The organism is Lentzea sp. CC55 (genome assembly GCF_021056325.1).
GTDB lineage: Bacteria > Actinomycetota > Actinomycetes > Mycobacteriales > Pseudonocardiaceae > Lentzea > Lentzea jiangxiensis.
The window spans coordinates 1-55485 of sequence record NZ_JAJCXE010000006.1 but is presented as its reverse complement, the minus strand read 5'-3'; the positions used below and the strand labels follow the sequence as shown (position 1 = coordinate 55485).

At 70.2% G+C, this 55485-nt stretch carries 59 protein-coding genes; 22 read left to right on the top strand and 37 right to left on the bottom strand.

Annotated features, from left to right (window positions below):
• Positions 1-81: 81 nt before the first annotated feature.
• From L6E10_RS04325 to L6E10_RS04315, 3 genes are all read right to left on the bottom strand, one after another.
• Positions 82-861: an SAM-dependent methyltransferase gene (locus tag L6E10_RS04325; protein WP_236217010.1), complete on the bottom strand. Its 780-nt coding sequence runs from the start codon at positions 859-861 to the stop codon at positions 82-84.
• Positions 862-1041: 180 nt separating this feature from the next.
• On the bottom strand, positions 1042-1752 hold the full coding sequence (locus tag L6E10_RS04320; RefSeq protein ID WP_236217008.1) for a trypsin-like serine protease: 711 nt from the start codon (positions 1750-1752) through the stop codon (positions 1042-1044).
• 82 nt (positions 1753-1834) lie between these two features.
• On the bottom strand, positions 1835-2254 hold the full coding sequence (locus tag L6E10_RS04315) for a hypothetical protein (RefSeq protein ID WP_236217006.1): 420 nt from the start codon (positions 2252-2254) through the stop codon (positions 1835-1837).
• A 251-nt stretch (positions 2255-2505) separates the two neighbouring features.
• Here L6E10_RS04315 and L6E10_RS04310 point away from each other — a divergent pair, with 251 nt between their 5' ends.
• Positions 2506-3447, top strand: coding sequence for a diacylglycerol kinase family protein (locus tag L6E10_RS04310; protein ID WP_236217004.1), 942 nt, complete (start codon positions 2506-2508; stop codon positions 3445-3447).
• A 244-nt stretch (positions 3448-3691) separates the two neighbouring features.
• Entirely contained in the window at positions 3692-3946 is a 255-nt protein-coding gene (locus L6E10_RS04305) for a WhiB family transcriptional regulator (protein ID WP_015104912.1), read from the top strand.
• 142 nt (positions 3947-4088) lie between these two features.
• Here L6E10_RS04305 and L6E10_RS04300 read toward each other — a convergent pair whose 3' ends face one another.
• Positions 4089-5567 (bottom strand): sensor histidine kinase, encoded by a 1479-nt coding sequence (locus L6E10_RS04300; protein WP_236217084.1) that lies wholly within the window; start codon positions 5565-5567, stop codon positions 4089-4091.
• Between the two features lie 54 nt (positions 5568-5621).
• Here L6E10_RS04300 and L6E10_RS41140 point away from each other — a divergent pair, with 54 nt between their 5' ends.
• Positions 5622-5696 carry a 50S ribosomal protein bL37 gene (locus tag L6E10_RS41140; RefSeq protein ID WP_369809028.1) on the top strand — a complete coding sequence of 25 codons (75 nt, stop codon included), beginning with the start codon at positions 5622-5624 and terminating at the stop codon, positions 5694-5696.
• Positions 5697-5759: 63 nt separating this feature from the next.
• Here L6E10_RS41140 and rsrA read toward each other — a convergent pair whose 3' ends face one another.
• Positions 5760-6020, bottom strand: a complete 261-nt coding sequence (rsrA, locus tag L6E10_RS04295; RefSeq protein ID WP_090094980.1) for a mycothiol system anti-sigma-R factor — start codon at positions 6018-6020, stop codon at positions 5760-5762.
• The gene (locus L6E10_RS04290; protein ID WP_236217002.1) at positions 6017-6682 is read right to left on the bottom strand and encodes a sigma-70 family RNA polymerase sigma factor; all 666 of its coding nucleotides are present in this window, start codon (positions 6680-6682) and stop codon (positions 6017-6019) included. Before L6E10_RS04290 ends, rsrA begins: the two co-directional genes overlap by 4 nt.
• 50 nt (positions 6683-6732) lie before the next feature.
• Here L6E10_RS04290 and ybaK point away from each other — a divergent pair, with 50 nt between their 5' ends.
• Entirely contained in the window at positions 6733-7209 is a 477-nt protein-coding gene (ybaK, locus tag L6E10_RS04285) for a Cys-tRNA(Pro) deacylase (protein ID WP_236217001.1), read from the top strand.
• Here the strand turns inward: ybaK and L6E10_RS04280 are convergent.
• The 4 genes from L6E10_RS04280 to L6E10_RS04265 form a co-directional block, all read right to left on the bottom strand.
• Positions 7206-7712 (bottom strand): hypothetical protein, encoded by a 507-nt coding sequence (locus tag L6E10_RS04280; RefSeq protein ID WP_236216999.1) that lies wholly within the window; start codon positions 7710-7712, stop codon positions 7206-7208. The two genes, ybaK and L6E10_RS04280, sit on opposite strands and share 4 nt — an antisense overlap.
• A 125-nt stretch (positions 7713-7837) precedes the next feature.
• Positions 7838-8380 carry a DinB family protein gene (locus L6E10_RS04275; RefSeq protein ID WP_236216997.1) on the bottom strand — a complete coding sequence of 181 codons (543 nt, stop codon included), beginning with the start codon at positions 8378-8380 and terminating at the stop codon, positions 7838-7840.
• A 42-nt stretch (positions 8381-8422) separates the two neighbouring features.
• Complete coding sequence (locus L6E10_RS04270) at positions 8423-9034, bottom strand: alpha/beta family hydrolase (protein ID WP_236216995.1); 612 nt, start codon at positions 9032-9034, stop codon at positions 8423-8425.
• Complete coding sequence (locus L6E10_RS04265; RefSeq protein WP_236216993.1) at positions 9031-9720, bottom strand: SOS response-associated peptidase; 690 nt, start codon at positions 9718-9720, stop codon at positions 9031-9033. Before L6E10_RS04265 ends, L6E10_RS04270 begins: the two co-directional genes overlap by 4 nt.
• Positions 9721-9971: 251 nt before the next feature.
• Here L6E10_RS04265 and aroA point away from each other — a divergent pair, with 251 nt between their 5' ends.
• The 4 genes from aroA to L6E10_RS04245 all read left to right on the top strand — a co-directional run bounded on the left by aroA (position 9972) and on the right by L6E10_RS04245 (position 13497).
• Positions 9972-11240 (top strand): 3-phosphoshikimate 1-carboxyvinyltransferase, encoded by a 1269-nt coding sequence (gene aroA / locus L6E10_RS04260; RefSeq protein WP_236216991.1) that lies wholly within the window; start codon positions 9972-9974, stop codon positions 11238-11240.
• A gap of 2 nt (positions 11241-11242) precedes the next feature.
• The gene (gene rsgA, locus L6E10_RS04255; RefSeq protein WP_236216989.1) at positions 11243-12241 is read left to right on the top strand and encodes a ribosome small subunit-dependent GTPase A; all 999 of its coding nucleotides are present in this window, start codon (positions 11243-11245) and stop codon (positions 12239-12241) included.
• A 2-nt stretch (positions 12242-12243) separates the two neighbouring features.
• On the top strand, positions 12244-12714 hold the full coding sequence (locus L6E10_RS04250) for a hypothetical protein (RefSeq protein ID WP_236216987.1): 471 nt from the start codon (positions 12244-12246) through the stop codon (positions 12712-12714).
• A gap of 66 nt (positions 12715-12780) precedes the next feature.
• Positions 12781-13497, top strand: a complete 717-nt coding sequence (locus L6E10_RS04245; protein WP_236216985.1) for an NAD(P)-dependent oxidoreductase — start codon at positions 12781-12783, stop codon at positions 13495-13497.
• Here L6E10_RS04245 and pruA read toward each other — a convergent pair.
• Positions 13494-15122 carry an L-glutamate gamma-semialdehyde dehydrogenase gene (pruA, locus tag L6E10_RS04240; RefSeq protein ID WP_236216983.1) on the bottom strand — a complete coding sequence of 543 codons (1629 nt, stop codon included), beginning with the start codon at positions 15120-15122 and terminating at the stop codon, positions 13494-13496. The genes L6E10_RS04245 and pruA overlap by 4 nt on opposite strands.
• A gap of 36 nt (positions 15123-15158) precedes the next feature.
• Between pruA and L6E10_RS04235 the strand changes: the two genes are divergently transcribed.
• Positions 15159-15545 (top strand): VOC family protein, encoded by a 387-nt coding sequence (locus L6E10_RS04235; RefSeq protein ID WP_236216981.1) that lies wholly within the window; start codon positions 15159-15161, stop codon positions 15543-15545.
• Between the two features lie 2 nt (positions 15546-15547).
• Positions 15548-16375 (top strand): GNAT family N-acetyltransferase, encoded by an 828-nt coding sequence (locus tag L6E10_RS04230; RefSeq protein ID WP_236216978.1) that lies wholly within the window; start codon positions 15548-15550, stop codon positions 16373-16375.
• On the opposite strand, the gene L6E10_RS04225 is transcribed toward L6E10_RS04230, so the two are convergent.
• Genes L6E10_RS04225 through L6E10_RS04215 form a run of 3 tightly spaced genes read right to left on the bottom strand, consistent with a single transcriptional unit; the run spans position 16372 to position 18929 of the window.
• Positions 16372-16863, bottom strand: coding sequence for a hypothetical protein (locus L6E10_RS04225; RefSeq protein ID WP_236216976.1), 492 nt, complete (start codon positions 16861-16863; stop codon positions 16372-16374). The two genes, L6E10_RS04230 and L6E10_RS04225, sit on opposite strands and share 4 nt — an antisense overlap.
• Positions 16860-18254: a wax ester/triacylglycerol synthase family O-acyltransferase gene (locus tag L6E10_RS04220; protein ID WP_236216974.1), complete on the bottom strand. Its 1395-nt coding sequence runs from the start codon at positions 18252-18254 to the stop codon at positions 16860-16862. The genes L6E10_RS04225 and L6E10_RS04220 overlap by 4 nt, the downstream gene beginning before the upstream one ends.
• Positions 18255-18263: 9 nt before the next feature.
• On the bottom strand, positions 18264-18929 hold the full coding sequence (locus L6E10_RS04215) for a phosphotransferase (protein ID WP_236216972.1): 666 nt from the start codon (positions 18927-18929) through the stop codon (positions 18264-18266).
• A 105-nt stretch (positions 18930-19034) separates the two neighbouring features.
• Here L6E10_RS04215 and L6E10_RS04210 point away from each other — a divergent pair, with 105 nt between their 5' ends.
• Positions 19035-19781, top strand: a complete 747-nt coding sequence (locus tag L6E10_RS04210; protein ID WP_236216970.1) for an RNA methyltransferase — start codon at positions 19035-19037, stop codon at positions 19779-19781.
• A gap of 45 nt (positions 19782-19826) precedes the next feature.
• Here L6E10_RS04210 and L6E10_RS04205 read toward each other — a convergent pair whose 3' ends face one another.
• Positions 19827-20237 (bottom strand): HAD-IA family hydrolase, encoded by a 411-nt coding sequence (locus tag L6E10_RS04205; protein WP_236216968.1) that lies wholly within the window; start codon positions 20235-20237, stop codon positions 19827-19829.
• A 67-nt stretch (positions 20238-20304) separates the two neighbouring features.
• On the opposite strand from L6E10_RS04205, the gene L6E10_RS04200 reads away from it, so the two are divergent.
• On the top strand, positions 20305-20712 hold the full coding sequence (locus L6E10_RS04200) for an Rv3235 family protein (RefSeq protein ID WP_236216966.1): 408 nt from the start codon (positions 20305-20307) through the stop codon (positions 20710-20712).
• Positions 20713-20808: 96 nt separating this feature from the next.
• Here the strand turns inward: L6E10_RS04200 and secA are convergent, their stop codons facing one another.
• Complete coding sequence (secA, locus tag L6E10_RS04195; RefSeq protein WP_236216964.1) at positions 20809-23748, bottom strand: preprotein translocase subunit SecA; 2940 nt, start codon at positions 23746-23748, stop codon at positions 20809-20811.
• A gap of 314 nt (positions 23749-24062) precedes the next feature.
• Positions 24063-24728, bottom strand: coding sequence for a ribosome hibernation-promoting factor, HPF/YfiA family (gene hpf / locus L6E10_RS04190; RefSeq protein WP_236216962.1), 666 nt, complete (start codon positions 24726-24728; stop codon positions 24063-24065).
• Between the two features lie 990 nt (positions 24729-25718).
• Between hpf and L6E10_RS04185 the strand changes: the two genes are divergently transcribed.
• On the top strand, positions 25719-26336 hold the full coding sequence (locus L6E10_RS04185; protein ID WP_236216960.1) for a ComF family protein: 618 nt from the start codon (positions 25719-25721) through the stop codon (positions 26334-26336).
• Between the two features lie 666 nt (positions 26337-27002).
• Here L6E10_RS04185 and L6E10_RS04180 read toward each other — a convergent pair.
• The 5 genes from L6E10_RS04180 to L6E10_RS04160 all read right to left on the bottom strand — a co-directional run bounded on the left by L6E10_RS04180 (position 27003) and on the right by L6E10_RS04160 (position 32921).
• On the bottom strand, positions 27003-28739 hold the full coding sequence (locus tag L6E10_RS04180; RefSeq protein WP_236216958.1) for an LpqB family beta-propeller domain-containing protein: 1737 nt from the start codon (positions 28737-28739) through the stop codon (positions 27003-27005).
• Positions 28736-30496 carry an MtrAB system histidine kinase MtrB gene (mtrB, locus tag L6E10_RS04175; RefSeq protein WP_236216956.1) on the bottom strand — a complete coding sequence of 587 codons (1761 nt, stop codon included), beginning with the start codon at positions 30494-30496 and terminating at the stop codon, positions 28736-28738. Before mtrB ends, L6E10_RS04180 begins: the two co-directional genes overlap by 4 nt.
• 10 nt (positions 30497-30506) lie before the next feature.
• Positions 30507-31184, bottom strand: a complete 678-nt coding sequence (mtrA, locus tag L6E10_RS04170; RefSeq protein WP_030471262.1) for an MtrAB system response regulator MtrA — start codon at positions 31182-31184, stop codon at positions 30507-30509.
• A gap of 185 nt (positions 31185-31369) precedes the next feature.
• Positions 31370-32200: an SAM-dependent methyltransferase gene (locus tag L6E10_RS04165; RefSeq protein WP_236216954.1), complete on the bottom strand. Its 831-nt coding sequence runs from the start codon at positions 32198-32200 to the stop codon at positions 31370-31372.
• 76 nt (positions 32201-32276) lie between these two features.
• Complete coding sequence (locus tag L6E10_RS04160) at positions 32277-32921, bottom strand: dTMP kinase (protein ID WP_236216952.1); 645 nt, start codon at positions 32919-32921, stop codon at positions 32277-32279.
• Positions 32922-33063: 142 nt separating this feature from the next.
• Here L6E10_RS04160 and L6E10_RS04155 point away from each other — a divergent pair, with 142 nt between their 5' ends.
• Positions 33064-34032, top strand: a complete 969-nt coding sequence (locus L6E10_RS04155; RefSeq protein WP_236216950.1) for a hypothetical protein — start codon at positions 33064-33066, stop codon at positions 34030-34032.
• Positions 34033-34101: 69 nt separating this feature from the next.
• On the opposite strand, the gene L6E10_RS04150 is transcribed toward L6E10_RS04155, so the two are convergent.
• Entirely contained in the window at positions 34102-36225 is a 2124-nt protein-coding gene (locus L6E10_RS04150) for a hypothetical protein (RefSeq protein WP_236216948.1), read from the bottom strand.
• A gap of 143 nt (positions 36226-36368) precedes the next feature.
• On the opposite strand from L6E10_RS04150, the gene L6E10_RS39735 reads away from it, so the two are divergent.
• Positions 36369-37223 (top strand): helix-turn-helix transcriptional regulator, encoded by an 855-nt coding sequence (locus L6E10_RS39735; protein WP_236216946.1) that lies wholly within the window; start codon positions 36369-36371, stop codon positions 37221-37223.
• Entirely contained in the window at positions 37123-37413 is a 291-nt protein-coding gene (locus L6E10_RS04140; RefSeq protein WP_308102659.1) for a DUF397 domain-containing protein, read from the top strand. The genes L6E10_RS39735 and L6E10_RS04140 overlap by 101 nt, the downstream gene beginning before the upstream one ends.
• Here L6E10_RS04140 and L6E10_RS04135 read toward each other — a convergent pair.
• Together L6E10_RS04135 and ahcY are read right to left on the bottom strand one after the other, a co-directional pair.
• Positions 37355-37816, bottom strand: coding sequence for a hypothetical protein (locus L6E10_RS04135; RefSeq protein WP_236216942.1), 462 nt, complete (start codon positions 37814-37816; stop codon positions 37355-37357). The genes L6E10_RS04140 and L6E10_RS04135 overlap by 59 nt on opposite strands.
• 220 nt (positions 37817-38036) lie before the next feature.
• Entirely contained in the window at positions 38037-39500 is a 1464-nt protein-coding gene (gene ahcY, locus L6E10_RS04130) for an adenosylhomocysteinase (RefSeq protein ID WP_236216940.1), read from the bottom strand.
• Positions 39501-39598: 98 nt separating this feature from the next.
• Here ahcY and L6E10_RS04125 point away from each other — a divergent pair, with 98 nt between their 5' ends.
• Positions 39599-42004, top strand: coding sequence for a hypothetical protein (locus L6E10_RS04125; protein WP_236216938.1), 2406 nt, complete (start codon positions 39599-39601; stop codon positions 42002-42004).
• Positions 42005-42014: 10 nt separating this feature from the next.
• Positions 42015-42539 carry a GNAT family N-acetyltransferase gene (locus L6E10_RS04120; protein WP_236216936.1) on the top strand — a complete coding sequence of 175 codons (525 nt, stop codon included), beginning with the start codon at positions 42015-42017 and terminating at the stop codon, positions 42537-42539.
• Here the strand turns inward: L6E10_RS04120 and L6E10_RS04115 are convergent.
• Complete coding sequence (locus L6E10_RS04115; RefSeq protein WP_236216934.1) at positions 42532-43110, bottom strand: TetR/AcrR family transcriptional regulator; 579 nt, start codon at positions 43108-43110, stop codon at positions 42532-42534. The two genes, L6E10_RS04120 and L6E10_RS04115, sit on opposite strands and share 8 nt — an antisense overlap.
• A gap of 77 nt (positions 43111-43187) precedes the next feature.
• On the opposite strand from L6E10_RS04115, the gene L6E10_RS04110 reads away from it, so the two are divergent.
• Together L6E10_RS04110 and L6E10_RS04105 are read left to right on the top strand one after the other, a co-directional pair.
• A complete protein-coding gene (locus tag L6E10_RS04110; RefSeq protein ID WP_236216932.1) occupies positions 43188-43667 on the top strand; it encodes a DUF2975 domain-containing protein in 480 nt (159 codons plus the stop codon).
• Complete coding sequence (locus tag L6E10_RS04105) at positions 43667-43885, top strand: helix-turn-helix transcriptional regulator (protein ID WP_090094945.1); 219 nt, start codon at positions 43667-43669, stop codon at positions 43883-43885. The genes L6E10_RS04110 and L6E10_RS04105 overlap by 1 nt, the downstream gene beginning before the upstream one ends.
• Here L6E10_RS04105 and L6E10_RS04100 read toward each other — a convergent pair.
• On the bottom strand, positions 43882-45117 hold the full coding sequence (locus tag L6E10_RS04100) for a glutamate mutase L (RefSeq protein WP_236216930.1): 1236 nt from the start codon (positions 45115-45117) through the stop codon (positions 43882-43884). The two genes, L6E10_RS04105 and L6E10_RS04100, sit on opposite strands and share 4 nt — an antisense overlap.
• Positions 45118-45134: 17 nt before the next feature.
• On the opposite strand from L6E10_RS04100, the gene L6E10_RS04095 reads away from it, so the two are divergent.
• Entirely contained in the window at positions 45135-45743 is a 609-nt protein-coding gene (locus L6E10_RS04095; RefSeq protein WP_236216928.1) for a hypothetical protein, read from the top strand.
• On the opposite strand, the gene L6E10_RS04090 is transcribed toward L6E10_RS04095, so the two are convergent.
• From L6E10_RS04090 to L6E10_RS04055, 8 genes are all read right to left on the bottom strand, one after another.
• Positions 45740-46195, bottom strand: a complete 456-nt coding sequence (locus tag L6E10_RS04090; protein ID WP_236216926.1) for a MarR family winged helix-turn-helix transcriptional regulator — start codon at positions 46193-46195, stop codon at positions 45740-45742. The two genes, L6E10_RS04095 and L6E10_RS04090, sit on opposite strands and share 4 nt — an antisense overlap.
• Before the next feature lie 25 nt (positions 46196-46220).
• A complete protein-coding gene (locus L6E10_RS04085; protein ID WP_236216924.1) occupies positions 46221-47756 on the bottom strand; it encodes an amino acid permease in 1536 nt (511 codons plus the stop codon).
• Positions 47757-47897: 141 nt separating this feature from the next.
• Entirely contained in the window at positions 47898-48821 is a 924-nt protein-coding gene (locus L6E10_RS04080; protein WP_236216922.1) for a cation diffusion facilitator family transporter, read from the bottom strand.
• A gap of 47 nt (positions 48822-48868) precedes the next feature.
• Positions 48869-50083, bottom strand: a complete 1215-nt coding sequence (gene manA, locus L6E10_RS04075; protein ID WP_236216920.1) for a mannose-6-phosphate isomerase, class I — start codon at positions 50081-50083, stop codon at positions 48869-48871.
• A 7-nt stretch (positions 50084-50090) separates the two neighbouring features.
• Entirely contained in the window at positions 50091-51167 is a 1077-nt protein-coding gene (locus tag L6E10_RS04070) for an SIS domain-containing protein (RefSeq protein ID WP_236216918.1), read from the bottom strand.
• A gap of 4 nt (positions 51168-51171) precedes the next feature.
• Positions 51172-51372: a Trm112 family protein gene (locus L6E10_RS04065; RefSeq protein WP_090094937.1), complete on the bottom strand. Its 201-nt coding sequence runs from the start codon at positions 51370-51372 to the stop codon at positions 51172-51174.
• A gap of 13 nt (positions 51373-51385) precedes the next feature.
• Positions 51386-52738, bottom strand: coding sequence for a phosphomannomutase/phosphoglucomutase (locus tag L6E10_RS04060; RefSeq protein ID WP_236216916.1), 1353 nt, complete (start codon positions 52736-52738; stop codon positions 51386-51388).
• An 84-nt stretch (positions 52739-52822) separates the two neighbouring features.
• Positions 52823-53182, bottom strand: coding sequence for a DUF3499 domain-containing protein (locus tag L6E10_RS04055; protein ID WP_236216914.1), 360 nt, complete (start codon positions 53180-53182; stop codon positions 52823-52825).
• A gap of 93 nt (positions 53183-53275) precedes the next feature.
• Here L6E10_RS04055 and L6E10_RS04050 point away from each other — a divergent pair, with 93 nt between their 5' ends.
• The gene (locus L6E10_RS04050) at positions 53276-53719 is read left to right on the top strand and encodes a metallopeptidase family protein (protein WP_090095939.1); all 444 of its coding nucleotides are present in this window, start codon (positions 53276-53278) and stop codon (positions 53717-53719) included.
• A 534-nt stretch (positions 53720-54253) separates the two neighbouring features.
• Here the strand turns inward: L6E10_RS04050 and L6E10_RS04045 are convergent.
• Together L6E10_RS04045 and L6E10_RS04040 are read right to left on the bottom strand one after the other, a co-directional pair.
• Positions 54254-55129 (bottom strand): IS3 family transposase, encoded by an 876-nt coding sequence (locus L6E10_RS04045; protein ID WP_236216912.1) that lies wholly within the window; start codon positions 55127-55129, stop codon positions 54254-54256.
• Positions 55126-55407: a transposase gene (locus tag L6E10_RS04040; protein WP_308102660.1), complete on the bottom strand. Its 282-nt coding sequence runs from the start codon at positions 55405-55407 to the stop codon at positions 55126-55128. Before L6E10_RS04040 ends, L6E10_RS04045 begins: the two co-directional genes overlap by 4 nt.
• Positions 55408-55485 lie beyond the last annotated feature (78 nt).

Below are 55485 nucleotides of genomic sequence, written 5' to 3'. Positions count from 1 at the left end.
AGAGCCGTCGCGGAGGCCGGGCCGGAAGTCACCTGTACTTCCGGCCCGGCCTTCGCCGTGTCCGGACCCGGATGACGGGGCCTAGACCATGCCCACGGCGCCGTACGTGGACGCGTCGGCGGCCGGGGAGGTGCCGGGCAGCTCGCCGTCGGCCCTCCAGTGGGCGGCCAGGACCAGTCCGGGCTCCAGCAGTTTCAGGCCGCAGAGGAACTCCTCCACGTCCTGCTTGGACCGCGGCACGAGCTCCGAACCGACCGCGGCTCCCAGAGCGACCAGCTGGTCGACGAGCTCGGGTTCGACGTCCTTGGTGAGGTGCGTCAACGCGAGGATGCTGCCCTTGCTCAAAGCGGCCCGATAGCGCGCCACGACGCCGACGGGCTCGTCGGTCACGTACACCAGGATGCCGATCATCAGGAGCGCGGTCGGCTTGGTGAAGTCGATGAGGCGGCGCGTCTCGGGGTGGCGCAGCACGGCGCCGACGTCACCGACGTCCGACTGCACGATGGCGGTGCAGAGGTTGTCGCGCAGCATCGTGCGGGCGTGGGCGACGGTGACCGGGTCGTGGTCGACGTAGACGACGCGGCACGACGGGTCGATCGACTGGGCGACCTCGTGGACGTTGCCGGCGGTCGGGATGCCGCTGCCGAGGTCGAGGAACTGCCGGATGCCGTACTCCTCGACGCACAGCCGCACGACGCGGCGGGAGAACGACCTGATGGTGCGCGCCACCTCGGCCACCGGGAACTTCTCGATGCTCTCCTCGGCCAACGCGCGGTCAACCGCGAAGTTGTGCGCTCCGCCGAGGTAGTAGTCGAACAGGCGGGCGGCGTTCGGGCGTTCGGAACCCCCGTTTGTCGTCACCCGCTTCGGGCCGTCCTGCACTGCGCACCTCACCCTGCTCCCGAGCGGCGCGAACGCTGGGGGCACGGTATCCGGCTACTCCGTTCGTGTCCATCCACCAATTAGTGAACACGAAGGGTGATGGCCCCCTGCCGGAGCAGAGGGCCATCGCAGGGTTCGCCGCAGGTCGATCAGGGTGTGTCAGACACCGGCGTACTGGCGGATCCAGGACCGGTAGCTGGTGTTGTTGATGCTGGTGTAGTTCGAGCGCGTCGCGCGGTCCGACGTCGAGGCGACGCCGACCTGGCGGCCGTTCGCGAACATCGGGCCACCGGAGTCGCCACCGGCCGCGATGCCGTCGACCCGCTGCACCGAGATGGCCTGGCCACCGCGGTAGTCACGGCCGTTGGTGGACGTGACGCGGGTGTTCGCGACCTTCAGGTAGCGCGACTGGCAGTTGATCTCGGGCTGGTTGGTGCAGGTGGCGCCCCAGCCGTAGAGCTGCACGGTCTGGCCGACCGTGACCGGGTTGCCGAGCGGGGCGAACGGCGAGGACATCGCCGTGCCGACCCGCGCGAGCGCCAGGTCCGCGGACGGGTGCTTGATGATCTGGGTGGCCGTCACGAGCTGGCCGCCCGAGGTCTGGTCCAGGCTGCCCGCGCGGAACGTGTACGTGCCGCTGCCCGAGACGCAGTGCTCGGCGGTCAGGATCCAGTTCGGCGCGATCTTCGTGGCCGAGCAGTTCTCCCGCCCGTTGAAGAACAGGCGAGCGGCGTACGGGAAGTTCTGGGCGTAGCTGCCACCGATGATCATCGGCGACATGTCCGGGTTCTCCGGAGCCGCCGTGGCGGTAGCGGGGGCGAGGGAGAGCGCCGCCAGGAAGGCGCCCGCGATCGCGGTCATCACACGCATGGTTGGTCACCTCGTGAGAGCAGGGAGTGGTTAAGCAACCACCCACAGCTTCACCCGGCCGTGTGACTGTGACCACCCTCCGTTAGTCGGCTTTGTCTCCTTCGGCGACGTCCGTCAGGCCGAGCGCCCACCTGCGGCCGTCGTTGGTGAAGAGCAGCACGAGCACCACGACGCAGTAGATGCCGCCCAGCGAGCCGAGCAACGGCTGTTCTGACGGTCCGTAGGCGTACCAGGCGCAGCCGAGCAGGAGCAGCTGCGTGACGATCACAGGCGTGCGCGCACCCGTGTGGCCGCGGAACAACATCACCGAAGCGAAGAGCACGCCGCCGAACCAGAGGACGAGCACACCGGCCGCGCCGAGGATCGGCCCTGCTGAGGGCGCTCCCTGCAGCACGCGGACGACGAGCGCGACGGCCAGCGCGATGCCGCCGAGGCCCTGCAGGAAGGTGAGCGCGGCGGCGGCGCGCACCGAGTTCGGCGGTGCCGGGGTGCCAGTGGTCACGGGAGACCTTTCCTCACGTTCTGTACTGGTCACGGATCGTAGGCCACCCGGTTGGAGGGCTCTGGAAGCACGTCCCGCGGGGGAAGATCAAGGGGCCTTCAGCGAGCCGGCGGTCGCCCGGGGTGCACTCGGCTGCGAGGCGGGACGCGGTACGACGGAAGGGAGACTTGCGCCACTTTCGTGAGGCTGGAGCCACACTGAGGGAGGACATGCGAGACGCCGATGGTCACGCATTGTCTTACCCTCAAGTAGTGCGCGCTCTTCTCGTGGTGAACCCGCAGGCGACTACAACGACGCCGGCGGGCCGTGACGTGTTGGCGCACGCACTGGCCAGCGACGTGAAGCTCGAGGTCGTGGAGACCTCTTATCGCGGACACGCCGCCGACGCCGCGCATCAGGCCGTCGCGGACGGGTTCGACCTCGTCATCGCCCACGGTGGCGACGGCACGGTCAACGAGGTGGTCAACGGGGTCCTGCGCGACGGCGCCCGTGCGGACACGCCCATGGTCGGCGTCGTCCCCGGCGGGTCGGCGAACGTCTTCGCCGGCGCCCTCGGCATCCCGCGCGACCCGGTCGAGGCCACGCACGTCCTGCTGCAGGCGATCGAGCACGGCACCAGCCGCCGCATCGGGCTCGGCCAGGTGTTCGCGGAAGTCGCCGAGGGCGCGGACGGCCGCTGGTTCACCTTCAACGCCGGCATGGGTCTCGACGCCGACGTCGTCGCGGGCGTGGAGCGCAAGCGCGCCAAAGGCCACCACGCGAGCCCCGCGCTCTATTTGAGCGTCGCGCTCAAGGCCTACGCGCAGAACGTGCGCAAGCCGCAGCACTTCACCGTCGAGATCCCGGACGAGCCGCCGTTCGACGACGTCGGCATGGTGTTCGTGTCGAACACCGACCCGTGGACGTACTACGGCGACAAGCCGATCCAGCTCAATCCCAGCACGTCGTTCGACGGCGGTCTCGGTTTGAGTGCTTTGGAGACTTTGCGGGTACCCACCGTCGGGCGCTACATCGCCCAGGTCCTCGCGACGGGCAATCCGAAGAGCGCGAAACTCGTTCGGCGCGATGACGTGGGCTATGTCAGAGTGAAGTGCGAGGAGCCCGCGAACCTCCAGGTCGACGGAGACTTCCTCGGCACGACCACGGCGGTGGAGTTCCGGGCGGTTCCCGATGCGCTGACTGTTGCCGTCTAAGCAACTTGACAGTCCGTGATCGGTTCGTGACCGTCCTGGTACCCACCCGGGATGTACTGCAGTCGAGTGACAGCAGAGCGTGAAACCCCAGGTGAACGCTGTCGATCTTTTGGGTGAGTTCACTCACCGGGTCAGTGCTTACCCCTTGACATCCCAGCCGTTCGTGAAAGCATTCACAAGCACCCCAAAACGACCGCTGACAACCGGCGTGCCTTTGTGCGCGCCTAGCTGAGGAGTAGTTCCAATGGACTGGCGCCACCGCGCGATCTGCCGCGACGAGGACCCCGAGCTGTTCTTCCCCGTTGGGAACAGTGGTCCCGCGCTGCTTCAGATCGCCGAGGCGAAGACCGTCTGCCGCCGTTGCCCCGTCGTCTCCGACTGCCTCGCCTGGGCGCTCGAGAGCGGCCAGGACGCCGGCGTCTGGGGCGGGATGAGCGAAGACGAGCGCCGCGCCCTCAAGCGCCGCAACGCTCGCACGCGCGCCCGCAGCAACGCCTGAGCAGGCAGTTAGCCTCAAGAGCTGCACATAAGAAGAAGCCCGACACCGTGCCAGGTGTCGGGCTTCTTCTTTTGTTTGCACACCCTCCCGCATGACCACGTGAGACCGCTGAGGCTGATCGTCACGTGTGCACGGCGTTAGTTTAGCGCCGCCCTCTGAGCGGCACGCGCAGGACCGCCTCAGTACCGCCTCGAGGCCTTCGCCGCAAGCTCAACGAGCCTCTCAATTCGGAATCGACGAGGGTCCGGACGATCTGCAGACCCAGCCGGTCGGTGCGTTCCAGCGAGAAGCCCTGCGGAAGGCCCTTGCCGTCGTCGGTGATCGTCACGTCGAGCCACTTCGCGGTCCGCTCGGAATGCACGACGACCTCCCCTCGCTGGCCAGGGGCGTAGGCGTGCTCGAAGGCGTTCTGCACGAGCTCGGTCAGCACCATCACCAGCGGGGTCGCGATCTCGGCGGGGACGATGCCGAAACCACCCTCGCGGCGCACGCTCACCTGGGTCTCCGTGACGGCGACGTCGCTCATCATCGGGATGACCTTGTCGACCACGTCGTCGAGGTCCACGCGCTCGTCGACGGACATCGACAGGGTCTCGTGGACGAGTGCGATGGACGTCACACGGCGCACCGACTCGGCGAGCGCCTCCTTCGCCTCCGGGTTGCTCAGCCTGCGGCTTTGCAGCCGGAGCAGGGCCGCGACGGTCTGCAGGTTGTTCTTCACCCGGTGGTGGATCTCGCGGATCGTGGCGTCCTTGGACATCAACGCCCGGTCACGCCGGCGGACCTCGGTGACGTCGCGGCACAGCACGATGGCGCCGGCGGCCTGTCCGCGCGGCCGAAGGGGCAACGAACGGAACAGCACGGCGGCACCGCGGCGCGACTCGGCCTCCATGCGCATCGACGTCTGGCCGTCCAGCGCCTGCCGGATGCGCTGGGCGACCTCGGTGGCGTCGAACGGATCGCCGATCAGGCTGCGCGTCAACGGCGCCAGGTGCACGCCCACGAGGTCGGACGCGTGCCCCATGCGGTGGTAGGCCGACAGCGCGTTCGGCGAGGCGAACACCACCGCGCCGGACGGGTCGAGCCTGATCAGGCCGTCACCGACGCGCGGGCTGGTGTGCACGTCCGGCGAGGGCTCGGGCGCGGGGAACGTGCCGTCGGCGATCATCTGGCACAGGTCGGCCGCGCTGCCGAGGTAGGAGATCTCCAGCGGCGACGGCACGCGCGGCACGGCCAGGTTCGTGCTGCGGCTCAGCACCGCGATCACCTGCGTCCCCAGCCGCACCGGGATGGTCTCCCGGCGCACCGGCACGCCGAGGTGCCAGCGCGGGTCCTCCTCGCGGCAGATCCGCGACTCGTCCATGGCCCGGCGCAGCTGCGGGTGCTCCTCGGAGTCGACCTCGCTGCCGACGACGTCCTCCGGGTGGGCCGTCGGCGCCGTCGTGGGACGGGCCTGGGCGACGCAGAGGAACTTCTCGCCGTCCAGCGGCACGTACATGAGGAAGTCCGCGAACGAGAGGTCCGAGAGGAGCTGCCACTCGGCGACGACCAGTTGCAGGTGGTCGACGGCGGCGCCGGAGAGCTTGGTGTGCTCGGCCAGCAGGTCCGTGAGAGTAGACAGAACTCCTCCATGAGAAACTGGTCGGTGAAGCAGTTCTGATCCTAGGAGACACCCATGTCGAAGCGTGCTCGCAAGCGCCGCGACCGCAAAAAGGGCGGCGCCAACCGAGGCAAGCGCCCCAACGCCTGAGTGCTGCGAAAGGCCCTGGACACCACCACGGTGACCAGGGCCTTTCGTCTTGCTGGAGGACGCTCAGTCCTCGGCGCGGATCTCCACGATCGTCGCCCGGATGCGTGCCTTGAGGTCGGCCGGCGCGTAGTCGCCGCCGCACTTGCGGGCCAGCAGCGCCTTGAGGTGCTCCTCCAGCCCGAACTGCTCCAGGCACGGATGGCACTCGTCGAGGTGCGTCTGCAGGGCCGCGCGCCGGGACTGGTCGCATTCCTGGTCGAGGAACAGCCAGACCTCGCTCAGCACCTCTGAGCAGTCGGTGTCGTGGGGTTCGCCGCAGTTCATGACGCGTCTCCGTTGCTGCCTCGGAGGAAACCGCGGTCACGGGCGACGTCCGCCAGCATGTCGCGGAGCTGGCGACGGCCCCGGTGCAACCGGGACATCACCGTGCCGATCGGGGTGCCCATGATGTCTGCGATCTCCTTGTACGCGAAGCCTTCGACATCGGCGAGGTAGACCGCGATCCGGAACTCCTCCGGCAACCGCTGCAATGCTTCCTTGACGTCGCTGTCGGGCAGGTTGTCGAGTGCCTCGACCTCGGCGCTGCGCAAGCCGGACGAGGTGTGGCTCTCCGCCTGCGCGAGCTGCCAGTCCGTGATCTCCTCGGTCGGCTGCTGGATGGGCTGGCGCTGCTTCTTGCGGTAGCCGTTGATGTAGGTGTTCGTCAGGATCCGGTACAGCCACGCCTTGAGGTTCGTGCCTTCCGAGAAGGACGCGAACGCCGAGTAGGCCTTGAGGTAGGTCTCCTGCACCAGGTCCTCGGCGTCGGCCGGGTTGCGCGTCATGCGCAGGGCCGCCGAGTACAGCTGGTCGAGCATGGGCATAGCGTCGCGCTCGAAACGCGCAGCGCGCTCCGCCGTCGTCTCTGTCGTGCCGGTGGCGGGCACCGCGCTCCCTTCCCACAGGTTCTGGGTCGGGACTGACTCTACGCGTGACCGCTCGAGCATGTTCGTTGCCACTTTCTGACCAACAACGGAGGTGCTGGTAGTAATTCCGCATGGCCGGACGTGGGACTCCCGCCACAGCGCTGCTGGACAAGCAGCGGGTGGCGCACACCTTGCACTCGTACGAGCACGACCCCCGCCACGAGTCCTACGGGCTGGAGGCCGCGGAGGCGCTCGGGCTGGTGCCGCGACGAGTGTTCAAGACGCTCGTGGCCGAGGTGGACGGCAAACTCGCGGTCGGCGTCGTGCCGGTGACCGCCCAGCTCGACCTGAAGGGTCTCGCCGCCGCACTGAAGGGCAAGAAGGCGAAGATGGCGGCGGTCGCCGACGCCGAGCGCGCGACCGGTTACGTCGCCGGCGGGATCTCCCCGCTCGGGCAGAAGAAGCGCCTGCCCGTGGTGCTCGACGCGTCGGCATCGGGGTTCGAGACGATCTTCTGCAGCGCCGGCAGGCGCGGTCTCGAGGTCGAGATCGCGCCCGCCGACCTGGTGCGGCTCACCGGAGCGGTGGTCGCGGGGATCAGTGCCTAGCTGACCGGCCAGCCGATGTTGCCGAAGCTCACGGGCGAGCCGATCCACGACGGCCACGCCGTGGTGATCCGGGCACCGAGGCTGCCCTGGCCCGGCAGGTCGAACCGGATGAACGCGGGGGTCACCCGCGGACCGTCGATCCGCGAGCCCGCGTAGGCGACGGCGTGGTGGTAACCGTGGACGGTCGCTTCGCGGTACTCCCCCTGGCCACCGGTCAGTGAGACGTTCATGTCCTGCCCCTCGGCGTCGAGGAACCGCACGTTGCTCAGGCTGCCGCCGATCGTGCAGGTGACGCCCTCGGCGGCGGCGAACCTGATCTCGTGCCCCTTGAACTCGGTGCCGCGCTGGCGCATGTCGTGGGCGCTGATCACCAGGTCGTCACCGGTGCACCACGGCGCATCGGACGGCGTGCCGGCGGCTTGCGCCGCGGACGTTCCCGCGAGGCTCAGAGCGGCGGCGGCGACCAGCGACCCGATGGTCGCGGACTTGCGGAACCTGTTCACGTGTTCTCCCGAATTCGTCTCGATCGGCGTTTCCCCACACACAGGTGACGCCGTTGATCCACTTCCGGTTGCCGCGGAGAACAACTGCCGTACTTTCGGCCGAGGCCCTGTCCGGGTGGCCGGGGCTATTCGCCCGTCTGCCCGTCGACGGCCTCGCGGAGCAGGTCGGCGTGGCCGTTGTGGCGGCTGTACTCCTCGACCATGTGCGTGAGGATCCAGCGCAGGCTCACGGTCCGGTCGTCGCGCCACGGCTTGCGCTTGGCCGCCTGACCCAGGTCGCCGGTCTCCAGTGCCTCCGCGACGGCCTTGCGGGAGCGCTCGACCTCGTCCTGCCAGAGCCCGACCAGGTCCTCGGCGGTGTGGTCGGCGGCCGAGTGCCAGTCCCAGTCGTGGTCGGCCTCCCAGTCGACGCTCTTCCACGGCTCCAGCGGCTCGCGGTCGTGCAGCACGACGTGGAACCACTGCTGCTCGACGTAGGCGAGGTGCTTGACCAGGCCGCCGAGGGTCATCTCGGACTTCGCGGTGGTGAGCGCGAGCTGCTGGGCGGTCAGCCCGCCGACCTTCCACGCGAGGGTCGCGCGCTGGAACTCCAGGAACCCGGTCAGCGTGGCGAACTCGTCGCCGTCGGTGGGAGGTTCGGGTCTGCCTTGCTCGTCGAGAACCGTCATGGGGCCGGACAGTAGCGCCGGCGCAGGCGGGAAGCAGGCGATTCAGTCGAGCGGCCGGAGCACCCGGTCGAGCCACTCCCCGACCGACCGCCCCACGTCGGCCACGGACGCCTTCAGCGAGTGGTCGTCCTTGAGCAGCACGACCTCGCGGTGGTGGGCGCGGTTCGGCTGCCCGAACGGGTCGTTCTCGCCCTGCACGACCAGCGTGGCGACCTCGACACCGTCCAGCTCGGCCATCCGCGACTTCTCCGGCTTGCCCGGCGGGTGCACCGGGAACGCGAGGCAGAGCACCGCCACGGCCTGCCCCTCGACCGAGGTCCGGCAGGCCACGCGCGCCCCCGACGACCGGCCCCCGAACACCAGGGGCAGGCCGTCGAACCAGCGTTCGCCGAGGTCGTCCACCACGGACAACCAGGCGGTGTCGAGCTGCTTCGCGGGCGCCGGGGCACGGCGGCCCGCGACGCGGTAGGGCTGTTCGACCAGCGCCACGTGCACGCCGACCTTGTTGGCGGCGTGGCACGCGGCGACCAGGTCCGGGGCCTCGACGCCACCACCGGCGCCGTGGCCGAGCAGCAGCGCCGCCCGCGGTTCGTGGGCACAGTGCAGGGAGGCCCGCGCGGGGCCGTGCGGCGTGTCCACCACCAGCGTCGTCACGACAGCTCTGCGCGTTCGAGCAGGGACGCGTTGTTGTTCTTCACGCTGTTCACGGCGGTCGAGACCGGGCGCAGCTCCAGTGCCTCGACGAGCGACGGGTCCGGGCTCAGCAGTGCGGACGGGTCCAGCGACGTCGGGTCGAGCCACGCCGACCAGCGGTCCCGGGGCAGCAGCAACGGCATGCGGTTGTGCACCTCGGTCAACGCGCCGATGGACTCCGTGGTGAGCACCGCGCACGTGACGGTCGGAACGTCGTCCTTCCACCACACGGACCAGATGCCCGCCATCGCCAGGGACGTGTCATCCCCGAGCGTCATGAAGTACGGCTGCTTGCGCCCCTCACCCGGCTGCCACTCGTACCAGCCGGCGGCGGGGATGATGCAGCGCCGCTTGGTGGCCGACTGCTTGTACGCGGGCTTGCTCAGCACGGTCTCGGCCCGCGCGTTGATCATCTTCGCCGCGCCCGAGAGGTCCTTGGCCCAGTGCGGGACGAGACCCCAGCGCAGGACGCGGATGCTGCGCTCCAGCTCCTCGTCCTCCGGCTTGCGCTCGACCACGGCCATGACGTTCTTGGTGGGAGCGACGTTGTAGTCCGCCCCTGGTGCCTCGTCGCCGGTCCCGTCCACCGCGTCGAACTCGGCCGCCAGCAGCGCCGGGTCCTTGGTGGAGGCGTACCTACCGCACAAAACCGATCACCTCCGAAGTCACGATGATCCCACGCCGGGAACACCTGTGCGAGCTGCCTGGTGTGGTGGCCACCGGCCTTTGCCCCGGATTTCCGCCGTCCGGACGGTTGCACCGCGGCGCCGGCCCCGCGCCCCGATATCGGACATATCGGGGCGCGGGGCCGGTGCTGTGGGGCGACCCGCTGGGCGCCGGAAGCCTGCGGTGAAGGCTGGTGGTCACCACACCACCGCCCATGCGGGAAGATTCAGGCATGACTCAGCACTGGTCAGCACCCGGCGCGTCCGGCCCAGTCCACTCGACGGTGCCGGTGCCCGGCTCGAAGTCGATCACGAACCGCGTCCTGGTGCTCGCGGCGCTGGCCGACGGGCCCTCGACGGTCCACGCGCCGTTGCGCAGCCGCGACACGGTGCTGATGGCTGCCGCCCTGTCGTCGCTGGGCGTGGGGTTCGCCGACCGCGAGGACGGCGGCTGGGACGTCACGCCCGGTGCGCTGCGCGGGCCGGCGGACGTCGACTGCGGTCTCGCCGGCACGGTCATGCGCTTCCTGCCGCCCGCCGCCGCGCTGGCCGAGGGCGAGATCCGGTTCGACGGCGACCCGCACGCCCGCCTGCGGCCGATGAGCACCGTGCTGGGTGCGCTGCGGTCGCTGGGCGTGGACGTCGAGGGCGACGCGCTGCCGTTCACGTTGCACGGCACGGGATCGGTGCCCGGCGGTGAGGTGACGATCGACGCGTCGGGCTCGTCGCAGTTCGTCTCCGGGCTGCTGCTCTCGGCCGCGCGCTACGACAAGGGCGTGACGATCAGGCACGACGGCAAGCCGGTGCCTTCGCTGCCGCACATCGACATGACGGTGCAGACGTTGCGTTCGGTCGGTGTCGAGGTGGACACCGGCACGACGAACACGTGGCGCGTCGAGCCCGGGGTGATCAAGGCGCGCACGTGGCACGTGGAGCCGGACCTGTCGAACGCGACGGTGTTCCTGGCGGCGGCCGCGGTGACCGGCGGCGAGGTGACGATCCCGCACTGGCCCGCGACGACCACGCAGCCCGGTGACGCGGTGCGCGGCATCCTCGAGCGCATGGGCTGCGAGGTCGAGGTGTCCGAGCGCGGCCTGACCGTGCGCGGGCCGGCGAAGCTGTCCGGTGTGGACATCGACCTGCACGACGAGAGCGAGCTCACGCCGACCGTCGCCGCCCTGGCCGCGCTCGCCGAGGGACGCACGACGATCCGCGGCGTCGCTCACATCCGCGGCCACGAGACGGACCGCATCGCGGCGCTCGTGAACGAGGTCAACGCGCTCGGCGGCACCGCGACCGAGACCGAGGACGGCCTGGTCATCGACCCCGCTCCGCTGCACGGCGGTGTGTGGAAGGCCTACGCCGACCACCGGATGGCGACCGCGGGCGCGATCATCGGCCTGGTGGTGCCGGGCGTCGAGGTGGACGACATCGGGTCGACGACCAAGACGATCCCCGACTTCCCCGGCATGTGGGACGCCATGCTCACCGGGGGCGCGTAGAAGTGGGCAAGCGGGACTGGCGCAAGCTCGACGAGTCCGACGTGCGCGTGCGCCCCGGCAAGGGGACGCGGCCGCGCAGCAAGAGGCGGCCGGAACACGCCGACGCCGAGACCGCGATGGTGATCGGCGTGGACCGCGGGCGCTGGACGTGCGCACTGGAGTCCGGCGTCGTGGTCACGGCGATGCGTGCGCGCGAGTTGGGCCGCACGCCCGTGGTGGTCGGCGACCAGGTGGGCATCGTCGGTGACACCTCGGGTCTGCCGGACACGCTGGCCCGCATCGTGCGCGTCGAGGAGCGCACGTCCGTGCTGCGCCGGACCGCGGACGACACGGACCCGTTCGAACGCGTCGTCGTCGCGAACGCCTCCCAGCTCATCATGGTCGTCGCGCTGGCCGATCCCCCGCCGCGCACCGGCTTCATCGACCGCTGCCTCGTCGCCGCGTACGCCGGCGGCCTGGAACCGGTGCTGTGCCTGACGAAGTCGGACCTGGCGTCCGCCGACGCGCTGCTCGCCCTCTACACCGAGCTCGACGTGCCGGTGATCGTGACGAGGTCCGACGAGGAACCCGCCGAGCTGCGCGCTCGCCTCACGGACACGGTGTCGTGCCTCATCGGCCACTCCGGCGTCGGCAAGTCCACCCTGGTCAACAAGCTCGTGCCGGACGCGAACCGCGCCGTGGGCGTCGTGTCCGGCGTCGGCAAGGGCCGCCACACCTCCACCCAGGCCGTGGCGCTGCGCCTGCCCGGCGGCGGGTGGGTCGTCGACACGCCGGGCATCCGCTCGTTCGGTCTCGCGCACATCACGCCGGACGACATCGTGAAGGCGTTCCCGGACTTCGCCGAGGCCGCCGAGGAGTGCCCGCCGGGCTGCGGCCACCTCGGTCCGCCCGAGGACCCGGGCTGCGTGCTGGACGAGCTCGTGCCGGACGCGCAGGGCCGCCTCACGTCGTTGCGGCGGCTGCTGGCTTCGCGCGCGGGCATCGACGATTACGCTGACTGATCATGAGCATGCGCTGGTTGCTGCCCCTGCTGGTCACTCTCGCCGCGTGCTCGGCCACGGGCGGCACACCGGCCTTCGCCGAGGTGGACCCGTGTTCGCTGCTGCGGTCCGGTGACGCGGGCGGGCTCAACGGCACGCCTGCCAGGTCTGATCGGGTGTGCGACTACAGGTTCGACTCGCTGACCGTCGAGCTGACGCTGCTGGAGGCGGCGTTCGCGGACGAGTCGCAGGGGCTGCTGTCCGGCGGCGGCTACGGCGGGGTGATCGCGGGCGGCGAGGGCGAGAGCAACAACCGCCCGCTGACCCGCAGGTGTGCGGAGTCCTCCGGCGAGGTGAGGTGCGACGCAGTCCTGGAAGTCCGGGAACGGCAGCTCGTCCGGTTCGAGGTGGTGCAGCGCGGCACCGACCCCAACGCCGTCGGGCAGGTCGTGCAGGGCCTCGCGGCCAAGGCTTTCGAACGGCTCCCCGGGTGAGCGCCTTCACACGGGTGCCCGTCACGTACTGACGTCCTGCCCCGTCCACTGGTCATGAAGGTATTCGTGATCGGTGCGACGGGCGTTCTGGGACGGGAAGCGGTGCCGCGGCTGCGGGCGGCGGGTCACGAGGTCGATGTGCTGGACCGGCACACCACCTCGATGTTCGACGTCGGTCAGCTCACCGCGGCGTTCGCGGGTCACGACGCCGTGGTCAACCTCGCCACCCGCATCCCGCTGAGCGCGAAGGCCGTCCTGGCCCGCGCGTGGGCGGAGAACAACCGCATCCGCACCGAGGGCAGCGCCGCCGTCGTCGAGGCCGCGATGAGGGCCGGGGTCGGGCGGGTCGTGCAGGAGGGCATCTCGTTCGTCTACGCGGACGGCGGCGATCGGGAGCTCGACGAGAGCGCGCCGATCGAGCCGGTCGGGCACGTCGCCAGCTCGGTCACGGCGCAGGAGAACGTGCTGCGGCACCCCGGCGGCGTGTTCCTGCGCTTCGGGTTGCTGATGGGCGGCGACGCCACGTCACCGCCCGTGCTCGTCGGCGACGGCTGGATGTCGGTCGTGCACCCCGCCGACGCGGCGGCCGCGGCGGTCGCCGCCCTCGACGCGCCTCCCGGCGTCTACAACGTCGGGACGCCGGTGCTCAAGCGGGACACGGGGATCACGCGCCTGCCGCGGTTCTCCGGCAAGCTCGCCGCGTCGTTCGAGGTGTTCGGGCGGTCGCAGCGGGTTGTGAGCACGAAGCTCACCGAGGCCACCGGCTGGAGGCCCCGCCACTAACCCATGTGCGGGTACCGGTGGTCCGCCGCCGGGACCAGGGTCTCCTTGACGACGCGCGGGCTCGTCCACCGCTGCAGGTTGTAGATCGAGCCCGCCTTGTCGTTGGTGCCGGAGCCGCGCGAGCCGCCGAACGGCTGCTGCCCGACGACGGCGCCGGTCGGCTTGTCGTTGACGTAGAAGTTGCCCGCCGCGAAGCGCAGGGCGCGGTGGGCCTGCTCCACGGCGGCGCGGTCGCGGGCGAAGATCGCGCCGGTCAGCGCGTACGGCGTGGAGGTGTCGATGATCTCCATCATCCTCGGGAAGTCCGCGTCCTCGTAGACGTGGACGGCGAGGATCGGGCCGAAGTACTCCGACGTGAAGATGTCGTGGTGCGGGTCGGTGCCCAGCAGCACCGCGGGGTCGACGAAGTAGCCCACCGAGTCGTCGCACGAGCCGCCGGCGAGGACCTCGACCGAGGTGGACGCGGACGCCATCAGCAGCGCCTCCTCCTGCTTGGCGAACGCGCGGTGGTCGATGACCGCGCCGCCGAACACCGAGAGGTCCGTGACATCGCCGTAGGACAACGACTTCGTGATGTCGAGCAACTGCTCGCGCACGCCGCCCTCCCACAGCGACCGCGCGATGTAGGCCCGCGACGCCGCCGAGCACTTCTGGCCCTGGTATTCGAAGGCACCGCGCACGAGCCCCGTGACGAGCGCCTTCGGATCCGCCGAAGCGTGCGCCAGCACGAAGTCCTTGCCGCCGGTCTCGCCGACGATGCGCGGGTAGGCGCGGTAGTGGTCGAGGTTGCCCGCCATGGTCTGCCACAGCGACTTGAACGTGCGGGTGGAGCCGGTGAAGTGCAGGCCCGCGAAGAACCTGTCGCGCAACGCCACCTCGCTCACCGCCCGGCCGTCTCCCGTGACGAGGTTGACCACGCCCGGCGGCAGACCGGCCTCCTCCAGCAGCCGCATGGTGAAGTGCGCGGCGAGCTGCTGCGTCGGCGACGGCTTCCACAGCACCGTGTTGCCCATCAACGCGGGCGCGAGCGGCAGGTTGCCCGCGATGGCGGTGAAGTTGAACGGCGTGATCGCCACGACGAACCCGTCGAGCGGCCGGTGGTCCATCCGGTTCCACACGCCCGGCGAGGACAGCGGCTGCTCCTGCAGGACGCGGCGGCCGAAGTGGACGTTGAAGCGCAGGAAGTCGATCAGCTCGCACGCGGCGTCGATCTCGGCCTGCTGCACGGACTTCGACTGCCCGAGGATCGTGGCGGCGTTGAGGGTGTCGCGCCACGGCCCGGCGAGCAGGTCGGCCGCGCGCAGCAGCACCGCGGCGCGTTCGTCGAACGGCAGCTCCTGCCAGCCCGGAGCGGCGTGCTGGGCCGCGCGCATCGCCTCGGCGACGTCGGAGTTGGTGGCCTGCGCCGTCACGCCGAGGACGTGCCTGTGGTCGTGGGGCTGGACCACGTCGATGCGGTCGCCACCGCCCATGCGCTGCCGACCGCCGATGGTCATCGTCAGTTCGTGGGTGGTGCCTTCGAGTTCCGCGATGCGCGCCTCGAGGCTGGTCCGTTCGGCGCTACCGGGTGCGTAGGTGCGCACGGGCTCGTTGACCGGTTCGGGTGCAGACGTGACTGCGTCCATTCCCCCATCGTGGCACGCGGTAGTAGGGTCCGTCGGGTGGCGCGGGTGACTGGCATCGGCGGGGTTTTCCTGCGTTCACGGGATCCTGTGCGCTTGGCCGCCTGGTACCGCGAGAACCTGGGCGTGCCGATGAGCGAGAAGGGCACCGTCACCTTCCACTGGCTCGACACGGCGACGAACGAGCACCCCGGCACGACGACGATGGCGTTGTTCGCCCAGGACACCCAGTACATCGGCGAACCCGACCAGCGCACCATGCTGAACCTGCGCGTGGACGACCTGCTGTCGCTGATGGCGAAGCTCAAGGCGCGCGGCGTCGAGGTGCTGCCCGAGACCGAGGACTCGGACTTCGGCCGCTTCGGCTGGTGCGTCGACCCCGAGGGCAACCGGATCGAGCTGTGGGAACCCGCGGAAGGGATGTGACCGTGCTCGACGACGCCGTGCGCGCGTTGCGCGAATGGCAGCGCGACGACCTGCCGTTCCAGCTCCACCCCGGCGATCTGGGCTGGTACTGGCGGTTCGGCGAGGAGGCCATCGGGGCGGCGGTCCGCGTCTGGCGCCGGGACGGGCGGGTGCTCGCCGTCGGCCTGCTGGACGGCGCCGACCTGCTGCGGTGCACGATCGCGCCGGACGCCCGGCAGGACGAGGACCTGGCGCGGCGGCTGGCCGACGACGTCTGCGACCCGGACCGCGGCGCGCTGCCCGCCGGGGAGGTCTACGTCGAGTCCCCTGCGGGCACGCGCTTCGAGGAGCTGTTGTCCGAACGCGGCTGGCAGCCCGGCGAGCCGTGGACGCCGCTGCGCCTCGACCTCTCCTCACCGGTGCCCGGCCCCGGCGTGCGGGTCGAGGTCGTCGAGCCCGCACAGGCCCACCTGCACGCCGCCGTGATCAGGGCGTCGTTCGAGAAGTCCACCTTCACCGAAGAACGCTGGCACGCGATGGCCTCGGGCCCGCCGTTCGCGGACGCTCGGTGCCTCGTCGCGTTCGACGGTCAGGACGCGGCGGCGGCGATCACGGTGTGGTCGGCCGGTCCCGGCAAGCCGGGAGTGGTCGAACCGATGGGCGTGCACCACGACCACCGGGGCCGCGGCCTCGGCAGGGCGATCACCCTCGCCGGCGCCGCCGCACTGCGCGACCTCGGCTCGTCGAGCGCGGTCGTCTGCACGCCGAGCTCGAACACGGCCGCCGTCGCCACCTACCGGGCAGCCGGGTTCACCGCACTGCCCGAGGTGCACGACCAGCGCCGCGACTAGAGCAGTTCCAGGACGAACGGCAGCTCCTGGGCCGCGTACCAGGCCAGTTCGTGGTCCTCGGCGCTGCCCAGGGTGAACTCGGCGTCCGGGTCGCCCAGGTCCGCGGCGTCCACGACCTCCACCGCCGCGCGCACGTCCTGCTCGGCCTCGGCCGTGTCGAGGTGCACGGAGGCGACGTCCTTGAGGGTGAACGAGCCGGCGACCTTCACGACCGAGAAGTCGAGGTCGGGCCGCAACGTCACGTCGTCCGCGTCCACCGCGAGCACCGCGCGCCGCGGTTCGGCCTTCTCGTCGGCCGCCAGCAGCCGCAGCGAGGCGCGGGCGGCGTCCATCATGGCCGCGTACTCCAGTTCCTCGGTGTCGCCCGCGGCGTAGGACTCGCGCAGCGCCGGCGTCAGCGCGAAGGCCGTGCCGGTGACCGGGGCCAGTTCGCCGCTGTCGACGAACGCGCGCAGCATCGGCACCGTGGCCGGGATGTAGACCCTCATGACCCGTTCGCCGTCCCCATCAGTTCCTCCACCGACTCCTCGACCATGGCCGCCAGAACGTCCACATCGGACATCGCGTCGCGGTCGCCGTTCAACCCGAAGTAAACACCGCCGTCGTACGACGTCACCCCGATGGCCAGCGCCTGGTTCCTGGCGAGCGGCACGACCGGGAAGATCTCGGTCATTCTCGCGCCCGCCGCGTACAGCGGCACCTGCGGGCCGGGGACGTTCGTGACGATGACGTTGAACAGCCGCCGGCTGAACGAGCTCGCAGCGCGCGCACCGAGCGCGTGCAGCGTCGGCGGCGCGAAGCCGGAGACCTTCACCAGCGCGTCGGCTGCCACGGACTGGCCGGACTCCTGGTGGGCGCGCATCGCGTGGCTCACGTGGTGCAGGCGCACGACCGGGTTCGGCTCGCCGACCGGCAGGTCGACCAGGTACGCGCTGACGTTGTTGCCCGAGTCCGGGTCCGCTTCACGAACCGAGAGCGGGGCCATCGCGCGGATCGTGGTGCTGCCGGTGACGTTCTCGCCGCGGCTGAGCAGCCAGTTGCGCAGCGCTCCGCTCAGGGCGGCGAGCACCACGTCGTTGACGGTGCCGCCGTGCGCCTTGCGGATGGCGCGCAGGTCGTCGAGCCGGGTGCGGGCGACGGCGAACCGGCGCTGCGGCGAGGAGATGCGGACGTTCAGCGGCGTGCCGGGCGCGGGTGTCGCGGCGGTGCGGACCGCCGAGGCGAGCACGCCGAACGTGTGGAAGATCTTCTCGACCGTGTTGACGGTGTCCAGGGCGGCGCTGCGGACGTTCTCCACGAGCTCGCCGGGGCGCTGCACGATGTCGGTGACCGCGTCGGCCACGAGCTGCAGCGAACTGGGTTCCGGCTGCGGCATCCAGAGGTTCTCGACGTTCGTGCGCGGCGACGGCGACACGTCCAGCATGACCTGGCCGATCTCGAGCGACGCGATGCCGTCGACCATGGCCTGGTGGGTCTTGGTGATGACCGCGGCCTGGTTCTTCGCGAGGCCCTCGACGAGGTAGATCTCCCACAGCGGGCGGGAGTGGTCGAGCGGGCGCGACATCAGGCGCGCGACCAGGTCGTGCAGCTGGGTGTCGCTGCCCGGCTTGGGCAGCGCCGACCTGCGGACGTGGTAGGTGACGTCGAAGTCCGGGTCGTCGACCCAGACCGGGCGCGCGATGCGGCCCGGGACGTGCACGACCTTCTGCCGGTAGCGCGGCACGAGGCTCAGGCGCTGCTCGATGAGGTCGACGAGCTTGTCGTAGTCGAAGCCCGCCTTGGGCCGCCGGAACACCGCCACGCCACCGACGTGCATCGGCGTCGTGGAGCCCTCCATGTACAGGAACGAGGCGTCCAGCGCTGACAGTCGGTCCGGCATGCACCCAGCCTAGTGGCGTTTGCGGTCCATCAACCTCTGCAGCGCGGCCCGTTCCCGCGGATCGCGGTCGTGGCGGCCCAGCCGGATGCGCGCGGCCTCCGGGATCGCCTCGACCGCCAGCGGGTCGGCGTTGGCCATGAACGAGCGCAGGAACCGCCACCGCGTGAGCTTCTTGACCGGGGCGAGGCTCGCGACGGCGAGCGAGACCCAGCTCAGCGCGACGTCGAGCCGGCGGTCGCCCTTGGTGGCGCTGGCCCAGTCGAGGACGACGGGCCCCTCCGGACCGAGCACGACGTTGCCGGGGTGCAGGTCGAGGTGCAGGAGGTCGCCCTCGCCGCTCAGGAAGTCGGGCGCGGGGATGACGTCGAGGCGGCGGTGCAGGTCCGCGAGCTCCTTGCCGAGACCGCCTGCGAACCACGGCTTGCGGCCGATCTCCTCCGACATCCGCGGGCCGGGCACGTACTGCATGACGAGCTCGTCCCGCGTGGCCTCGTGAACGCGCGGGACGGGGATGCCGCACCCGCTCAGGTACACCATCATCTCGGCCTCGCGTCGCAGGTCACGGCCGGTGCGGGTGCGCTTGACCAGCAAGCCGTCCGACCGGATGAACACATCCGAGTCCTGACCGCTCGCGAGGTGTTGACGTTGCGCGACACTGCGCATACCTGCCGTCATGTGACGATCATCATCGATATGATCCGAAACACAAGGGCCGAACGGCTCTAGTGGAGCTCTTCACCCGTTCGAGCCCGCCGTGCCCGCCTCTGTCACCCTCTTCACGTGGAGATCTCGCCCAAGGACCGCTTCGTCACCGTCTACGGCCGCAAGCCAGTGCTGGAGGCGCTGGACGACCCGGCGCTGTCAGTGGACAAGGTGGTGCTCGCCGACACGGCCCGCGGCCCTGCCGCGCGCGAGATCCTCGACGCGGCCCGTTCCCGCGGCGTCCAGGTGCAGCGGGCCACCGCGCAACGCGTGAAGGTGCTGGCGGGCAACGGGAAGCAGGACCAAGGCGTGCTCGCCGACGTGGTCGCGCCCCGCATGAAGCCGCTCGCCCTGGCCCTGGAGGAAGGGTCGCTGCGGTCCGTGCTGGTGCTCGACGGCATCACGACGCCCGCGAACGTCGGCATGATCCTGCGCACCGCGACCGCGGCGGGGATCGACGGCATCGTCGTCCCGCGCCGCGGCGTCGCGTCGATCGACCCGCTCGTGGTCAAGGCCTCCGCCGGGGTGGCCTTCCGAGCGCCCGTGCTGCGCTGCGGCACCGCGGCGGAGGCCTCGGCTCTGCTGCGCGCGTCCGGCTATCCGCTCTTCGCGCTCGACTCCCACGCCTCCGACACCATCTACTCCGCTTCTTTCGGCGAGCGCGCCGCATTCGTCCTGGGCAGCGAAACGTCCGGAATCACCGACGACGTGCGTCCGCACGTCACGTCGTGGCTTTCGATTCCGATGGCGGCGGGCGTGGAATCGCTGAACGTCGCCTCGGCGGCGGCCGTCCTCTGCTTCGAACTGGTGCGCCGCTCTCAGTGAGAAAGGCTCAGAGCCGGTCGGCGCGGTGACCGTTCCCCTGGTCCCTCATCCGCGGAGAGCAATCCCCAGCAGGACCTCCAGCTCCTCGAGGGTGGACCGCGTCGACCGGTGGTGGACGCCGACCATTCCGGCCTCGGCAGCACCGCGGATGTTGACCGCGAGGTCGTCGACGAACACGCACTCCCCCGGCTCGAGACCGAGCTTCCGCGCCACGACCAGGTAGATGCCGACGTCCGGCTTCGCCAGCCCGGCCTCACCGGAGAGGACGGTCGCGTCGAAGAGCCCGTCGAAGACGCGCGGCGGCTGCCACCAACCGTCCGCATTGGACAGCAACGCCGTCTTGAGCCCGCGCCGCTTGACCTCGCGCAGGGCGGTGAGGAGCGGCGGCTCGGCCGGGTTGTCCTCGCCGGGATCGGTCAGGACGCCGCCGTAGTCGAGCACCAGAGCTTTCAGCACGTCGAGGACGGTACCCACTTTCGAGTGGCCCGTGTCCTGATGACGCCCGCCGCTCGCCTGGTAGGGCATGCCGCCAGTCGTTCGCCGCCTGCCCGCCTACGAGCCGCCCGTGGGCGGAGCCGTTCCGCTGCCCCGGCCCCGGCCACGACCCGTCTGGGTGCCGGAGCCCGATCCGCCGTCGCCCGCGCTGGACCCGCTGCGGCTGGTGGGTGCCGTGCTGGAGGTGCTGGACGGGCGGCGGCCTGCTCGGCTGCTGCGGGAGGTCGCGGTGCCGGGGCTGGCGGTGCGACTCGGGGCGATGGTGCGGGCTCGGACCACGCGGGTGGTCCGGATGCCCCGGGTTTGTCGTCCGTCCCGGTTCGTGGCCGAGATCTCCGCGACCGTCCGCAGGGAGGGGCGGGTGCTGGCCGTGGCCTGCCGGGTCGAGCACCGGGGCGGGAGGTGGTGGTTCACCTCGTTCACGGTGCTGGAGTGAGGCGTGTCGCCGCCTCACTCCAGCCCGCAGGCCTGAAAAAGCCGCGTGGGCCGCCCTCCCGGAGGAGTGCGGCCCACGCGGCGGCAAGAGGTGAGGTCAGCGACCCCGGCGCTGGTTCTTGGCCGCCTGGCGGGCGGCCTCGCGGCGCTCCTTGCGGGTGCCGCCCTGCTGGCCGGCGCCACCGTTCGCCTCGGCGTGCTCTTCCACGCCGCCGTCCTCGGCCGGGCCGCTGTAGCTCAGGTTCTGCTGGCCGGGGCCGCCGAGGCCCTTGCCGCGCAGGGCGGGCGGGATGGCGTTGCCGCTCGCCAGCTGGGCCATCGCCGGGCCCGCGGGGGCCTGGGCCTGCTGCTGGGCCTGCTGCTGGGCGGCTGCCGCCGCGCGGGCACGGGCGCGGGCGCCTCCGCCGTTGCCCGAGACCTGCGGCAGGGCCTGCGGGGCCGCGGCGAGGGTCACGGGGACCTCCGGCTGGGCCGGCTCCGGCTCCGCTGCCTCGACCTGGAGGTTGAACAGGAAGCCGACGGTCTCCTCGCGCAGCGCGTCGAGCATCGCGTTGAACATCTCGAAGCCCTCGCGCTGGTACTCGATGAGGGGGTCGCGCTGCGCCATCGCGCGCAGGCCGATGCCCTCCTTCAAGTAGTCCATCTCGTAGAGGTGCTCGCGCCACTTGCGGTCCAGGACGGACAGCAGGACGCGGCGCTCCAGCTCGCGGGTGGCGCCTTCGCCGACGCGGCTGTCGATGTCGGCCTCGCGGGCGCGGTAGGCGTTCATCGCGTCCTCGATGAGGACTTCCCGCAGGTACTCGCGGGTGATGTCCTCGTCGGACTCGAGGAGGTCCTTCGGGTCGAGGGAGACCGGGTAAAGGGTCTTCAGCGCGGTCCAGAGCTTGTCGAAGTCCCAGTCCTCGGCGTAGCCGTCGGCGGTGGCGCCGTTGACGTACTCCTCGATGACGCTCTGGATCATGTGCTCGACCTGTTCCTTCAGGTCTTCGCCTTCGAGGACGCGGCGGCGCTCGGCGTAGATCACCGTGCGCTGGCGGTTCATGACCTCGTCGTACTTGAGGACGTTCTTGCGGATCTCGAAGTTCTGCTGCTCGACCTGGGTCTGCGCGCTGCGGATGGCGCGGGTGACCATCTTGTGCTCGATCGGCACGTCGTCCGGCACGTTCAGGCGCGTCATGACCATCTCGACCATGGACGCGTTGAAGCGGCGCATCAGTTCGTCCTGCAGGGACAGGTAGAAGCGCGACTCACCGGGGTCGCCCTGACGGCCGGTGCGGCCGCGGAGCTGGTTGTCGATGCGGCGCGACTCGTGGCGCTCGGTGCCGAGCACGTAGAGGCCGCCGGCCTCGCGGACCTCGTCGGCCTCGGCCTTGCCCTGGGTCGTCAGCTCCTCGACGACCTTCGCCCACTCGGCCTCGTACTCCTCCGGCGTGTTCACCGGGTCGAGGCCGCGGTCGCGCAGCTCGTGGTCGGCGATGATGTCCGGGTTGCCGCCCAGCACGATGTCGGTACCGCGACCGGCCATGTTCGTCGCGACGGTGACGGCGCCCTTGCGGCCCGCCTTCGCGATGATCAGCGCCTCGCGGTCGTGGTGCTTCGCGTTCAGCACCTCGTGCGGGATGCCCTTGCGCACCAGCAGCTTCGACAGGTATTCGGAGCGCTCGACGCTCGTCGTGCCGATCAGGACCGGCTGGCCCTTCGCGTGCTTCTCGGCGATGTCCTCGGCGACGGCCTCGAACTTCGCCTCCTCGCTCTTGTAGACGAGGTCGGGCTGGTCCTTGCGCTGCGGAGGGCGGTTCGTCGGGATCGGGACGACGCCCAGCTTGTAGGTCTGGTGGAACTCGGCCGCCTCGGTCTCGGCGGTACCGGTCATGCCGCCGAGCTTCTCGTAGAGGCGGAAGTAGTTCTGCAGGGTGATCGTGGCGAGCGTCTGGTTCTCCGCCTTGATCTCCACGCCCTCCTTGGCCTCGATGGCCTGGTGCATGCCCTCGTTGTAGCGACGACCGGCGAGCACACGACCCGTGAACTCGTCGACGATCATCACTTCGCCGTTGCGGAGGATGTAGTCCTTGTCGCGGTGGTAGAGCTCCTTCGCCTTGAGGGCGTTGTTCAGGTAGCCCACCAACGGCGTGTTCGCGGCCTCGTAGAGGTTGTCGATGCCGAGCTGGTCCTCGATGAACTCCACACCGAGCTCGGTGACGGCGACCGTGCGCTTCTTCTCGTCGTACTGGTAGTGGTACGACTTCGACTTCTCCTCGATGACCTCGATGCGGTCCTTCTGGGAGAGCTGGGTGACGTCGATGCCGCGCATGCGCGGGACCAGGCGGGCGAACTCCGTGTACCAGCGGGCCGACTGCTCGGCAGGGCCGGAGATGATCAGCGGCGTGCGGGCCTCGTCGATGAGGATCGAGTCGACCTCGTCGACGATCGCGAAGTAGTGGCCGCGCTGCACGCACTCGTCCAGGCTCCACGCCATGTTGTCGCGCAGGTAGTCGAAGCCGAACTCGTTGTTCGTGCCGTAGGTGATGTCCGAGTTGTACGACGCGCGGCGCTGCTCCGGGGTCATCTCGGAGAGGATCGCGCCGACGGACAGCCCCAGGAAGCGGTGCACGCGGCCCATCCAGTCCGCGTCGCGCTTGGCCAGGTAGTCGTTCGTGGTGATGACGTGGACGCCCTTGCCGGCGAGCGCGTTGAGGTACACGGGCATGACCGAGGTCAGCGTCTTGCCCTCACCGGTGCGCATCTCGGAGATCTGGCCCAGGTGGAGCGCCGCTCCACCCATCATCTGCACGTCGTAGGGCCGCTGGCCCAGGGTGCGCTTCGCGGCCTCGCGGGCCACGGCGAACGCCTCGGGAAGGAGTTCGTCGAGCGACTCGCCCTCGGCGTGGCGCTTCTTGAACTCCTCGGTCTTGCCGCGCAACTCGGCGTCGGAGAGGTCCACCACCTCGTCTTCCAGGTGGTTGATGTGCTGTGCGATGTTGCGGAGGCGCTTGAGCATCTTGCCCTCGCCGGAGCGGAGCAGTCGGGACAGCACCATCTGGATAGACCTCATCACCTGTATCGCGGCGCGTCCACCACGGACGCCTTTCCCCTGCCCATCGTAGGCAAGTCGCCAAGATGTGTGCACGGACACAGGCGGATTGGCACGCCCGACCTGGTATGAGCAGGTCAGGTGCCGGCTCTGCGGTGCCCGCAGACCTCCTGTCGCCGCTGCCCCCACCCCGGCTACTGGTCTGGAGAACGAACAGGGACCGCGTGAAGGTTCCTGGCCCGGCCAAGTTCACCTTGACGGTGAACGTCCGGGGCCGAGAAGGGTCCGACCGGCGGTAGGAGGTACGGGGTCCGCGCGGGTCAGGCCAGCCTGATCACGCCGTAGTCGAATCCCTTCCGGCGGTAGACGACACTCGGGCGCCCGGATTCGGCGTCGGCGAACAGGTAGAAGTCGTGGCCGACCAGCTCCATCTCGTAGAGGGCCTGGTCGACGGTCATCGGTTTGGCGGCGTGCTCCTTCTCGCGTACGACGCGTCCGGGCAACTTGTCTTCGAGGCCCTCGTCCCAACGCTGCGCGGGCACTTCCGCCATGCCCTCGTAGTCGGCCTCGGGTGCGTCGAGCACCGCGGTCTTCGCGCGGCGCGACGTCATGCTTTCGCCGGCGGACGGTTCACCCAGTCCGCTTGTCGCTTCGGCCACCGAGATCGGGGCACGCGCCCCGTGGTGGACGCGCCTGCGGTCATGCGACCGACGCAGGCGGTTCTCGAGCTTCGCGACCGCAGAATCGAGCGCAGCGTAGAAGTCACCCGCGCAGGCTTCGGAACGGACCACGGGTCCACGTCCCTTGCCGGTGATTTCGACCCGCTGGCAGTTCTTCGACTGACGGCGGTTCGGCTCGTGGAAAAGCTCCACGTCGAAGCGGATGACCTTGCGGTCGTAGCGCTCAAGCCGGGCCAGCTTTTCGGCGACGTGCACCCTGTAGTGATCGGGCACCTCGACATTGCGGCCCTTAACGACGATGTCCATACACGACCTCCCTCGCTTTGCTGCGAGCTATGGCTGGACTGCATTCGAAGCGCCGTGGCGATCTTGGATCGCGGATGTGTCGCAGAGGGTCGTCTCCCTCGGCTCTCACGGCGCCAGGATCATGGGCTGTTCGCCTCCTCCCCGCGGGCCGGGAACGCTGATAGCGGTGCACGTTAGCTTGGGATTCACCGTCGCGTAAGCCCCCTTGCCGAGGGAACGACGAGATTTTTCGACGACTACGCAGCGCGACGACAGCGCGTTGCCAAACGTTTCCCGAGCGTGCCGCGGCCCAAACCCGCACCCCTCCCGCTCACCCGCAAGGCCCAGCCGCGCACCGGCACTCGACGGCAGGTCTGCTGCGTCGAACGGCTCCAGTCGCGGCCTCATACCCAGCCAACGGGCGACCCCCGCGTCATGTTCCCGAAACCGGGAAGAGATCGATTCCGATCTCCGAAGCGGAACGCGGACTCACTTCTTCCGCCCGTCCCGATCGGTGCAGATGCCCGATCACGACCCAGTCACGCCGGGCTGAACGGCGGATTTCGCCCAATGACGGACAAGGCGGTTGATCACACCCAGAGCCGAACGCGAGCACATTTCAAGTAATAACCGCTGGTCAGCTCACCATGTGAATAGTCGTTAACCACTTGCGGGTGTCACGATGGCCACCACGGGTCACCCAAGGGGGTCGTGGTTGAGCGCGCGTGGCCGGGCAGCGGCGGTGAACGTGCGGACCACTCAGTTCTGGAAACATGACTCGACAGACGCTGGGACAAACGGGGCAAAACGAGTTACCGGCTCTTGGAACGCCGTCACAGAACTCGCTCCGAGCTGCGGATTCCGGTGGTGCGCGGAGGCTGCGGAGATCGACAACGCAACCGGAACTTCACCCTTGTGGGCGGTGCCGAAAGGCCCGTGGCGGCCGACGTCCCGGCCCCTTTCCCGGCCGACGGCGATTTTCTGTCGGACCCCGCCGCCACCCTGGTTCCCATGACAGCTCTCGACCTGCTCCTGCCTCCCGTCTGCTCCGGCTGCGGCCTCTCCGGCACCGCCTGCTGCACCAAGTGCCTCGACGGCTTCGGCCCGCCCACCCGCCTCCAGGTCCCCGGTGTTGCGCCGCCCGTGTGGACGCTGGCGACCTACAACGGTGCGGCGCGGGAACTCGTGCTGGCCTTCAAGGAACGGAGCGCACGGGCGCTCTCGGCCTGGTTCGGCGCGATGGTCGCGGCGGCCCTGGTCGCGGTCGGGCCTCCGCCGTGGACGATCGTGCCGGCACCCTCCCGCCGCAGCGCCGCGCGGGACCGCGGTGGTGACCACATGGTGCGGATCGCCCGGGAGGTGGACGTCGCCGCCGTCGCGCCGGTGCTGCGCCTCGGGCCCGGGGTGGCCGACTCCGTGGGGCTGAGCGCCGGCGCCCGGCGGCGGAACCTGGCCGGGCGGGTGGAGGTCGTGGGGCGGCCACCGCCGGGGACGGTCGTGCTGCTGGACGACGTGATCACGACCGGGGCGACGGCCGCGGCCTGCGTGCGCGCCCTGCGTGCGGCTGGGGTGCGGACGAACGCCGTGCTCGTGCTGACCTCGGCCCGGCCGCACCGGCCCGGCGACTAGGCAGGCGTCGCGCCGCTCGTGGCGACGGCTGACCGGTGCGAGCCCGCGTTGTGGCTTGGGGTTGTGGCACGGTGCTGAGGGCTCGCGGCTATGGCCCGCGGCTGAGGCACGCGGCTGAGGCACGCGGCTGTGTCGGCACGGCGGTTCGGGCTCGACACGTGGCGTCGCGACACGGCGGCTCGACAGGTGGCGTCGCGACACGGCGGCGAGGAGGCGGGCGGGTGCCCCGTCCTCGCCGCCACCCGGCGCAGTTCCGTCGCGGATGCCTACCGTCCCGACACGGGGCGCCGCGACACGGCGGCCCGACACGTGGTGGCAGCACCGGTACCGCACGACGTCGAGAAGGCGGGCGGTGCCCCGCCCTCGCCGCCACCCGGCCCGGCTCCGCCGCAGACGCCTACCACCCCGACACGGGGCGCCGCACCACGGCGGCCCGGCACGTGGCAGCAGCACCCGTGCCGCACAGCGCCGAGAAGACGGGCAGTGCCCCGCCCTCGCCACCACCCGGTCCGGCTCCGCCGCGTATGCCTGCCGTCCCGAGGCGGGCGGCGCACCACGGTTCCGCCCGCGCACCACCGCTCCTGGCCGACCCCCAACCCGTAGCCGTGCACCACGCCTCCCAGCCGTGCACCACGCCTCCCAGGGCGCGCACGGCACCGCTCCGGCTCAGCCCGGGTAGAACACCAGCGAGCCCGGCGGCACCCGGATCCCGCTCGACTTCCACACGTCGGTGATGTCCGACGCCGACCACAGCCCGGAGGGGTCGATCACCTGCACCTGACGCGCGGGCGCCGAAGCCACCGAACCCACCGGCACAGTGAGGTTCGACTGGCTGTAGCGGTCCATCCGGTAGCCGTCGGTGTAGACCTTCGTGACCGGCCAGGAGGGCAGCGAGGAGGACACCGCCAGCACGTCCTGGGAGAGCCAGTCGATCGACTGCACCGCCGATCCCAGGGTCGAGGGCTGCAGCTGCCGGGGTGCGCGCAGGGCGACGTCCTGGTTGTCGCGCACCACGGAGGCGACGTAGAGCTTGCCGGCGATCACCAGGGCGGCTCGGGTGCCGTCGCGGGACAGGCGCAGTTCGCTGATCGCGCCGAACGGCTCGATGTCGGTGATGTTGACGCCCTTGGCGGTCCAGCTGCCGTTGTCGGACCGGGTCACGCGGGCCACGGACTTGCCGTCCACGGCCGTCCACACCTCGATGCCGGGTTCCTTGGGGCCGGTGGAGAGCAGCCACGTCGGTCTGGAGAGCGTGGTGGCGGGCAGGTCCACTTCGGACAGGTCCTGCTCCAGCTCTCCGATGCGCAGGCGCACCCCGCCGCCGGAGCGGGACACGACGGCGAGGCGTGAGCCGTCGAGCGACTGCGCCGCCGAGACCGCGCCGTACGTGCCGGCGCCGGCGGGGCCCTTGATCGGGTTGCCGTCGGTGAGCGAGCGGATCGACCCGTCCACCACGAGCATGCCCTGGAGGTTCGCGTTCAGCGCCAGCAACGACTCGCCCGCGGTCGCCGACACGTCGGACGGCCGGTAGTCGCGTTGGTCCGGCAGGATCTGCTGACCCTCGACGAGCACCCGCACGCGCGAGGAGGTGATGCCGGAGAACGACTTCACCACCTGTGCGACGATCTGCTTGCGCTTCTCGGGGGTGAGGTCCTTGCCCACGTTGGTGAGGTTGACCTCGAGGGCGCCGTCGTCGGACTCCTTGGTGTCGGAGAACTTGTCGGCGTCCGAGCCGAGCGCGCTCACCAGCGTGTCGCGCACCGCGTCGCCGGGGCCCTTGACCAGCAGCTCGGTCACGCGCGTCGGGATGCTCGTCGCGGGCGGGATCACGACGTAGCGCGGGTCGGGCACCAGGACGGTGAACTCGGGGTTGTAGAAGTAGAGCGTGATGCGGCGGTACGCGTTGTTGAACAGGCTCTGCGGCATGTAGACGCCCGGCGGCGGTTCGGAGATGCGCCACTGGTTGTCGGCGTTGCGCTCGACCTTCACGGCCTTCTGGAAGTCGCCGAGCTGCGGCACGAACGCGTTGTCGCTGCCGAGACGGCCGACGTACTTGCCCTGCAGCAGAACGGTCTGCGTCTTCTCCTGCGGCGCCTGCGAGCTCGGCACGGTGGAGAAACCGGTCTCGATGATCGTGGGGTTCTTGGTGTCCCACTTCTTCGCGGCTTCCGGCGTCAGGAACGCGCGGGCGGCCGCGTAGTCGCCGTCCGGGTTGGAGGTCGCGTCGATGAAGTCGCGCACGAGCATGAACGGGTCGATGTTCTGGCGCGGTTCGGGTGCGTCCGGGGCGTCGGCGCCCTTGCTGTCCTTGGGGCCGATCGGTTTCGGCTGGGTGTTCGTCGGGATCGCGGCGCAACCGGTCAGGGTGACGAGGACGAGCCACAGCAACGCGAACCGCTTCACCGCACGTCCTCCGAAACCTCGTCCGGCGACTTCTCCGCGCCGGTGCCGTCGACGGGCTCCGCGGGCTGCCAGGTGATCTCCTCCGGCCGCAGCTCGATCTCGCCCGGCTCCTCGGGCGCTACCGGCTCCTCGCTCACCACGACGGGTTCGTGCTCGATCGCGGGCGCGAGCGGCAACGGGCTCTCGCGCAGTTCTTCGCCGTGCCTGCGCGGCAACGTCAGGCGGAACACGGCGCCGTGGCCGGGTTCGCCCCACGCCTCCAGCCAGCCGCCGTGCAGGCGGGCGTCCTCCAGCGAGATCGACAGGCCGAGGCCGGTGCCGCCGGTGCGGCGGTTGCGCGACGGGTCCGCGCGCCAGAATCGGCTGAAGACCAGTTCCGCCTCGCCTTGCCGCAGACCGACGCCGTGGTCCCGCACGGTGATCGCGACGGCGTCGGCGTTGCCGCGCATGGTGAGTTCGACGGGCTGGCCCTCGCCGTGGTCGATGGCGTTCGCCAGCAGGTTGCGCAGGATCCGTTCCACGCGGCGGGAGTCGAGCTCCGCGGTGAGCTCGTCGTCCGGCAGGTCGAGCACGACCGGCGAGTTGGCGCTCGTGGAGATCGCGCGCACCGAGTCGTGCGCGCGGCGGGCCAGCACGCGGATGTCGACCTGCTCGGCGGTCAGCTCCTCGACGCCGGCGTCGAGGCGGGAGATCTCCAGCAGGTCGCCGAGGAGCGACTCGAACCGGTCGAGCTCGTCGACCAGCAGCTCGGTGGAGCGGGCGAGGCCGGCGGGGAACTGCTCGCGGGAGGCGTGCAGGACGTCCGCGGCCATGCGCACCGTCGTCAGCGGTGTGCGCAGCTCGTGCGAGACGTCGGAGGTGAAGCGGCGCTGCAGCTGGCCGAACTCCTCCAGCTGCTTGAACTGGGCCTGGATCGACTCGGCCATCTCGTTGAACGACTCGGCCAGGCGGGCCACGTCGTCCTCGCCGACGACGTGCATGCGTTCGTGCAGCGTGCCGTCCGCGAACCGCTCCGCGACCTCGGCCGCCTGCCGCACCGGCCGGACGACCTGGCGCGTCACCAGGTTCGCGATCAGCGCGAGCAGGACCAGCAGCACTATTCCGCCGACCGCGAGCGTCGACTGCACCACCTCGGCGGTGCGCTGCTCGGCGGTCAGCGGGAAGATCAGGTACATCTGCATGGAGCGCGCGGACGTGCTGATCGGCAGGCCCACGACGAACAAGGTCGTCGCCGCGCCGTCGCGCTGCACCGTGTGGATCTGGGTGCCCTCGGTGCCGTTCTCGACCATCTCGCGCAGGCCGCGCGGCACGTCCTCGAGCTTGCCGACGGAGGGCACGCGCCCGGCGCCGGCCGAGCCCAGTCCGTCCGCCAGCACCGGTTCGAACGCCCCGGCGCCCGCCGTCGTGGCGTCGGTCCCGTTGCCGCCGACGGCGAGCTTGTTGATCGCGCTGGTGAACCGCGTCTGCACGCTGTCCGGGCCGGGGTTCAGGCCGACGAGGTCGGACTGGATCAGCGCCCGCGACGCCATCGCCTGGCGCACCGCGGCCTCGTCCTTGGTGTTCAGCAGCTGGTTGGTGATCTGCATCTGCAGCACCATGCCCAGCACGAACACCACGGCGGACGAGAGCGCGAGCGTGGACACGACGACGCGCAACTGCAGCGACCGACGCCAGAGGTCACCGAACGCGGCCCACCGCTTGCGCGCCTCCTCGGCGAGGAGCTGCGCCTTCGCGACGACCGGACGAACGAACTTCATACGTCACCTGTCACGGAGGGCCGGCCTTGTAGCCGACACCGCGGACAGTCAACACCACCTCGGGGTGCTCCGGGTCCCGTTCGACCTTGGACCGCAGCCGCTGCACGTGGACGTTCACCAGGCGGGTGTCGGCGGCGTGGCGGTAGCCCCACACCTGCTCGAGCAGCACCTCGCGGGTGAAGACCTGGCGCGGCTTGCGGGCGAGCGCGACGAGGAGGTCGAACTCCAGCGGCGTGAGCTGGATCGGACGGCCCTCGCGCAGCACCTCGTGGCCGGGGACGTCGATCGTGAGGTCGCCGATCTGCAGGACCTCGGACGGCTCCGCCTCGGTGCGGCGCAGGCGCGCCCGGATGCGGGCGACCAGCTCCTTCGGCTTGAACGGCTTGACGACGTAGTCGTCCGCGCCGGACTCGAGGCCCAGCACCACGTCGACCGTGTCGCTCTTCGCGGTGAGCATCACGATCGGCACGCCCGACTCGGACCTGATCGCCTTGCAGACGTCGATGCCGTTCATGCCGGGCAGCATCAGGTCGAGCAGCACGAGGTCGGGCTTGAGCTCGCGCAGCGCGGGCAGGGCACGGGCACCGTCGGCGACCACCGCGGTGTCGAAGCCCTCCCCGCGCAACACGATCGTCAGCATCTCCGCCAGGGCGGGGTCGTCATCGACGACGAGCACGCGTGCCTTCATGCTCAACATCGTCGCACTCCCGGCCGCGCGTTCGCGCACCACCCAGGCTCCGTTGCCGCTGGTGGCGATGTGCGCCCGTTCGGTAACCGGCCGGAACTGCCGCTCCACGTACCCCACCTCGCCCCGTTTGACCTGTTCGTCGCGGGAGTAACCGCGCGAGGGTCACCTTTCGTTACCGGGTGTTCTCAGGCCGGCCGAACGGCGGAGGCCAGCCAGATCCGCGCATCACCCACCTTCCGCGGGTCGGTGATCGCCGGAACAGCTCGTTCGTGCTTCGCGGCGAGGTCGACCTGGTGCGTGACCTCGGCGTCCCAGCCGTGGGCGTCGAGCCACCCGACCGGATCCTCCACGTCGGACTGCCACCGCGCGTCCATCGTGCCGAACCGCTGGTGCACGGCCCTCATCTGCGGCAGCTCCCGGAAGGCGCGGTTGACGTGTTCGAGCGCGAGCGTGCTGTCCCGGGCGGAGAGCGCGCTCACCCAGTACAGCAGCCGCTCGCCCGCGTCCGGCGGCAGGAACATGAACAGGCCCTCCAGCAACCACGCCGTGGGCCTGTTCGGGTCGAAGCCGGCGCGGATCAGGGCCGTCGGCCAGTCGTCGCGCAGGTCGCAGGGAACGACGACGCGCTCGCACGCGGGCCGGGCTCCCAGGTCGTGCAGGGCGTCCTCCTTGAACTCGACGAGCTCGGGCAGGTCGAGTTCGAAGAGTCTTGTGCCCGGTGGCCACTGCAACCGGAACGCCCGTGTGTCGAGGCCCGCGGCCATGACCACGACCTGGGGCCGGGGCGCGCCGAGGAGCACGTCGTCGAAGTACCGGGTGCGCAGGACGAAGTGGTCGCCCGCGAGGGTGCGCACGCCGTTGAGGTCGTTCGCGGAGCCGGCGGCCTGCACGAGACCGGCGGCGAGGGGGTCGTCGAAGAGGGGGTGGAGCCGGCTCTGCTCTTGTGCGCGGGCGGCAGCGATCAGCACCGCCGTACGGGCGACACCGACCGGGGGGCGCTGCAGGACACGCTTCAAATTGTGAACTCCTATACACTCACAGTTACGTACCGGACACTCGATCGTGTCAACCGGTACGCACGTGAGCGACCACTCAAGGAGTGAAGAGCGGTTCCACAAGCGAAGAAAAGTTCACGTTTGACCGCCCGTCCACCACTTGCCACGGCGCGAGCCAGCCGATCTTCGCCAATCCGTCGTAAACGACACCGCACCGGGCCTGCAACCCGCCATCGGATTCATAAATGTCACGGGCGCGCGACTCGTCGTCCTGCTCCCGCCTCGCCGCCCGCTCGGCCGCGACCTCGACGGGCACGCGCAGCAGCAGGTGCAGGTCCGGAACGGGCAGCCCGAAGCGCTCGATCTCGAGTTCGTGCACCCACCGCACGAACTCGCCGTTCTCGTCCTGGTGCAGACGCGCGGCGCTGTAGGCGGCACTGGACGCCACGTACCGGTCGAGCAGGACGACGTCGTGCTTCTCGAGGTCCTCGCGGATCTCCTCGGCCGCGCCGCGCCGGTCGAGCGCGTAGAGGACGGCCATGCCGTAGACCGAGTCGCTGAGGTCGCCGAGCCTGCCGTAGAGGCCGTCGCGGACCAGGTCGGCGTGGACGCTGCGGCCGTAACGCGGGAACGCGTGGGTGGCCACGGTCCTGCCCTGGGCACCGAGCGCCTCGGTCAAGCCGTTGGCGAGGGTGCGCTTGCCGGCGCCGTCGAGGCCTTCGATCACTACGAGCTTTCCCACGCCCGAACCCTAACGGGACCGGGTCCGACCACTCACACGGACGCAGCCCGTCCCCCACACGGGCGAAATCCGATCTTTCGATCACCAGAACGAGTGACTACGGTGAACAGTCACACGGCGCGTGTGAAGGGTAGGTGCCGCGGTGACCGCGGATTCCGGGCACGCCGAGTCGGTCAACGAGCCGACCGGTAACCCGACCGGGGGTCTGCCGACCCCACTCGCCGAGACGCTGCGCTACGGGCCGTTCCACCGCGCTTTGCGCGAGGCGATCGCCCACCGCGGCCTCTCGCTCGCCCGGCTGCGCGCCCACCTCGAACAACTCGGTGTCCAGGTGGGCCAGTCGACGCTCTCGTACTGGCAACGAGGCCTGCGGCACCCCGAAGTGCCGCGCGCGATAAGCACCGTGCGCGCGCTGGAGACGGTTCTGCGCCTGCCGCCATCGTCCTTGTTGGACCTCATCGGCCCGCGAACCGGGAACACCTACGCGCCGCGCCCGGTGGCGACGTGGCCCGAGCCCGCGCCGCTGCTGGCAGCGTTCGACTCCGTACCGGAAGCCGCACGCGGCAACGCGGACCTCGAAGTGCTGTCCGTCCACGACACCGTCCAGATAGGCATGCACCGCGAACAACGCTCCATCACCACACGGCTCGTCGTGCGCGCGTCGCGGCAGGGACCCGACCGGTACCTGGCGACGCACCACGGCGACGAAGGGGCGTTGATCGAGAACGCGATCGTGCGAGCCGGTGAAGGCTGCCGGCAGGGCCGTCTGCGCAGGGAGGGCGTCTCCCGCGCCCTGGCGGTCGAGATGCTGTTCGACCGGCGGCTCTCGGCCGGTGAGGAGCACGTCTTCAGCTTCACGATCGTCGACGACACCGGCAGCGCGACGCCGGGCCACCACCGGACGTTCCGCGACACGTGCGGCTCGTACCTCGTGCAGCTGTCGTTCCACCGGCGCGCGATGCCCGCGCGCTGCATGAAGCAGTTCCTGGCCTCGGCCGACGCGACGCCGGTCGACGTCGAGGAGCTGGTGTGCGGGCTCGGCGGCGTCGTCAGCGCGTACTTCGCGGACTTCGGGCCGGGCATCGCGGGCATCGCCGTCGAGTGGAGCTAGGACGAGGAAAGCGGGAGCGCTAATTGCTTGGAGTGTTAGGAGGAAGCACTCCCATGGCCTCGTCGTGGCTCACGCTAGCAGGGCGGAACCTCCAGGTTCCAGCAGTTTCGCGAGCTGGTCGACCGTCACGACGTGACGGCCTTCCGGCCTGGACAACGCGATGTGCAGCGCCGGTGCGTCCACAGTGGTCTTGCGGCGGATCAGCTCCGCGAGTCGCGCGACCGTGAAGTACCTGCGCCGCAACACACCCGAGGTGACCAGCCGAACCATGTCGCGGTTCGCCTCCAGCTGGTTCGACCACGGCGTGCCGCGCAGGTACAGGTGCAGCCACGTGCCGGTCCAGCCGGTCTCCGTCCGCTCGAAGATCACGGGCACGGCGATGTTGCCGTAGCCGTTCAACGGCATGCGGGCCTGCACGGTGCTCGGCTCGTACGGCTTTCCCAACTGGTCGAGGTCGCGGCCCATGAAGCCGAACATCGACTCCGCGACCTTGGTGAACGGCTCCCCCGAGAAGAGGTTCACCTGCGGCACGACGTACTTCGTCCGCACCGTGTGGCGCGGCACGTCGATGAACTCGGTCGCGCCCTCGGCCGCGTTGGTGAGGTCGCCGGAGTAGTACGCGCCGTCGTCGCTGAGGTTCGTCCACGACACCTGACCGACGTGCTCCAGCTTCTCGTTCAGCAGCACGGCCGACAGGTCGTAGTCGGTGGGCATCGCCGTCTGGCGCCAGTACGTGAAGAACCGCAGCAGCTCACCGTCGAGCGGCACCCGCGAACCGCGCGGCTGCACGCCGAAGCCGTCCTCGGAAGCGTTGCCGGACAACGGGACCACGACGTCGAGCGCGGCGGGTTCCACGGTCAGCCCGGACACCGCGGGCAGCCGCCGGACCAGGTCGTCCTCCAGCACCGAGGTGATGGCGGCGACCGCGTGCGCGTCGAGCGGCGGCCGGGTGTCGGCGGCGATCCACGCGCGGCGCGACCGGTTCGCGAACACCCTCGCCACGTCCGGCTTCCCGCGGTTCTCCAGGTGTTCGAGCACCGAGCAGACCACCCGGCCGGACACCTCGGGCACGACTTGGCGCACCGCGGCGACGATCACCGGGACGTCGTCCGCGGAACCGTTGCGCAGCAACCGGTCCAGCTGACGGAACAGCATGCCCGGAGCCGCGGTCAGGATCTCCGCCGCCTTGCGGACGTCGCCTGCCCGGAACGCCGTTTCCGTGCGTCCGGCGAACGACCTGGTGGCCTTCTCCCCGCGCGCGACGGCGAACACGTCCTGTGCGTGCGGCCACTGGCCGTACTCGTGCGGGTGCAACCGTTCGCCGAGCCGCTTCCAGGCTTCGCGCCGCTGAGGCACGTCGCCGAGCTTGCCCGCGTTGCCCGCGACGACCTCGTCGAGGGCGGCCAGCAGGACGCGGCGCTCGGAACGCCGGAACGACCGGAACCGCGTCGCCTCCAGCAACGTGACGTCGCCGCCGGACGCCTGGCAGGCCAGCCGCAGCACGTCGGTGACGGTGTCGACCCCGACCGGCGCCAGCCCGCCGTTCAGACGAGCGGCGTTGACGACCGCGCGGTTCTCCCGCAACGGGATGTCCTCGGGCACCTCGCCGATCCGCTCGGCCAGCTCGACGAACAGCGCCAGGTCGGCCTCGCCGAGCACGGTCGGGCTCGCCGCGAGGTCCAGGTAGAGGCGGCGGGTCTCCTCCTCGAGGGTGCCGCCGAGGTGCAGCACCGTGAGGCGGTTCTTGATCGACGGCACCAGCTCGTCGTGCGCCGCGAGGAGCTCCTCGTAGGTGTGCCGGCGGCGCCCGTACTCGGGCATCGCCAGCAGGTTGAAGAAGCCGTTGACGCGCAATTCCTCCGCCGGCACCTGCCGAGCGAGCGCGTCCCGCAGGCAGTCCGTCCAGAACTCGGCCGTGTCCGGAACATCGTGCGGGAACGTCAGGAAGTACGGGTTGTGCTTGACGTCGTCGCCGACGAGCCCGCGCACGGCGTCCACGATGGACTTCGTGTACGCGGTGGGCTGCGCGAAACCGGCGACGTGCTCCAGCAGTTCCTTCGAGGCCTTGAACCCGACCTTGAGCAGCACGGCGTCCAACTGCCGCGCGGCGGCCCGGCCGTCACCGGCGGCCCCGGCCGAGGTGGGCACGCGCAGAGTTCTCCGGATGACCGTCGTGAGCACGAGGTAAGTCAACCTCGCACGTCAACCGAGTTCCGCCACCACCGCCTCGCACCGCGCGGTCGAACCGGCAGGGCTCGAACCCGCTCGCCGCGCCGCGCGATTCCACCCGTTCGGGCACGCTGTTGTTGTCTCTCCATCGCCTAACGTCGGATTCCATGAACGGCGATCCGTCCACTCCATACAGCCGTGACCTGGGCGACGAGTTGCGGCAGGTCCGGGAGCGCTTCACCACCTTTCGCGGGCGGAAGATCGCCCGGATGCTCGGGTGGGATCCCGCGAAGGTCTCGAACATCGAGCACGGCAAGGTGCGCGCCACGGAGATCGACATCATCCAGTACCTGGGGCGGTGTGGCCGCAGCCAGGCCTTCATCACCGACTTCCTGGACAGGTACCGGTCGGCCTTCAACCCCTACTTCGTGCAGGTGCCCGACAACCTGCGCACGATGTCGCTGGCCGAGTCGATGGCGGACGAGATCATCAGCTACGACATGACCTCCATACCTGGCCTTGTGCAGTCGGAGGAGTACGCGTTCGGACTGTTCCGGGCGCGCGGCCTCGCGAGCCCGGAGGTGATCGAGAGGAACGTTCGCTTCCGCATGGAGCGGCAGGCGATCCTCCGACGCCACAACCGGCCGAAGTGCACCTTTTTCATCCACGAGTACGCGCTGCGGCTGAAGGTCGGCAGTGACGAGGTCATGGAGGACCAGCTCATGCGGTTGCTCTTCCACACGCACGTCATCCGGATCGTGCCCGCGACAAGTGGTGCTGCGGGTGTCTACTCGGCCAACTACGTGCTGTGGAAGTACGACAAGCGGAGCAACGTGGCCTACACGGAGTCGGATCTCGCCCAGGTGTTCGTGCAGGACCTAGCTGGCCTCAAGCACTGCAAGTCGATCTTCGCGCACCTGGATGCGCTCGCACTTGATGAGGAACAATCGCGGTCGATGGTGGCGGATCTCGCCAGCCGATCGCGGGAGGACCTCAGTGGCCGGAAACTGCACCTGGCGTAAGAGCAGCTACAGCGGTGGCACCGACGGGAGCAACTGCGTCGAGGTCGCGTTCTCCCAAGCCGTTCGCGTCCGCGACTCCAAGAACACCGCGGGCCCCGAGCTGACCTTCGGCGCCGAGGCCTGGCAGGAGTTCATCCGAGCTCGGCAGGCAGCGGCAGGCCGAGTTCCGCCAGGAACCGCCGGGTCTTGACCTCGACGAACACCTCGCCGTCGTCGATCTCGTCGACGTCCTCGGACTCGTCCCACTCGAAGGCGTCCGGGTCCTCGTCCTCGGCCAGGTACTGCAGCAGCTCGGCCTGCTTCGCCGGCACGTCACCGCCGGGGTTCAGCGCGCCCCACCACTCGGCCAGCCCCGCGGCCTCGCGCAGGGTGTCGGTCGGGTCGGAAGCGCTGGGGTTCTCGAAGTAGGTGCGCGGCGTCAAGCCCAGGTAGGCGACGCCCGAGCCGGGGCCGGCGGGGGCGTAGACGACCGAGGTGATGTCGCTGTCGTGGATGTCGATCCACAGGAACGGCTCGGCGAGCGGCGGCAGTTCGCCCTCGGACAGCGTCTTCCACGAGCCGTGCTCGTAGGCGTAGGTGCCGAAGAATCCCACCGCTGCCACTCCTCAACCGATACCGATGCCGACCTTGGCATTGCGCCGCCCGCGGATCGACCGGCGGTTCCCGTCGTCGACCACTTCGATTCTCCACGGCCTCCACTTCCGTCGAGAACAGCGGTGCCCCGAGCCCCGCGCACGTACCGAGCGAAGCAGCCCGGCCCGCCGAACGGCGACGAGCCCCCGCCCGGGCGGGCGGGGGCTCGTCAGCGTGAACTCAGTAGCGGTAGTGCTCCGGCTTGAACGGGCCCTCGACGTCGACGTCGATGTACTCGGCCTGCTCCTTGGTGAGCTTGGTCAGCTCGCCGCCGAGCGCCTCGAGGTGGATGCGCGCGACCTTCTCGTCGAGCACCTTCGGGAGGCGGTAGACCTCGTTGTCGTACTCCTTGTACTTGGTGAACAGCTCGATCTGCGCGATCACCTGGTTGGAGAAGGAGTTCGACATCACGAACGACGGGTGGCCCGTGGCGTTGCCCAGGTTCATCAGGCGGCCCTCGGACAGCACGATGATCGTGCGGCCCGACGGGAAGATCCACTCGTCGACCTGCGGCTTGATGTTGTTCTTGCGGATGCCGGGGTAGCGCTGGAGGCCGGCCATGTCGAGCTCGTTGTCGAAGTGGCCGACGTTGCCCAGGATCGCCTGGTGCTTCATCTGGGCCATGTGCTCGACGGTGACGACGTCCTTGTTGCCGGTCGTCGTGATGATGATGTCGGCGATCGGCAGGACGGACTCGAGGCGTGCGACCTGGTAGCCGTCCATGGCGGCCTGCAGGGCGCAGATCGGGTCGATCTCGGTGACGATGACGCGGGCACCCTGGGCGCGCAGGGACTCGGCGGAGCCCTTGCCGACGTCGCCGTAGCCGCAGACGACCGCGACCTTGCCGCCGATCAGGACGTCGGTGCCGCGGTTCAGGCCGTCGACCAGCGAGTGGCGGATGCCGTAGCGGTTGTCGAACTTCGACTTGGTGACGGCGTCGTTGACGTTGATGGCCGGGAAGAGCAGCTCACCGGCGGCGGCCAGCTGGTACAGGCGCATGACGCCCGTCGTGGTCTCCTCGGTGACGCCGCGGATGCCCTCCGCGATGTTCGTCCACTTCTTGCCGTCCTTCTCGAGCGACGCGCGGAGCGTGTCGAGGACGATGGTCCACTCCTCCGAGTCGTTCTCGTCGGCCGCCGGGACGACACCGGCCGCCTCGTACTGGACGCCCTTGTGGACGAGCAGGGTGGCGTCGCCACCGTCGTCCAGGATCATGTTCGGGCCCTTGCCGTCCGGCCAGGTGAGCATCTGCTCGGCCGTCCACCAGTACTCGGGGAGGGTCTCGCCCTTCCACGCGAAGCAGGAGATGCCCTTGGGCTCCTCCTCGGTTCCGTGGGGGCCGACGACGACGGCAGCGGCCGCGTGGTCCTGGGTCGAGAAGATGTTGCACGACGCCCAGCGCACCTCGGCGCCCAGGTCAACCAGGGTCTCGATGAGAACGGCCGTCTGGATGGTCATGTGCAGCGAGCCGGAGATGCGCGCGCCCTTGAGGGGGTACACCCCGGAGTACTCGCGGCGGAACGCCATCAAGCCGGGCATTTCGTGCTCGGCCAGACGGATCTCCTTGCGACCGAACTCGTGGAGCGACAGGTCGGCCACTGCGAAGTCGATGCCGTTGCGGGTCTGCAACCGGTCCGCGGTCATTGCGAAGTCCTCCAAGGCACTTCAGAGAGGGTGTCGTCCGACCATACCGCCCGTTGATGCACCACTATGTCCCCCACGTTGGGTGAGGGAGGTCTCGGGTGTTGATTGCGGGCCCGGACACACGTGTCGTCGAACTGCGCGTCCACGGCGTTCAGGGGACGACGCCGCAGACGTTGGTCGACGCCGTCGCGGCCGTGGACGTTGCGGGAGACGGGCTCGGGCGCATCGTGCGTCCCGCGGACAGGCTCCGCAGGCCCGCGCCGGGTCCGGTGCTGCAGACCGAGGGCCGCTCCACTCCCCGCGTGGTCGAGGGGTACCTGTGGGGTGGAATGACGTCCGGAGGTGTGGCCAAGGCCACGTGGGCGCTGCTCTTCCCCTTCAGCATCGCGAACGTCGCGCACTGGATGCTCCCGCCCGTCCCGGAGCGCAGCCTGCCCTCGCACCTGCTCGGGATCGGCCTGCGGTCGCTGCTGCGGGTGTTCGCGCTGCTGCTGACCGCGTTGCTGGTCGCGCAGATCTCCGTGGTCAGCCTCGACCTGCTCGCGGCGCAGTGCCTGCGTCCCGGAGCCGCGTGCCTGACCAGCGTTCCCGGTGACGTGCGCTCGTTCCCGTGGTTCCGGGCCTTCCTCGGGTTGCTGCCGATCGTCGTGGTGGTGGCGGTGATGCGGCGCGTCTCGCACGTCGAGTGGCGGATCGAGCGCCGGGAGATCGCCGACGCCGAGGAGCAGGAGAGGCAGCCGTCGTCCGGGCTGCCCGGCGCGCACGTCGCCACGGATCCGGACACGCCGGCGCTGCGGTCCCTGCACGTCGTGACGGCTCTCGCGGTGGCGTCGCTGATCGCCCTGGGTGGGCCGTTGAAGCAGCTCACGGCCTCGGGCGGCATGGGTGTCGCGGTCACGGCGGCGTGGGTCGCGTCGCTGGTGCTGATCGGCCTGTCCGTGCTCGGCGTGCTGCTGCTGGACGACCCCACGGGCGGTGCGCCTCATCGCGGCGGACGGTGGCTGCGGGCGGCGTTGAGCCGCACACCGCGCCGCGTGCTCGTGGTGATCTCGGCGCTGCTCGTGCTGACGACGCTCGGCCTGCAGGAACAGCTGCCGCTGAGGGTGCCCGGCGCCGACGTGGCGGTGCAGGTCGTGGCGCTGCTGATGGCGTTCGTGCTGGTGCTGTTCGGCCTGCTGCTGGTGCCCGCCGCGCTGCTGGCCCGCGGCACGTGGCGCAAGCTCCCCCGCGAGCTGCGGCCGTGGGCGGGCGGCTGGTTCGCCGCGCCGGTGCTGGCGATCGCCGGACTGCTCGGCGGCGGGTTCGGGGCCGGGGTCGCGCTGCCGGTGCGCAAGGCGCTGGGATCCGGGCTCCAGCTGCCGGAGGGCTACCGGTACATCACCCTGCTCTGGGGTGTGGCCGGCGTGCTCGCGCTGCTGAGCGTCCTCGCGGTGGCGTCGTTCACCAGCGCCGTGCGGTGGCGGGCGTTCCGCAAGGGCAAGGTTTGGGCGCGTGAGGCGTCGTTGCTGCACTCCGGCCGGATGCGCGACCTCCGCGCGGCGACGCGGGCGTGGTGGTGGGCGCGCTGGGAACGCAACCACGGCCACCACATGATCATGGTCGTGGCGGCCGTGCTGGTTCTGGGTGCCGTGCTGGCTTCGCTGCAGCGGCTGCGGAACGTGTCGCTGGCGTCGTGGACCGACCCGTTCTCGGCCTTCGGCGTGTTCGTGCTGGGCATGCTGGCCGTGTCGTTGCTACGGGCGGTGTACCTCGCGGCGCGGCAGCCGGAGTCCGGGCGGCGGCTCGGGATCATCGCGGACATCGCGCAGTTCTGGCCGCGCGAGGCGCACCCGATCGTGCCGCCCTGCTACGCGCTCAAGGTGGTGCCGGAGCTGGTCACGCGCGTGCAGGACCACCTGCGCGACCCCGGCACCCGAGTGGTCCTGTGCGGGCATTCGCAGGGGTCGCTGCTGGTCGCCGTGGCCGCGGCCCGGTTGCTGGAGGAACTGCCGGCGCACGACCGCGAACGGATCGGGCTCGTGACGGCGGGGTCGCAGCTGCAGTGGGCCTACCCGAGGGCGTTCCCGGCCGTCGTGCCGCACGCGTCCCTGGCCCGCCTGGCCGGTGGCCTGGACGGCCGGTGGCGGGCGCTGTGCCGCGGCACGGACCCGCTGGGCGGCGCGGTGATGACGTGGCGGCGGCAGGTGTTCGACGGGATGCTGCTCGGCGTCGGCTACCGCGAGGACGGCTCGGAGGGCGCGCTGGCACCGGCGTTGCGCGGGCCGACGGGGGCGCTGGTGCTGGGTGGGGACCACTGGCTGCCGGACCCGCAGCGCGGCCCGTTCCCGGGACGGCGGTGGCGCTCGGGGGTGTCGGGGCACGCGGACTACACCTCCGACCCCGAGTGGGACCGGGCGGTGGCGGTCGCGGCGGGGCTGCTGCGGGTGGACGCGCCGGAGTCGCCTGCGCTGCCGTTCGCGCGCAAGCCGGAAACGCGGTCGCGCGATCCGCTGGGCGGCTCCTAGTCTGCGGACCATGCTGACCGGGGATCTCGTCCGACTGCGGCCCGTCGAGCCGGAGGACGCCGATGCGTTCAACCGCTGGCACAACGACGAAGAAGTGATGCGCTGGCTGCAGAGCTACTTCCACTCGTCGCTCGCCTCGACGCGCAAGCGGTTCGCGGACCGCCAGGAGAACTCCTACGAGAAGGTCACCTTCTGCATCGAGACGCTGGAGGAGCGCAAGCTCATCGGTGTCGTCGTGCTGCGGGACGCGGACCCGATCAACGCACGGGCCGAGGTCGACATCTACATCGGCGAGAAGGACCACTGGGGCGGCGGCTACGGCACGGACGCCCTGCGCACGATGTGCCGCTACGGCTTCGACACCCTGCGGCTGCACTCGATCGAGCTCGGCGTCGTCGAGGCGAACGAGCGGGCGATCAAGTCGTACAAGAAGGTCGGCTTCCAGGTCGACGGCCGGTTCCGGCAGTCGTTCTTCCGCGACGGCGAGTGGCACGACGCGCTGCTGATGTGCGTCCTGGCGGACGAGCTCACCTGAGAGCGGGCTCCAGGTGGCCGATCGCCTCGCGGAGCAGGTCCTCGACCGAGGCGGCCGGCACCACCACGAGTCCCGACGGGCGCACGTCCACCCACCGCTGCAGGGCGATCCGGGCCGCCGTGGACACCGCGGCGGCGAGCACCGAGGCGCCCAGCTCGTCCTTGCCCAGGCGTTCGGCGATGACCGAGGTGATCGGCGGTTCCACCGAGGACACCGAGTCGAGGTAGGCCTCGCGCAGCGCGGGCGTCGAGGTGACCAGCGCCAGCGCCTCGGACGGCGGTTCGCGGTACTGCGCGGCGAACGCGGCGATGATCGACTCGACGAGCGGTTCGCCCGCGGGCCGCGCACGCAGCTCCTCGGCCACCTGAAGAGCGCGCGAGGCCGTGATGCCGGCGACGATCGCGTGCTCGCGGCTCGGGAAGTAGTTGTTGTAGGTGCGCGGTGAGACGTCCGCGGCCTCGGCGATCTCGTCGACCCGGACGTTGTCGGCGCCCTTGTCCAGGGCGAGGCGCAGTGCGGCGGCGGCCAGGGCGGCCCGGGTCTCGGTCTTCTTGCGCTCACGCAGTCCCACGGCGATCACTGTAGAGACCTGTTGCGACACGATCACTACCGATTGACTTTCGATAGATGACTACCGATACTCGATGCATGATTGCTGAGCGTTGGGCAGTGACCGCCCTGCGGGTCTTCCTGGTGGTCCTGTTCGGGATCCTGGTCGTGTTCGAGACGATGTCGCTGCCGGGGCAGTTCGCGCACATGGCGCAGGAGAACCCGGACGACGCCCACCTGAGGTGGCCCGCGACGATCATCACGGTGTTCTGGGTCGTGTGCGCGCAGGTCGTGGTCGTGGCCACGTGGAAGCTGCTCACGCTCGTGCGCAAAGATCTGATCTTCACCGAGGGCGCGCTGAAGTGGGTCGACGTGATGGTGTGGGCGATCGCGGCCGGGTGGGTCGTGCTCGTCGGCGTGTTCCTGTGGGTCGGCTTCAACGCGGACGACCCCGGACTGCCGATGCTGTTGTTCCTGCTGACGACGGGGGTCACCGTGGTGGGCCTGGTGATGGTCGTGATGCGGGCGCTGCTGCGGCGGGCGACCGACCTGCGTTCGGACATGGAAGCGGTGATCTGATGGCCATCGTCGTGCGCATCGACGTCGAGCTGGCCAAGCGCAAGATGAGCGTCGGCGAGTTCGCGGAGAAGGTGGGGCTGACGCCGGCCAACGTCGCGGTGCTGAAGAACGGCCGCGCGAAGGCCGTCCGGTTCAGCACCCTGGAAGCCATGTGCCGCGTGCTGGAGTGCCAGCCCGGTGATCTCCTGGAGTTCGTGGACGACGAAGAGGCGTCCTAACCCAGCCGCTTCGCCAGTCGGTCGGCGGCCTCGAGCCGCCCCGACTCGGCGAGCAGCCCGACCGGTGCCAGCACGTAGTCGCGGTCGACGGTGATCTCCGCGGTGCGCAGCACCGGCCGCAGCACCGGGTCCGCCCGCAGCGCCTCGACGACCGGCGAGAGGTCCGGCGTGTGCCGGAAGACCCCGCCCGACAGCACCAGCAGTCCCGCGCCGTGCGGCCCGAGCCGACCGTCGACCTGCCTGAGGTGCCGGCGCACGGCCAGGATCGCCGCGAACGAGGCCAGTCGCACGTCCACGGCGGGGTCGTCCGCGAGCCAGCCGACGTTCTCGGCGCGGAACCGCGCCTCGGCGGTGAGGTCCTCGGTCGTCAGCCGTTCGGCGAGAGCCTCCCGCACCACCCCCGGCGCCGACCAGCGCATGCCCAGGTCGCCCTCCACGGTGCGGCGGTCCGGCGGCAGCGCGACCGTCCTCTCCAGACCCTCACCGTCCACAGCCGACACCGCCGAGTAGACGTCCGTCGTCGCGCCGCCGACGTCCACCACCAGCACCGCGCCCTCGCGGTCCTGCGCCGCGAGCCGGGAGACCCCGGCCAGCACGGCGTCCGGCGTCACGGCCCGCACCAGCCGCCGGAACCGCGGCCCGCGCGACAGCCCCTTGCCGCCGATCACGTGCTGGAGGAACGCCTCGCGGATCGCCCTGCGAGCCGGTTCCGGCGCGAGGCGACCGACGTCCGGCAACACGTTCGGGCAGGCGACCACGGTCCGCTTCCCCAGCAGTGCCAACGCTTCCGGCTGCGCCTCGACGTTGCCCGCCAGCACGATCGGCACCGCGACACGGGCGAGCTTCGCGGCGTTGTGCAGCAGCACCGACTGGTCGCCGCCGTCCGTGCCGCCGACCAGCAGGACCAGATCCGGCACCGACGCACGGAGCGCTCGAACGTCGACCGGGCCCGCGCTGACGTGCACGACCTTGGCGCCCGCGCTGAGGGCGACCCGGTAGCCCGCCTCGGCGCTCACGACCCGTTCCTGGCCGACGACCGCGAGCCGCAGCCCACCACCGGCCGACGAGCAGGCGAGGACCTCGCCGTCACCGACCTCCGCGCGCAGGGCGTCGATGCCGCGCAGGACCTCGGGAGGAGTGGTCGGGTGCTGCCCTGTCCTGACCAGTTCGCCCTCCGGGGTCACCAGAGCGGCCTTGGTCCAGGTGGAACCGACGTCGAGACACAGGATCACAGGGCAAGCTAACCACCATGAAGCTCACGCCCAAGGTGATCCTCGAAGGCACGCGCCTGACCGGCAAGACGGACCTGGCCTACGCGCTCAACGAGCACCCGCGACTCGTCGGTCACCGCAAGTACCGCTACCACTCGCCGCTGATCTCGGCGGAGTGGAGCGGGTTCACCAACGAACCGTGGGGCCGCGGGCTGATCGACTTCGCCCCGGACGAGACAGCGCAGGCGATCGAGACCTACGAGACGTGGGTGCGGATGTTCGAGCTGCAGCGCTACTACTCGTGGATCGTCGACCGCTTCCACCTGTCCACGCTGGCCTACCAGGCGCGGCAGGGGCGGACGTTCGACTTCGGCTGGCTGGAGGAACGGCTGAAGCCGCTGAACTTCGCGATCGTGCTGTGCACACGCCCCGACGACACCTTCGAGGAGGCGCGGGAGGAAAGGTTGAAGATCAGCGCGAACCCGAAGCAGTACGTGTCGCTGGAGCCGTTCATCGCCGAACAGCAGCAGCTCCGGGCGCTCGCGGCGAAGTCAGTCCTGCCGGTGTTCGAGTTCGACGTGACCCGGCACGGCCCCGGCGACGTGGCGGAGTGGCTCGATGAACGGGGACTGCTGGCACTCCCCTAGTCGTCCGCCTTCTCGTGCACGACCTGCATGAACGCCCCGAGCTGCGCGAGCTGCTCCGGCGTGAAGAGGTCGATCAGGTACTCGCGGACCGTGGTGACGTGACCGGGCGCGGTGGTCCGCAGCAGCTCCTTGCCCGCGTCGGTCAGCACGGCGAGAATGCCGCGCTCGTCGGACTCGTGCGGTTCGCGCCGCACGAGTCCCGACTTCTCCAGCTTGCCGATCTGGTAGGTCAACGAGCTCTTCGACACCACGACCCTGCGCGCCAGCTCGGTCATCCGCATGCGGTTCCCCGGCTGCTCGGACAGCACGATCAGCACGTTGTACTGCGCGTGCGAGAGGCCCGCGTCGCGCTGCAGCTGCTGTTCGATCTGTCTTTCGAGGAGGTGGTACGCCTGGACGAAGTGGTGCCAGGCGTTCGCCTCCTCCTCGGAGAGCCACGGCGGGTTTTCCATGGTGCGCAGGGTAGTTGGTGACGAGCTAGTGGCCCGGCTCTTCGCCGCGCCGCACGACCGGTTCGGGCTCGACCCTGCCCTGACCCGTCTTGCCCAGCACCGAGTTGCGCCGGCTGTAGACGAAGTAGACGACGACGCCGAGAGCCATCCAGATGAGGAACCGGACCCACGTGAGCGCGGTCAGGTTCAGCATCAGCCACACGCAGGCGAGGATCGCGAGGACCGGCACCAGCGGCACGAGCGGCACGCGGAAGCCGCGCGACAGGTCGGGCCGGGTCTTGCGCAGCACCAGCACACCCGCGGACACGAGGATGAACGCGAACAGCGTGCCGACGTTCACCATCTCCTCGAGTTTGCCCGCCGGGAAGAAACCGGCGGCGACCGCGACCAGCACACCGATGATGATCGTGATGCGCGTCGGGGTGCCGTGGCTGCCGGTCTTCGCGAGACCGCGCGGCAGCAGGCCGTCCCGGGACATCGCGAACAGCACGCGGCTCTGGCCGAGCATCAGCACCATGACGACCGTGGTGAGACCGGCGAGCGCGCCGACCGAGATCACCGTCGCCGCCCAGTCGACCCCGTTGTCCGCGAACGCGCTGGCGAGCGTCGCGCGCGTGCCGTCCGGCTGCGTCGCGAGCTTCGTGTACGGGACCATGCCGGTGATCACCAGCGTGACGGCCACGTACAGCACCGTGACGATCGCGAGCGAACCGAGGATGCCCCTCGGCACCGCCTTCTGCGGGTTCTTGGTCTCCTCCGCCGTGGTGGCCACGACGTCGAAGCCGATGAACGCGAAGAACACGATCGACGCCGCCGCCAGCATGCCGAGCACGCCGTAGGTGCTGCCCGAGTAACCGGTGATCAGCGAGAACAGCGACTGCTCGATGCCGGTGTGCGCGGCGGGACCGCTCTCCGCGGCCGGCGGGATGAACGGCGAGTAGTTCTCCGCCTTGATGTAGCTGATGCCGAGCACGATCACGAGCAGCACCACCGCGACCTTGATGGCCGTGATGACCGCGCTGACCCGGGAGCTCAGCTTCGTGCCCACGACGAGCAACGCCGTGAGCACCGCGACCAGGAGCACGGCGCCCCAGTCGAACTTGATGCCGTCGCCGACCTCGGTCTTCACGTCGAGCCCCATGAGCCCCAACGTCGTCTGCAGGTAGGCCGACCAGCCCTTCGCGACCGCGGCCGACCCGACCGCGAACTCCAGCACCAGGTCCCACCCGATGATCCACGCGGCGAACTCGCCGAACGTGGCGTAGGAGAACGTGTACGCGCTACCCGCGACGGGCACCGTCGAGGCGAACTCGGCGTAGCACAGCGCGGCCAGCGCACACGCTATCGCCGCCAGCACGAACGACAGCGAGACCGACGGCCCCGCGATGTTGCCCGCCGTGCTCGCCGTCAGCGTGAAGATGCCGGCGCCGATCACGACCGCGACGCCGAAGACCGTGAGGTCCCACGCCGTCAGGTCCTTGCGGAGCTTGGTGCCCGGCTCGTCCGTGTCCGCGATCGACTGCTCGATCGACTTCGTGCGCCACAACCCGTTCCCCGGCACGGTGCATACCTCCTCGATGGATCCCCGATCGGCCCACCCTAGAGGTATCCACCAGCTGAGATGCCCAAGCTCCCCTCCGAACGCACACGGGGACCTCCCGCTCGCGTGGTGCGAACGAAAGGTCCCCGTGTGCGGACAGCGTCAGGAGCTGGTGACCGTCGAGCGGTCGAGGTCCGGCTCCAGGTAGATCAGCCGGGCGTGCGGCACCTTGTTGCGCACCCGCTGCTCGGCGTCGTTGATCGCCTGCGCCACCTCGTCGAGCGACAGCTGCGGCTCCAGCGCGATCTTCGCCGCGACCAGCAGCTCCTCCGGCCCGATGTACTGGGTCTTGATGTGGATGACGCGCTGCACCTTGCCGGCGGCGAGCTCGTCGCAGATCACGTCGAGGTCTTTGTCCGCCGCGCCCTCACCGATCAGCAGCGACTTCATCTCGATGATCAGGATGATCGCGATGACGCCGAGCAGCACACCGATGCAGACGGTGCCGAGGGCGTCGAACACCGGGTTGCCGGTGATCATCGTGAGTCCGACGCCGCAGAGCGCGAGCACCAGGCCGACGAGCGCGCCGAGGTCCTCCAGCAGCACGACCGGCAGCTCCGGCGTGCGGGAGTTGCGGATGAAGCCCCACCACGAGGCGTCGCCCTTGATCTTCTTCGACTCGTTGATCGCGGTGATGAAGCTGTAGGTCTCGAGGCCGATCGCGACGACGAGGATGCCGACCGCGACCAGCGGGCTGGTGAGGCCCTCGGGGTGCTGCAGCTTGTGGATGCCCTCGTACAGCGCGAAGACCGAGCCGAGGCTGAAGAGCAGCAACGCCACCACGAACGACCAGAAGTAGCGGTCGCGGCCGTAGCCGAACGGGTGGAGCCTGGTCGCCCTGCGCTGAGCCGTCTTCTGGCCGAGCAGCAGCAGGCCCTGGTTCGACGTGTCGGCGACCGAGTGCACCGACTCGGCGAGCATCGACGACGAACCGGTGATCAAGAATCCGACGAACTTGGCCGTCGCGATACCGGCATTCGCCACCAACGCCGCGACGATGGCCTTGGTCCCGCCCCCTGCTGACACGCCTGTCTCCTTGCTGAAAGCCAGTCCCGTTTGTCCGGTGGTGAACCTTAGTCCGTTCCCGCGGTCGCGCGGAAAAGTTCAGCGGATTCGACACCATCCGGTCGGACCAGCACCGCCGGGTCCGACGCGGGCAGCCACACGGACTCACCTCGCGCCAGCCGCAGTTCTTCACCGCGCGAGTTCGTGAGTACCACGGCGCCCCTCGTGCAAATCATGATCTGCGGACCTTCGTGGTCGACGCGCGTCTCGGCGGCCGCGTCCAACCGGGACAGTTCGAACTCCGGCGCGGGCGTGCGGTAGACCCGGACGCCCGGCTGGACCTCCTCGCCCGTCAGCACCTCCATGTCGCCGCACGTGAAGTCGAGCACGCGCAGCAGCTCGGGCACGTCGACGTGCTTCGGCGTGAGGCCGCAGCGCAGGACGTTGTCCGAGTTCGCCAGGATCTCGATGCCCGTGCCGCGCAGGTACGCGTGCAGGTTGCCGGCGGGCAGGTGGATGGCCTCGCCCGGCTGCAGGACGATCCGGTTGAGCAGCAACGCCGCGAGCACGCCCGCGTCGCCGGGGTAGGACTCGCCCAGCTCCAGGATCGTGCGGCACTCCAGGTCGAACTCGCCGTGCTCCTTGACGTGCAGCACGCACGCGTCGAGGACCTGCGGGAGCAGCACCGACAGCGACGTCTGCGGCAGCGTGATCAGCATCGTGAACAACGCCCGCAGGCCCGACGAGTCCGGCTGCGCGACCAGCATCTCGGTGTACGGCGCGAGCGCGGGGGCGTCGAGCGAGCGCAGCAGCGCGACGGTCCGGGCCGGCTCGCGGAAGCCCGCGAGGGCGTGGAACTCGGTCAGCGCGCAGACCAGCTCCGGCTTGGCCGCCGGGTCCTTGTAGTTGCGCACCGGGGAGTCGAGCGGCACGCCGCGCGCCTCCTCGAGCGCGAAGCCGTCGGCGGCCTGCGCCGGGGACGGGTGCGCCTGCAGGCTCAGCGCCTCCTCGGCGGCGAGCACCTTGAGCAGGAACGGGAGCCTGCTGCCCCAGCGCTGCGCGAGGCGAGGCCCGAGCTGGCCCTCGGGGTCCGCGGTCAGCAGGTCCAGCAGCGAGCGCTGGACGCCGTCCGGGCCGAGCACGCGGGACGGGTCGCCGGGGTGGGCGCCCATCCACAGCTCTGCCTCGGGATGGGGTGCGGGCACCTCCTTCCCGAGCAGCTCTGCGATGGCCGTGCGCGAACCCCACGCGTACGGCCTGACCGCGTTGTGCAGCAGGTCCACTTCTGAGTCAGCTCCCCAACCAGTACGGGTTGCCGCCGAGCGTTCCGGCGGCGAGCCCGAGGTACAGCGCGGCCAGTTCGAAGCGGAGCGCGAGGAGCGCGGCGCTGACCGCGTCGCCTCCCGCCACCTCGACGGCCGGCTCCAGCACGTCCGCTCCCGGCAGGGCGTCCTCGGCGGCACGCCGCAGGGCCTCGGCCTCCGGGCCCTGGCGCACGGCCAGCAGCAGCACGCGCACGAGTCCGCTGCCCGGCTCGTCGTCCGGGTCCGCGAAGAGGTCCGCACCAGAGGTTCCCTGCACCGCGCGGCGGTGCAGCACCGGGCGGGTCAGCGCCTGCGGGTACCCGGCGACGTCGCACGCGACCCCGGCGAACGCCGCCAGCACGCCCGCGCCGTGCACGCCCACCGACGTGGCGACCTCGTCGAGGCCCCACAGCAGCGGCGTGCGGTCGGCGACGCGCAGCGCCAGCGACTTCGCCGGGTTCACGAACGACTCGTGCATCGGGTGGTCGCGCTCGGCCTCGCGGTCGAGTTCGTCGGCGATGAGGTCGACGTCGACCTTGAGCAGGCCGAGCGCGTTCAGCACGATGAGCCACGCGGCGAGCGCGCGGTGGAAGCTGAAGCCGGGCGGCACGTCGATGCGCGACGGCAGCAGCACGGCCCGGCCGGCGGCGGCCGCGGCGATCGGACCGGAGTCCGGCGCCGTCAGCAGCGTCCTGGCGCCCCGGCGGACGGCCCGGTCGATCGACTCGGCGAGCACCCGGTCACCGGGGTCCTCGGTGTGGGCGAGCACGACGTCGAGGGCACCGACCCACGGCGGCACCTCGTCGGACACCACGACCGGCACCGGGCAGCCGGAACCGAGCAACGCCATGACGACGCCCGAGACCGCGACCGCGTGACCGGGCCGGGTGACCAGCACGACCGCGCGCGGCCGTTCGTCGAAGATCCGCTCCACGCCCGCCTCGGCCGCGGCCTCGGCGGTGGCGCGGACCTGCGCCCCCGCCCGTGCGGCGGCGCGCAGCCAGCCACCCGTGTCGGCGTCGGCGAGGCGGCGCGCGTCGTCGAGCAGCGTGTCGTCGAGCACTGGTTCACCCAGCCGACGGCGGCTCGACCGCCTCGTCCAGCAGCAGCACCGGAATGCCGTCGCGCACGGGGAACGAACGACCGCACGCGGTGCACGTGAGGAAATCGGCCTCCGGGTCGGCGGGCGTGCCGACCTGCAGCGGCGCGTGCTCCGGGCACGGGCAGGCGAGGATCTCCAGCAATTGCTCTTCGAGCTTGACGGCCACTTCTGTTCTCTCCTCAGGCCCGCACGATCGCGAGGACCTCGTCGCTGAGCGCGGCGACGGCCTCGGGGGTGGCGGCTTCGACGTTCAGGCGCAGCAGCGGCTCGGTGTTCGAGGCGCGCAGGTTGAACCACGACCCGTCCGCGAGCTGCACGGTGAGACCGTCCAGCTCGTCGACCGTGACGCCGTCCTTGGAGCCGTACGCGTCCTTGATGGCGGCGATGCGCCCGGCCTGGTCCTGCACCGTGGAGTTGATCTCACCGGAGGCCGCGTAGCGGTTGTAGTCCGAGGTCAGCGCGGACAGCGGGCCGTCCTGCTCCCCCAGCGCGGCCAGCACGTGCAGCGCGGCCAGCATGCCGGTGTCGGCACGCCAGAAGTCGCGGAAGTAGTAGTGCGCCGAGTGCTCGCCACCGAAGATGGCGCCGGTCTTGGCCATCTCCTCCTTGATGAACGAGTGGCCGACGCGCGTGCGCACGGGCTTGCCGCCGTGCTCGCGCACGATCTCCGGCACCGCGTGCGACGTGATCAGGTTGTGGATGACCGTGCCGCCGGGGTCCTTGGCGAGCTCGCGCACCGCGACCAGCGCCGTGATGGCCGACGGGCTCACCGGGTCGCCGTTCTCGTCGACGACGAAGCAGCGGTCCGCGTCACCGTCGAACGCCACGCCGGCGTCCGCGCCCTCGGCCTTGGTGCGGGCCTGGAGGTCGACGATGTTCTTCGGGTCGAGCGGGTTCGCCTCGTGGTTCGGGAAGCTGCCGTCGAGCTCGAAGTACATCGGGACGACCTCGACGGGCAGGCCCTCGAAGACCTTGGGCACCGTGTAGCCGCCCATGCCGTTGCCCGCGTCGACCACGATCTTGAGCGGGCGGATGCCCTTGAGGTCGACCAGCTGGTTCAGGTACTCGGCGTAGTCCGCGAGCATGTTCCGCTCCTCGAACCTGCCCGGCTCGACGCCCTCGGCGTCCGGCACCTGGTTCTCGGCGTCCTCGCGGATCTGCGCGAGACCGGAGTCCTGGCCGACCGGCGAGGCGCCCGCGCGGCACAGCTTGATGCCGTTGTACTGCGCCGGGTTGTGGCTCGCGGTGAACATGGCACCCGGCAGGTCGAGCTTGCCGGACGCGAAGTAGAGCATGTCGGTGCTGGCCAGACCGATGCTGATGACGTCGACGCCCTGCGCCTGCGCCCCTTCTGCGAAGGCACGCGACAGCTCGGGCGACGAGTCGCGCATGTCGTGACCGATCACGATCGCGGGTCCACCGACCAGGCGCGCGAACGCCGCGCCGAAGTCGCGAACCACGCCGGCGTCCAGCTGTTCGCCGACCACCCCGCGGATGTCGTACGCCTTGACGATGCCGGACAGGTCACGCACGCAGCACACTCCCAGGAAACTCGCTCTTGACGGCCACTGGTTGGGCAGCCTACCGGCGAGAAGATTAGTGGTGCGTGTGGTCGCTCAGTCCTCGTGCGGATCGGGCAGCACCCGCAGGTGCCCACGCCGATGAGACCCCGCGGGCACGTCGGGGAGCTTCGGGCTGACATCAGCCCGCCCAGCTTCCCGCACCGCCTCGGCCAGGGCCGTCAGGTCGTCCACACTCGGCTCGGGCGCCGCGAACTCACCCTGGTGCCTCACGACCTCCCAGCCACGCGGCGCCGTGAGCCGCAAGGCGTGCTCCTCGCACAGGTCGTAGCTGTGCGGTTCGGAGTACGTGGCGAGCGGTCCGACGACTGCGGTGGAGTCCGCATAGGCGTAGGTGAGCGTGGCGACAGCCGGGTTAGCACACCCGGTTCGCGAGCACCGTCTCACGCTCCGCACGATCGGGGACGATAGCGCGTCCACGCGAGGCTGTGTGTGAGGCACGCTGTGTTTGGTCGTCAGGGGGAGCAACTAGGCTGCTGGGTTGTGGTGATGGCAAGGGGTTCACGGCGACAGGATTCGCCACGTCGGCGCAACCGCGACCGGCACGGCAGAGGCCTGCGCGGTCCGCTCTACCCGGCCACCCTCCCCGCGGCGCGCTCGCGGGCGGAACGCTTCGACGCCCTGGTCATCGAGGCCCTCGAACCCATCGAGGCCCGCTGGCGAACCGAGCTGACGCAGCTGGACGTGGCAGTCGACGACGTGCCGGAAGTGCAGGTCGAGGGCGAGGACGGCGTGGTGGAGGACGGCAGCGTCCCCCTGGCCCGCCTGCTCCCTGCGGTCTCCGACAACCGTGCCCGGATCGTTCTCTACCGCCGCCCGCTGGAGGCGCGCGCGAAGGACGGCGCGGACCTGGCGGACCTGGTGCACGAAGTCCTCGTGGAACAGGTGGCGAACTACCTGGGCCTCGACCCGGACGTGATCGACGAGGGCTGAGACGCCTCTCACACCCGACCGGGTGCCCAGGCACCCGCTCGACCACGACGGCACGCTCGCGCAGGGGTCCCCTCGGTTTCGGGATCCCCCGCGACCCAACGTACCGAGCAGGTCCGACACTCCCGGCGACGCCGAAGGCGAGCCGTCAGACCCAGCGCGCCGCACGCAGACCACCCGCGAGGCCGAAGGCGAGCCGTCAACCCCAGCGCGGCTCCGCACACAGATCACCGCGATGCCGAAGGCGAGCCATCAGCCCCAGCGCGCCCCGAACACAGATCACCCCGAGGCCGAAGGCGAGCAGTCACGCCAGACGCCCAGCCGCACCCAAATCCGCACGCGACGCCGAAGGCGAGCCGTCAGACCCAGCGTCCAGCCGCACCCAGACCACCCCGCGATGCCGAAGGCGAGCCGTCTTTCCAAGACACCTCGGGTGGGGTGGCTTCGTCACGAGTCGTGCCCCAGCTCTGGCCGCGCCCGAGGAGGGGTGTCAAACCGCCACGCTGGAGTTGTCCCCGGTTCCCGGACACGGGGTGTTCACGCAGCGTAGGTGATGCGTGTTTCGGTTGGGGTTCGGTAGCCGATTGTCGAATGTAGACGGTCGTGGTTGTAGTAGTGGATGTAGCGGAAGATGTCGGATCGTGCCTGGTGGCGGGTGGTCCAGGTGGTGGTGCCGATCTCGGTTTTGAGGGTGGCGAAGAAGGCTTCGGCGACGGCGTTGTCGTAGCAGGAGCCTTTGCGTCCGACCGAGGAGCGGATCCGGTGGCGGGTGAGGGTGTCGCGGAAGTCGCGGGAGGTGTACTGGGTGCCGCGGTCGGAGTGGAACACGGCGTCACCGCTGATCAGGCCGCGTGCGGCGGCGAGATCGACGGCGTCGCTGACCAGGTCTGCGCGCATCTGCGCGGACATGGCGTGGCCGATGACCTCGCGGCTGTGCAGGTCGATCACGGTCGCGAGATAGAGCGTGCCTTCGGCGGTGGGCAGATAGGTGATGTCTCCGACCAGTCGTTTCCCGGGCGCGGCGGCGGTGAAGTCGCGGCCGATCAAGTCCGGCACCGGTGTCACCGTCACGGGGTCTGCCGGGACGGTGGTCAGCAGCCGGCGCCGCCGCCGGTTGATCCCCGCCACCGCGTGCTCGCGCATGAGCCGGCCGACCCGCTTGTGATTCACCACCAGACCACGTCGCCGCAGTTCCGCGGTGATACGCGGCCGGCCGTAACCACGGTGGTGGGCCCGATGGATCTCGGTGATCACCGCAGCCAGGTCCCGGTCCCGCCCAGCCCGCTCGAGGCGAGCCGGTCCGGCGGCCTCCCACTCGTAGAAGCCCTGTCGCCGCAGCTTCAGGACCTGGCACAACCGCTGCACGCCGAACTCGGCGCGGTGCTCGGAGATGAACCGGTAGCGGTGGATCATCGATCCATCTCGCGAGCAAAATAGGCGGCCGCTTTGCGGAGAATCTCGTTCTCCTTCTCCAGCTCCGCCAGCCGCTTGCGCAGCATCCGCGTCTCACCGGCCTGCTCCGCTGCCGCGACCTGCTGCGGATCGGCCTGCTTACGGGCCGTCCGCACCCAGCCCCGCAATGTCTCGTGCGAGACACCCAACTCCTGCGCGATCTGCCGCAACGACCGATCAGGAGACGACAACACCAACTCCACAGCGTCCCTGCGGAACGACTCCGGATAACTCGACACACCAGGCACAACGACATCCTCTCCCCCGACAACCCAGCTGTCAGGGATCAAGATGTCCGGACCTCAGGGACAACTCCA

Excerpts from the sequence above, each read along its gene's own strand:
- L6E10_RS04320 (WP_236217008.1), bottom strand. The coding sequence starts at position 1,752 with ATGCGTGTGATGACCGCGATCGCGGGCGCCTTCCTGGCGGCGCTCTCC.
- L6E10_RS04305 (WP_015104912.1), top strand. The coding sequence starts at position 3,692 with ATGGACTGGCGCCACCGCGCGATCTGCCGCGACGAGGACCCCGAGCTG.
- rsrA (WP_090094980.1), bottom strand. The coding sequence starts at position 6,020 with ATGAACTGCGGCGAACCCCACGACACCGACTGCTCAGAGGTGCTGAGC.
- L6E10_RS04290 (WP_236217002.1), bottom strand. The coding sequence starts at position 6,682 with ATGCTCGAGCGGTCACGCGTAGAGTCAGTCCCGACCCAGAACCTGTGG.
- ybaK (WP_236217001.1), top strand. The coding sequence starts at position 6,733 with ATGGCCGGACGTGGGACTCCCGCCACAGCGCTGCTGGACAAGCAGCGG.
- L6E10_RS04275 (WP_236216997.1), bottom strand. The coding sequence starts at position 8,380 with ATGACGGTTCTCGACGAGCAAGGCAGACCCGAACCTCCCACCGACGGC.
- aroA (WP_236216991.1), top strand. The coding sequence starts at position 9,972 with ATGACTCAGCACTGGTCAGCACCCGGCGCGTCCGGCCCAGTCCACTCG.
- L6E10_RS04250 (WP_236216987.1), top strand. The coding sequence starts at position 12,244 with ATGAGCATGCGCTGGTTGCTGCCCCTGCTGGTCACTCTCGCCGCGTGC.
- pruA (WP_236216983.1), bottom strand. The coding sequence starts at position 15,122 with ATGGACGCAGTCACGTCTGCACCCGAACCGGTCAACGAGCCCGTGCGC.
- L6E10_RS04225 (WP_236216976.1), bottom strand. The coding sequence starts at position 16,863 with ATGAGGGTCTACATCCCGGCCACGGTGCCGATGCTGCGCGCGTTCGTC.
- L6E10_RS04220 (WP_236216974.1), bottom strand. The coding sequence starts at position 18,254 with ATGCCGGACCGACTGTCAGCGCTGGACGCCTCGTTCCTGTACATGGAG.
- L6E10_RS04215 (WP_236216972.1), bottom strand. The coding sequence starts at position 18,929 with ATGACGGCAGGTATGCGCAGTGTCGCGCAACGTCAACACCTCGCGAGC.
- L6E10_RS04200 (WP_236216966.1), top strand. The coding sequence starts at position 20,305 with ATGCCGCCAGTCGTTCGCCGCCTGCCCGCCTACGAGCCGCCCGTGGGC.
- secA (WP_236216964.1), bottom strand. The coding sequence starts at position 23,748 with ATGGTGCTGTCCCGACTGCTCCGCTCCGGCGAGGGCAAGATGCTCAAG.
- hpf (WP_236216962.1), bottom strand. The coding sequence starts at position 24,728 with ATGGACATCGTCGTTAAGGGCCGCAATGTCGAGGTGCCCGATCACTAC.
- L6E10_RS04185 (WP_236216960.1), top strand. The coding sequence starts at position 25,719 with ATGACAGCTCTCGACCTGCTCCTGCCTCCCGTCTGCTCCGGCTGCGGC.
- mtrB (WP_236216956.1), bottom strand. The coding sequence starts at position 30,496 with ATGAAGTTCGTTCGTCCGGTCGTCGCGAAGGCGCAGCTCCTCGCCGAG.
- mtrA (WP_030471262.1), bottom strand. The coding sequence starts at position 31,184 with ATGAAGGCACGCGTGCTCGTCGTCGATGACGACCCCGCCCTGGCGGAG.
- L6E10_RS39735 (WP_236216946.1), top strand. The coding sequence starts at position 36,369 with ATGAACGGCGATCCGTCCACTCCATACAGCCGTGACCTGGGCGACGAG.
- L6E10_RS04140 (WP_308102659.1), top strand. The coding sequence starts at position 37,123 with ATGCGCTCGCACTTGATGAGGAACAATCGCGGTCGATGGTGGCGGATC.
- ahcY (WP_236216940.1), bottom strand. The coding sequence starts at position 39,500 with ATGACCGCGGACCGGTTGCAGACCCGCAACGGCATCGACTTCGCAGTG.
- L6E10_RS04120 (WP_236216936.1), top strand. The coding sequence starts at position 42,015 with ATGCTGACCGGGGATCTCGTCCGACTGCGGCCCGTCGAGCCGGAGGAC.
- L6E10_RS04110 (WP_236216932.1), top strand. The coding sequence starts at position 43,188 with ATGATTGCTGAGCGTTGGGCAGTGACCGCCCTGCGGGTCTTCCTGGTG.
- L6E10_RS04105 (WP_090094945.1), top strand. The coding sequence starts at position 43,667 with ATGGCCATCGTCGTGCGCATCGACGTCGAGCTGGCCAAGCGCAAGATG.
- L6E10_RS04095 (WP_236216928.1), top strand. The coding sequence starts at position 45,135 with ATGAAGCTCACGCCCAAGGTGATCCTCGAAGGCACGCGCCTGACCGGC.
- L6E10_RS04090 (WP_236216926.1), bottom strand. The coding sequence starts at position 46,195 with ATGGAAAACCCGCCGTGGCTCTCCGAGGAGGAGGCGAACGCCTGGCAC.
- L6E10_RS04050 (WP_090095939.1), top strand. The coding sequence starts at position 53,276 with ATGGCAAGGGGTTCACGGCGACAGGATTCGCCACGTCGGCGCAACCGC.
- L6E10_RS04045 (WP_236216912.1), bottom strand. The coding sequence starts at position 55,129 with ATGATCCACCGCTACCGGTTCATCTCCGAGCACCGCGCCGAGTTCGGC.